Annotated in this window: 47 protein-coding genes, 5 tRNA genes and 1 rRNA gene (1 of these 53 running past the window's edge); 48 read left to right on the top strand and 5 right to left on the bottom strand. The window is 55.8% G+C overall.

Annotated features, from left to right (window positions below):
- Nucleotides 1-24: 24 nt before the first annotated feature.
- The 18 genes from rrf to FZ041_RS08955 all read left to right on the top strand — a co-directional run bounded on the left by rrf (nucleotide 25) and on the right by FZ041_RS08955 (nucleotide 14,101).
- Nucleotides 25-141: ribosomal RNA gene (gene rrf, locus FZ041_RS08870) — 5S ribosomal RNA — on the top strand.
- Nucleotides 142-300: 159 nt separating this feature from the next.
- A complete protein-coding gene (locus FZ041_RS08875; protein WP_075429904.1) occupies nucleotides 301-834 on the top strand; it encodes a methyl-accepting chemotaxis protein in 534 nt (177 codons plus the stop codon).
- Between the two features lie 151 nt (nucleotides 835-985).
- Nucleotides 986-1,061, top strand: a tRNA-Lys gene (locus FZ041_RS08880).
- Nucleotides 1,062-1,072: 11 nt separating this feature from the next.
- A tRNA-Asp gene (locus FZ041_RS08885) sits at nucleotides 1,073-1,149 on the top strand.
- Nucleotides 1,150-1,153: 4 nt separating this feature from the next.
- Nucleotides 1,154-1,229: transfer RNA gene (locus FZ041_RS08890), tRNA-Phe, on the top strand.
- 71 nt (nucleotides 1,230-1,300) lie between these two features.
- A complete protein-coding gene (locus tag FZ041_RS08895; RefSeq protein ID WP_439653967.1) occupies nucleotides 1,301-1,870 on the top strand; it encodes a TMEM165/GDT1 family protein in 570 nt (189 codons plus the stop codon).
- 91 nt (nucleotides 1,871-1,961) lie between these two features.
- Nucleotides 1,962-2,597, top strand: a complete 636-nt coding sequence (locus FZ041_RS08900; RefSeq protein WP_149189309.1) for a DedA family protein — start codon at nucleotides 1,962-1,964, stop codon at nucleotides 2,595-2,597.
- Nucleotides 2,598-3,417: 820 nt separating this feature from the next.
- Nucleotides 3,418-3,708: a 30S ribosomal protein S6 gene (rpsF, locus tag FZ041_RS08905; RefSeq protein ID WP_075429896.1), complete on the top strand. Its 291-nt coding sequence runs from the start codon at nucleotides 3,418-3,420 to the stop codon at nucleotides 3,706-3,708.
- A 41-nt stretch (nucleotides 3,709-3,749) separates the two neighbouring features.
- Nucleotides 3,750-4,187 carry a single-stranded DNA-binding protein gene (locus FZ041_RS08910; RefSeq protein ID WP_149189310.1) on the top strand — a complete coding sequence of 146 codons (438 nt, stop codon included), beginning with the start codon at nucleotides 3,750-3,752 and terminating at the stop codon, nucleotides 4,185-4,187.
- 20 nt (nucleotides 4,188-4,207) lie between these two features.
- Nucleotides 4,208-4,438, top strand: coding sequence for a 30S ribosomal protein S18 (gene rpsR / locus FZ041_RS08915; RefSeq protein ID WP_014425267.1), 231 nt, complete (start codon nucleotides 4,208-4,210; stop codon nucleotides 4,436-4,438).
- Between the two features lie 74 nt (nucleotides 4,439-4,512).
- Nucleotides 4,513-6,075 carry a ClC family H(+)/Cl(-) exchange transporter gene (locus tag FZ041_RS08920; protein WP_149189311.1) on the top strand — a complete coding sequence of 521 codons (1,563 nt, stop codon included), beginning with the start codon at nucleotides 4,513-4,515 and terminating at the stop codon, nucleotides 6,073-6,075.
- Between the two features lie 84 nt (nucleotides 6,076-6,159).
- On the top strand, nucleotides 6,160-6,927 hold the full coding sequence (locus tag FZ041_RS08925) for a DeoR/GlpR family DNA-binding transcription regulator (RefSeq protein WP_075429890.1): 768 nt from the start codon (nucleotides 6,160-6,162) through the stop codon (nucleotides 6,925-6,927).
- Between the two features lie 47 nt (nucleotides 6,928-6,974).
- Entirely contained in the window at nucleotides 6,975-8,942 is a 1,968-nt protein-coding gene (locus tag FZ041_RS08930) for an LTA synthase family protein (protein WP_255449322.1), read from the top strand.
- Between the two features lie 69 nt (nucleotides 8,943-9,011).
- Nucleotides 9,012-9,863 carry a ChbG/HpnK family deacetylase gene (locus FZ041_RS08935; protein WP_075444713.1) on the top strand — a complete coding sequence of 284 codons (852 nt, stop codon included), beginning with the start codon at nucleotides 9,012-9,014 and terminating at the stop codon, nucleotides 9,861-9,863.
- A gap of 8 nt (nucleotides 9,864-9,871) precedes the next feature.
- Complete coding sequence (locus FZ041_RS08940) at nucleotides 9,872-10,858, top strand: glycosyltransferase family 2 protein (RefSeq protein ID WP_149189313.1); 987 nt, start codon at nucleotides 9,872-9,874, stop codon at nucleotides 10,856-10,858.
- A gap of 12 nt (nucleotides 10,859-10,870) precedes the next feature.
- On the top strand, nucleotides 10,871-12,547 hold the full coding sequence (locus tag FZ041_RS08945; RefSeq protein ID WP_255449323.1) for a DUF3329 domain-containing protein: 1,677 nt from the start codon (nucleotides 10,871-10,873) through the stop codon (nucleotides 12,545-12,547).
- A gap of 24 nt (nucleotides 12,548-12,571) precedes the next feature.
- The gene (locus FZ041_RS08950) at nucleotides 12,572-13,480 is read left to right on the top strand and encodes a radical SAM protein (RefSeq protein WP_149189314.1); all 909 of its coding nucleotides are present in this window, start codon (nucleotides 12,572-12,574) and stop codon (nucleotides 13,478-13,480) included.
- Nucleotides 13,481-13,717: 237 nt separating this feature from the next.
- Nucleotides 13,718-14,101 carry a hypothetical protein gene (locus tag FZ041_RS08955; RefSeq protein WP_149189315.1) on the top strand — a complete coding sequence of 128 codons (384 nt, stop codon included), beginning with the start codon at nucleotides 13,718-13,720 and terminating at the stop codon, nucleotides 14,099-14,101.
- 26 nt (nucleotides 14,102-14,127) lie between these two features.
- Here the strand turns inward: FZ041_RS08955 and FZ041_RS08960 are convergent, their stop codons facing one another.
- A complete protein-coding gene (locus tag FZ041_RS08960) occupies nucleotides 14,128-15,969 on the bottom strand; it encodes a phosphoethanolamine transferase (protein WP_149189316.1) in 1,842 nt (613 codons plus the stop codon).
- 204 nt (nucleotides 15,970-16,173) lie between these two features.
- Between FZ041_RS08960 and FZ041_RS08965 the strand changes: the two genes are divergently transcribed.
- Together FZ041_RS08965 and FZ041_RS08970 are read left to right on the top strand one after the other, a co-directional pair.
- Nucleotides 16,174-16,635: a MarR family winged helix-turn-helix transcriptional regulator gene (locus tag FZ041_RS08965; protein WP_149189317.1), complete on the top strand. Its 462-nt coding sequence runs from the start codon at nucleotides 16,174-16,176 to the stop codon at nucleotides 16,633-16,635.
- A 198-nt stretch (nucleotides 16,636-16,833) separates the two neighbouring features.
- A complete protein-coding gene (locus FZ041_RS08970; RefSeq protein ID WP_075444657.1) occupies nucleotides 16,834-19,095 on the top strand; it encodes an anaerobic ribonucleoside triphosphate reductase in 2,262 nt (753 codons plus the stop codon).
- Between the two features lie 55 nt (nucleotides 19,096-19,150).
- Here the strand turns inward: FZ041_RS08970 and FZ041_RS08975 are convergent, their stop codons facing one another.
- Both FZ041_RS08975 and fliD read right to left on the bottom strand, forming a co-directional pair.
- On the bottom strand, nucleotides 19,151-19,870 hold the full coding sequence (locus FZ041_RS08975) for a flagellar brake protein (protein ID WP_075444659.1): 720 nt from the start codon (nucleotides 19,868-19,870) through the stop codon (nucleotides 19,151-19,153).
- Nucleotides 19,871-19,984: 114 nt separating this feature from the next.
- On the bottom strand, nucleotides 19,985-20,947 hold the full coding sequence (gene fliD, locus FZ041_RS08980; RefSeq protein ID WP_149189318.1) for a flagellar filament capping protein FliD: 963 nt from the start codon (nucleotides 20,945-20,947) through the stop codon (nucleotides 19,985-19,987).
- A 377-nt stretch (nucleotides 20,948-21,324) separates the two neighbouring features.
- Between fliD and pyk the strand changes: the two genes are divergently transcribed.
- The 7 genes from pyk to FZ041_RS09015 all read left to right on the top strand — a co-directional run bounded on the left by pyk (nucleotide 21,325) and on the right by FZ041_RS09015 (nucleotide 30,814).
- Complete coding sequence (gene pyk / locus FZ041_RS08985) at nucleotides 21,325-22,752, top strand: pyruvate kinase (RefSeq protein ID WP_075444663.1); 1,428 nt, start codon at nucleotides 21,325-21,327, stop codon at nucleotides 22,750-22,752.
- Between the two features lie 152 nt (nucleotides 22,753-22,904).
- Nucleotides 22,905-23,117, top strand: a complete 213-nt coding sequence (secG, locus tag FZ041_RS08990; protein WP_075444719.1) for a preprotein translocase subunit SecG — start codon at nucleotides 22,905-22,907, stop codon at nucleotides 23,115-23,117.
- 73 nt (nucleotides 23,118-23,190) lie between these two features.
- Complete coding sequence (locus FZ041_RS08995) at nucleotides 23,191-23,937, top strand: alpha/beta hydrolase (RefSeq protein ID WP_075444665.1); 747 nt, start codon at nucleotides 23,191-23,193, stop codon at nucleotides 23,935-23,937.
- A gap of 72 nt (nucleotides 23,938-24,009) precedes the next feature.
- Complete coding sequence (gene rnr, locus FZ041_RS09000; RefSeq protein WP_149189319.1) at nucleotides 24,010-26,724, top strand: ribonuclease R; 2,715 nt, start codon at nucleotides 24,010-24,012, stop codon at nucleotides 26,722-26,724.
- Nucleotides 26,725-26,757: 33 nt separating this feature from the next.
- On the top strand, nucleotides 26,758-27,231 hold the full coding sequence (smpB, locus tag FZ041_RS09005; RefSeq protein WP_075429865.1) for an SsrA-binding protein SmpB: 474 nt from the start codon (nucleotides 26,758-26,760) through the stop codon (nucleotides 27,229-27,231).
- A gap of 144 nt (nucleotides 27,232-27,375) precedes the next feature.
- On the top strand, nucleotides 27,376-28,725 hold the full coding sequence (locus tag FZ041_RS09010) for an amino acid permease (protein WP_149189320.1): 1,350 nt from the start codon (nucleotides 27,376-27,378) through the stop codon (nucleotides 28,723-28,725).
- Between the two features lie 118 nt (nucleotides 28,726-28,843).
- Nucleotides 28,844-30,814: a methyl-accepting chemotaxis protein gene (locus FZ041_RS09015; protein ID WP_149189321.1), complete on the top strand. Its 1,971-nt coding sequence runs from the start codon at nucleotides 28,844-28,846 to the stop codon at nucleotides 30,812-30,814.
- Nucleotides 30,815-30,882: 68 nt separating this feature from the next.
- Here the strand turns inward: FZ041_RS09015 and FZ041_RS14565 are convergent, their stop codons facing one another.
- Nucleotides 30,883-32,118: a chemotaxis protein CheB gene (locus tag FZ041_RS14565; RefSeq protein ID WP_222931149.1), complete on the bottom strand. Its 1,236-nt coding sequence runs from the start codon at nucleotides 32,116-32,118 to the stop codon at nucleotides 30,883-30,885.
- A 167-nt stretch (nucleotides 32,119-32,285) separates the two neighbouring features.
- On the opposite strand from FZ041_RS14565, the gene FZ041_RS09025 reads away from it, so the two are divergent.
- The 18 genes from FZ041_RS09025 (at nucleotide 32,286) to FZ041_RS09110 (ending at nucleotide 53,408) form a co-directional block, all read left to right on the top strand.
- A complete protein-coding gene (locus FZ041_RS09025) occupies nucleotides 32,286-32,858 on the top strand; it encodes a hypothetical protein (RefSeq protein WP_075444671.1) in 573 nt (190 codons plus the stop codon).
- Between the two features lie 81 nt (nucleotides 32,859-32,939).
- A tRNA-Thr gene (locus tag FZ041_RS09030) sits at nucleotides 32,940-33,015 on the top strand.
- Nucleotides 33,016-33,024: 9 nt separating this feature from the next.
- Nucleotides 33,025-33,100 (top strand) — tRNA-Thr (locus FZ041_RS09035).
- Between the two features lie 193 nt (nucleotides 33,101-33,293).
- Nucleotides 33,294-34,352, top strand: a complete 1,059-nt coding sequence (locus FZ041_RS09040; RefSeq protein WP_075444672.1) for a tetratricopeptide repeat protein — start codon at nucleotides 33,294-33,296, stop codon at nucleotides 34,350-34,352.
- Nucleotides 34,353-34,375: 23 nt separating this feature from the next.
- Nucleotides 34,376-35,281, top strand: a complete 906-nt coding sequence (locus FZ041_RS09045; protein WP_255449324.1) for an AAA family ATPase — start codon at nucleotides 34,376-34,378, stop codon at nucleotides 35,279-35,281.
- A gap of 14 nt (nucleotides 35,282-35,295) precedes the next feature.
- Entirely contained in the window at nucleotides 35,296-36,975 is a 1,680-nt protein-coding gene (locus FZ041_RS09050; RefSeq protein WP_187626351.1) for a hypothetical protein, read from the top strand.
- 131 nt (nucleotides 36,976-37,106) lie between these two features.
- Nucleotides 37,107-38,147 carry an HD domain-containing phosphohydrolase gene (locus FZ041_RS09055; RefSeq protein WP_255449325.1) on the top strand — a complete coding sequence of 347 codons (1,041 nt, stop codon included), beginning with the start codon at nucleotides 37,107-37,109 and terminating at the stop codon, nucleotides 38,145-38,147.
- A gap of 200 nt (nucleotides 38,148-38,347) precedes the next feature.
- The gene (locus FZ041_RS09060) at nucleotides 38,348-39,787 is read left to right on the top strand and encodes a carbon starvation CstA family protein (RefSeq protein WP_075444675.1); all 1,440 of its coding nucleotides are present in this window, start codon (nucleotides 38,348-38,350) and stop codon (nucleotides 39,785-39,787) included.
- A 125-nt stretch (nucleotides 39,788-39,912) separates the two neighbouring features.
- Nucleotides 39,913-42,465, top strand: a complete 2,553-nt coding sequence (locus tag FZ041_RS09065; RefSeq protein ID WP_149189323.1) for a heavy metal translocating P-type ATPase — start codon at nucleotides 39,913-39,915, stop codon at nucleotides 42,463-42,465.
- Nucleotides 42,466-42,738: 273 nt separating this feature from the next.
- Nucleotides 42,739-43,989: a GGDEF domain-containing protein gene (locus FZ041_RS09070; protein WP_149189324.1), complete on the top strand. Its 1,251-nt coding sequence runs from the start codon at nucleotides 42,739-42,741 to the stop codon at nucleotides 43,987-43,989.
- Between the two features lie 155 nt (nucleotides 43,990-44,144).
- Nucleotides 44,145-44,582, top strand: coding sequence for a DUF3887 domain-containing protein (locus FZ041_RS09075; protein ID WP_075444681.1), 438 nt, complete (start codon nucleotides 44,145-44,147; stop codon nucleotides 44,580-44,582).
- Between the two features lie 101 nt (nucleotides 44,583-44,683).
- Nucleotides 44,684-47,482 carry a sigma-54-dependent transcriptional regulator gene (locus FZ041_RS09080; protein WP_149189325.1) on the top strand — a complete coding sequence of 933 codons (2,799 nt, stop codon included), beginning with the start codon at nucleotides 44,684-44,686 and terminating at the stop codon, nucleotides 47,480-47,482.
- 332 nt (nucleotides 47,483-47,814) lie between these two features.
- Nucleotides 47,815-48,246: a PTS sugar transporter subunit IIA gene (locus FZ041_RS09085; RefSeq protein WP_149189326.1), complete on the top strand. Its 432-nt coding sequence runs from the start codon at nucleotides 47,815-47,817 to the stop codon at nucleotides 48,244-48,246.
- Nucleotides 48,246-48,722 (top strand): mannose/fructose/sorbose PTS transporter subunit IIB, encoded by a 477-nt coding sequence (locus FZ041_RS09090; protein ID WP_149189327.1) that lies wholly within the window; start codon nucleotides 48,246-48,248, stop codon nucleotides 48,720-48,722. Before FZ041_RS09085 ends, FZ041_RS09090 begins: the two co-directional genes overlap by 1 nt.
- 87 nt (nucleotides 48,723-48,809) lie before the next feature.
- A complete protein-coding gene (locus FZ041_RS09095; protein ID WP_149189328.1) occupies nucleotides 48,810-49,610 on the top strand; it encodes a PTS mannose/fructose/sorbose transporter subunit IIC in 801 nt (266 codons plus the stop codon).
- A gap of 25 nt (nucleotides 49,611-49,635) precedes the next feature.
- Nucleotides 49,636-50,460 (top strand): PTS mannose transporter subunit IID, encoded by an 825-nt coding sequence (gene manZ / locus FZ041_RS09100; protein WP_033170956.1) that lies wholly within the window; start codon nucleotides 49,636-49,638, stop codon nucleotides 50,458-50,460.
- Nucleotides 50,461-50,619: 159 nt separating this feature from the next.
- Nucleotides 50,620-51,585 carry a 6-phosphofructokinase gene (gene pfkA / locus FZ041_RS09105; protein WP_149189329.1) on the top strand — a complete coding sequence of 322 codons (966 nt, stop codon included), beginning with the start codon at nucleotides 50,620-50,622 and terminating at the stop codon, nucleotides 51,583-51,585.
- Between the two features lie 65 nt (nucleotides 51,586-51,650).
- Nucleotides 51,651-53,408, top strand: coding sequence for a GGDEF domain-containing protein (locus FZ041_RS09110; RefSeq protein ID WP_149189330.1), 1,758 nt, complete (start codon nucleotides 51,651-51,653; stop codon nucleotides 53,406-53,408).
- 70 nt (nucleotides 53,409-53,478) lie between these two features.
- Here the strand turns inward: FZ041_RS09110 and FZ041_RS09115 are convergent, their stop codons facing one another.
- Nucleotides 53,479-54,738 (bottom strand): diaminopimelate decarboxylase family protein, encoded by a 1,260-nt coding sequence (locus FZ041_RS09115; RefSeq protein WP_149189331.1) that lies wholly within the window; start codon nucleotides 54,736-54,738, stop codon nucleotides 53,479-53,481.
- Nucleotides 54,739-55,060: 322 nt separating this feature from the next.
- On the opposite strand from FZ041_RS09115, the gene FZ041_RS09120 reads away from it, so the two are divergent.
- The 3 genes from FZ041_RS09120 to FZ041_RS09130 all read left to right on the top strand — a co-directional run.
- Nucleotides 55,061-55,966: a DUF5780 domain-containing protein gene (locus FZ041_RS09120; RefSeq protein WP_149189332.1), complete on the top strand. Its 906-nt coding sequence runs from the start codon at nucleotides 55,061-55,063 to the stop codon at nucleotides 55,964-55,966.
- Between the two features lie 293 nt (nucleotides 55,967-56,259).
- A complete protein-coding gene (locus tag FZ041_RS09125) occupies nucleotides 56,260-56,631 on the top strand; it encodes a YkvA family protein (RefSeq protein WP_149189333.1) in 372 nt (123 codons plus the stop codon).
- A 38-nt stretch (nucleotides 56,632-56,669) separates the two neighbouring features.
- Nucleotides 56,670-57,671 carry the 5' end (the start) of a DNA topoisomerase III gene (locus FZ041_RS09130; RefSeq protein ID WP_149189334.1) on the top strand. The gene runs 1,515 nt beyond the window's last position, so only the first 1,002 of its 2,517 coding nucleotides appear in the window; the start codon lies at nucleotides 56,670-56,672; the stop codon falls past the right edge of the window.

Here is a 57,671-nt window from a genome sequence, read left to right on the forward strand (position 1 = left end):
GGACATGGTTCATTCAATCAAATATCTGGTGACGTTGGCTATGTGGTTCCACCTGTTCCCATACCGAACACAGTAGTTAAGCACATATACGCCGAAAGTACTTGTCTGGAGACGGACTGGGAGGATAGGGAGTTGCCAGTTAAGCGAAAGGCATCCACGTTGTGGATGTCTTTTTTATTTTTTTTTACGGCTAGAAGGTTTTTCGCCGTTTATGTGGAATAAGAATAGAGCAAGGATATATTGTAGCGTTTTCATTGGGAATATACCAATTTTTTGTGATCGGAATGGGGAGGAATATAAATGGCAGAGGATACCATGAGCAGAGAAGATATTAACGCAAAGCTGACGTCATCGATTGAGGAGATTGCTACGTCGACGCAGACGGTCTATGAAGCTGTCGAGCAGGTTGCAAAGAGTGCAAGTGCTCTTGCTAAGGCTGGGCAGGAATCGGTTGAGCAGGCCAAGTTCCTGCAGGAGAAGAATGCCGATACGATCAAGGTCATCGACTTCATCACGAACATTGCTGGCCAGACGAATCTTCTGGGTCTCAATGCGGCTATCGAGGCTGCACGTGCCGGTGAACAGGGCCGCGGCTTCGCTGTCGTTGCTGAGGAGGTCAGAAAGCTGGCTGAGCAGTCCCGTGAGGCAACGGAGAAGATCCAGTCGACGCTCAATGAGATGAACAAGGCGGTTGAGGGGATTTCCAAATCCATCGAAACGACCGGTTCGATCAGTGAGGAGCAGGCTGCTTCGACGGAGGAGATCACGGCTAACCTGTCCCGCGTGACGAGAGCCGCTGAAGAACTCAAGAAATACGTTGAAAGCCTTAACTGAGCAAGATCATTCAAAGACGCCTTTGGGCGTCTTTTTTGATTTCTTGAAAAATATGTGTTGACAAGAATAGCGTTTATCCGTATAATAATGTCCTGTGAGTGACGTATCAGTTGATCCAGTTTATACTTTGCTAGAGATATTCTGCTCACCTGGTTCACTAGCTCAGTTGGTAGAGCACCTGACTTTTAATCAGGGTGTCCCGGGTTCGAATCCCGGGTGAGCCACCATTTTATCATATGGCCCGGTAGTTTAGTTGGTTAGAATGCCGCCCTGTCACGGCGGAGGTCAGGGGTTCAAGTCCCCTTCGGGTCGCCATTTTGCCTCTGTAGCTCAGTTGGTAGAGCAGGGGACTGAAAATCCCCGTGTCAGTGGTTCGATTCCGCTCGGAGGCACCACTTGCAAGTAGAGACCTTGTGTACTTAGTACCGAGGTCTTTTTGTGTATTATACAAGAATGTGAAGGAGAGATGCTGGTGGAGGCGCTGTTGGCTTCGTTTCTGATTGTCTTCCTCGCGGAAATGGGCGATAAGACCCAGTTCCTCGTCATGGCTTTTGCGGCCAAGTACGAATGGAAGCAGGTTTTTGCGGGGATGACGCTGGGGATTTTGGTGGTACATTCGTTGGCGGTGGCTGTGGGGGCTTTGGCTGGTGAGCTCATGCCGGCCCATCTTATGGCGATTTTTGCTTCCTTGTTGTTCCTTGGCTTTGGTATCTGGACATTGCGCGGTGACGATGACGAAGAAGAGGAAGCCCATGATTCGCGGTTTGGGCCGTTGCTTACGGTGGCCATGACGTTTATCGTCGGTGAGATGGGAGATAAGACGCAGTTTGCTGCGATGGCTATGGCTGCGCAGTATGAAGGGGCGTGGCAGGTCGTGCTGCTAGGGGCGCTGCTGGGGATGCTGGTGGCGGATAGTCTGGGGATTCTGGCTGGGGCGCTGCTGCACCGCCGTTTGCCAGCCCGTCAGATGCGGCTGTTGTCTGCGGGGATTTTCCTTGTGTTTGGCATAGCTGGGCTGGTGAAGGCACTGTTATGAGTGCGGATTTCCACCTTGCTTTTTCAGATTTATGCAGTATAATAGGCGATAGTATTGAGGTTTTGAGTAGAGAAAGGGAGATTCAGTAAGAATGGAACATTTTTCGACGTTGTTCTTGGAGTTCATCGCTTCTTGGGGATATGTGGCCGTTGCTATTCTGATGGCGGCAGAGAATGCCTGCATTCCGATTCCCAGCGAGCTGATTCTGGGATTCGCCGGGTACCTTATTTTCGCTGACCAGATGACATTTGCCGGTGCGCTGACTGCTGGTATGGTCGGAGGTATGGCAGGTTCGATTTTTGCTTATGCGGTAGGTCATAAAGGTGGACGTACTTTTGTCGACAAATATGGTCATTATTTTTTCGTCAAGAAGAGTCATGTCGACATTGCGCAGAATTGGTTTGATAAATATGGTCTCAAGGCGGTTTTTTTCAGCCGTATGCTGCCGGTTGTGCGCACGTTCATTTCGTTACCGGCAGGTTTTGCTCATGTAGATATGAAGAAATTCTTGATGCTGACCTTTGCTGGTTCGCTGCCCTGGACGGCACTGATTTTGGCAGCCGGCATGATGCTCGGCAAGAGCTGGCAGATCATGTTGGCGTATGGTCATACGGCCAGTCTCGTCTTCGTCGGTATCTGTGCGGTGGTCATTGCAGTCATGTATATCCGCTATCGCCGAAAAAAAAACGCTCGTGAGCGCGTAGAGCTCAGTGAGGACACAGAATAATAAATAGTGTGGAAGATCCGTTGACTAGGAATTATGTCAACGGATTTTTTGTTGAATTGCAGTTTGTCTGTTAGTACTAGATTACAATAAGCTTGATACATCTCAGCTAGGGTGAGGGTGGGTGCACTTTTTCTCCGCTCCGCTAAATGACCCGCGCTGGTGTTTAAGTACGTATTTAGTTACATGCGCCGGGCAGGCCGGCGGCGCGCCAATACATCTGGACGTTCTAGCAATTGCCTGCCGCGTGCCATCCCTCACTGCGTTCGGGCAATCGCTCCGTCTACGAAGAAAGTGTACCCATCCTCGCCCTCCGCTATGTTGGAACAAGCCTGTTCCTTTCCGGTGATAGGTCACGAATTACATCGATGTGCTTGTTACGGGAGAAACGATTCGTACAATCTCAGACTTCCGTTACCAAAGGGGCGAACGGGGTAGTGCTTCTTTCTGTCTGGAGCGACTGTCCTGCGCAGCAGGACTGGGCCGTAAGCGCATAGCCTAGAAAGAACTATGTACGCCGCGACCTGGTGACGGGAGCAGGTAACTAAGTCCGTAGAGCTGGGCGTACGGTCCATTTAGCGGAAACAGAAAAAGTACTACCCCGTGAACCCCGAGCAGCGTACTATCGGGATTCCGTTCCGCACGAACCAACCGACAAACTGCAATTTGTCATGGGAATCTGCGAACTTTTCCTTGCTTTCCGCATTCTTGCATGGTATAATTTTCTAGTCGTGAGACAAATATAGTTTTGAGTTGAAATGATTCGTTTCAACCTCTGCTCCTGTTCGAGCAGGAGCCAAAGACCAAAGAGGGAGGTGATTTCGTGAGAAAGTACGAAGTCATATTTATCGTTAAGCCGATGGAAGAGGAAGCTACGAACGCTGTCATCGACAAGTTCACCAAGATCATCACTGAGAATGGTGGTACGATCGATAAAGAAGATCGTTGGGGCAAGAAGCGTCTTGCTTATGAGATCAAAGACTGCGCTGAGGGTTTCTATGAACTGCTCTACGTTACGGCTGAGCCGGCATGCGTTGCTGAGTGCGAGCGCGTAATGAAGATTACGGACGACATCCTGAAGCACATGATCGTTAGATCCGACGAAGAGGCATAAGACGTATAAAGTGCACCGCAAGGTGACAGGGAGGATTTACCATGAATAAGGCAATTTTGATTGGACGTCTGACGCGCGATCCTGAGGTTCGTTATACGCAGTCTGGTGTGGCTGTCTGCACATTCACCCTGGCTGTTGACCGCCGTTTTGCCCGCAAGGAGGAGAACAACGGTCAGCCGACAGCGGATTTCATTCCTATCGTGTGCTGGCGCAAGCTTGCTGAGGTTTGTGGCAATAATCTGGTCAAAGGCCGCCGTATTTCGGTGGAAGGCCGCATTCAGGTCAGAAGCTATGATGCACAGGATGGCTCGAAGCGTTATGTGACGGAAATCATAGCTGACGAAGTTGAGTTCCTGGATTCCAGAAGCTCGGCTCCGCAGGCAGGCGGCTTCGGCGCCCCTGCTCCGGCAGCTCCGCAGCAGTCGGCTGATGCAGGTTCCTTTGGCCCGTCCATCCCTGAAGAAGAAATTCCATTTTAAGACAGGAGGGAATTACTTTGATGAGACGTGACAGAGGCAGAAGACCTCGTAGAAAGGTCTGCTCGTTCTGCGTAGACAAGGTCGAGCATATCGACTATAAAGACGTTGCTAAACTGCGCCGCTTCATTACGGAGCGTGGCAAGATTTTACCGCGTCGTATCTCTGGCAACTGCGCTAAACATCAGCGTCAGGTTACCGTTGCAATCAAACGCGCACGCAACATCGCGCTGCTGCCGTTCACTGCAGAGTAAGAGACATTTCAGGGTGTTGTACTTCGGTACAGCACCTTTTTTCTATTTTGCTTTAGCCGCAGGGAGGTGGCTCTATGACCAACAAGATTGAGACGGCGATGCGCATCTTCACAGAGCCGCGTCATTTCAAGCTTCGTTTGTTTTTGGAAGGAAATATCATCGGCATCTTCACAGGTCTGACGATTGCGCTGTTCCGTTATTTGCTGGAGCTGTCGGAAGACTACACGCCGCTTATCTATGGCTGGCTGCGGGATGATCCTGCCTGGCTGCCGGTCTGGATCTTCGCATTGCTGGTGGTGGGCTGGTTGCTTTACCGCATCGTGCAGAAGGATGGCATGACGTCAGGGTCAGGTATCCCTCAGCTCAAGGGGATGCTGCTGGGCCGTATGGATATGGACTGGGCACGCGTATTGGTGCTCAAGTTTACGGGGGCGGTGCTGGGCATTGGTGCAGGGTTGTCACTTGGGCGCGAGGGGCCCAGCGTGCAGCTTGGGGCCTGCATTGGACAGGGCGTGGGCCGGGTGACGAAGCGTTCGTTTGCGGAAAACCATTACTTGCTTACGGCTGGTGCGGGGGCTGGTCTGGCCGCGGCGTTCAATGCGCCGCTGGCTGGGGTGATTTTCTGCCTGGAGGAACTTACGAAGAATTTTTCGCCCTTTGTGCTCATGGGATCGATTGCGGCAGCTGTGACGGCGACAACGGTTACGCAGTATTTCTTCGGCATGGAGCCGGTCTTCCACATGGGCGAGATTCCCGTCGTGGCGACGGGCAGCATCTATGCCTTGCTGATTGCACTCGGGGCCTTCGTCGGTCTGCTGGGGTTGGCGTTCAACCGGATGCTGACGCGCTCGCTGGATGGCTACGACAAGGCAAGGCTTCCGCATTGGGCCAAGCCGATGGTGCCGCTCCTGCTGGCCTGCGTGCTGGGCTTTGCTTTGCCCCAGGTGCTCGGCGGCGGCAGCCGACTGGTCGATGCGCTCGTCGTGACCGATTACTCGCTGCTGTTCCTGGTGATACTGCTGCTGGGGAAATTCTTTTTCACGATGGTCTGCTTTGGCTCCGGTGTGCCTGGCGGCATCTTCCTGCCGATGCTCGTGCTCGGCAGTGTCGGTGGTGCGATCTTTGCGAAGCTGGCTGTAGCGGCTGGGGGCATGGAGCCGGTCTGGACAGTCAATTGCATCATTTTCGGCATGGCTGCTTATTTTGCCGCGGTCGTCAAGTCGCCAGTCACTGGTGCGGTGCTTATCATGGAGATGACGGGATCCTTTGATCATATGCTCGCATTGATACTTGTTTCGATGACGGCTTATCTGGTGGCAGATCTCACGAACAGTGAGCCGGTCTACGATATGCTGCTCAATCGCAGCCTGGCGCTGCGGACACGGATCGAGACAGCGGTGCGCCGTCATCGCATCATGAGCGAGCTTATCGTCGGCATGGGCAGCCAGCTGGATGGTGCGCTGGTCCGTGAGATCTGCTGGCCGGCTGGCAGCCTGCTGGTCAATGTGCGCCGTGGCGGTGAGGAGCTCGCCCCCAATGGCAGCCTGCAGCTGCGGGAAGGCGATTATCTCTATGTCTTGAGCGACGATGTGCACAGGGCAGCATTGGAATCGCTGGCCTTGGAAAAGTCCTCTTGATAATTTCTCGCAGATTTAGTACAATAGTCGTACAACAAGAGCAAACAATAACCTAGGTTTTCTTTTATAGGAGTGAATGAAAAGATGTTTTTGGAAGAACGTCAGGAAATTATTCTCAACATGCTTGCACGGGATGGCAAGGTTCGTGTCCGCGAGCTCAGTGAGAAGTTCAAGGTAACGGAAGACTGCATTCGTAAGGATCTTGGCGCCCTCGAAAAGAAAGGCAAGCTCAAACGTACCTATGGTGGTGCTGTACGCATCCGTGAGAACAGCCATATGGTCGAGGTCAGCAAACATCGCAATACCGATGTGGAGGCCAAGCAGCGTATCGCGCAGGCAGCTGTGAAGCTCATCCATGAGAAGGACATGGTATTCCTGGATATCTCGACGAGCAATCTGGCTATTGCCGAGCTGCTGGTCAAGATGGATCAGGATATCACGGTTGTCACAAATATGATCGATATCCTCGTCGTCCTTGCACGCAACCCGAAGATCCGCGTGGTCTTCGCTGGCGGCAAGATCAACAAGAGCCGCGATGGTTTCTGGGGCGGCATGACGCTGGATTTCATCTCGCGCCTCAAACCGGACATCGCATTTGTCGGTGCCGTGGGTGTTGATGTCAAGGAAAACAGCGTCTCGACCTATGACATTGACGATGGTATCAACAAAGCGGCCATCATCCGTCATAGCAAGAAGGCTTATGTTGTCGCTGAGGCCCGCAAGCTCAGCACGGATGGCAACTACAACTACACGACGCTTGATACGCTTTCCGGCCTGATCACGGATACGCTGCCGGCTCGTGACATCCAGGATGCGGCTGATTCTTATGGAGTTGAGATCATCCTGCCATGAAAATCACCTTTCCTGCTAGACTGAGCTGGGAAAATTTTCATACGGTAATGCTGAAAGGACTGAAGGTATATGCGTTTTACCTGGCAGTCCTTTCCCTTTTCCGGCTCTTTTTCATTGTGTATCTGCATGACTATCTGGGGCCAGCCAGTGGCACAAGTGATATCCTGATGGCCCTCTGGCGTGGCAGCCGTCTGTCGATGCAGACGGCTGGCTGCCTGGCGCTGCTGAGCTTCCTGCCGTCGCTGTGCCTGCATTATCTGTGGCCGCGCGCCGAGCGATGGAGCTGGCGTGTCATGAACTTCATCGTGCTGGCGGTGCTGGCGGTGCTCTATGCCGCCAGCTTCCCGTTCTACCGGCAGTTCCGCATGAACTTCAACCAGATGCTCTTCACGGGGGCCAATGACGATATCTATGCGCTGTTCATCACGATGATCCAGCAGTACTGGCTGCCTGTGCGGCTGGCCGGTGCTTTGCTGCTGGCGTATGGCCTGTGGCGGCTGCTCTTGGCCTGGCTGCGCTGGACGCCTGTGGAGACGCGGCTGCGGACTGTCTGCCTGGCCACGCCTGTACGCTGGCTGGGGCGTCTGGCCTTCCTCGGGGGCATATATCTGGCCGTACTGTTGGGCATCTTTGGCGGCAGCCTTGGCTGGCAGACAGCCGTCGACTGGGAAAATGCTGGTGTCACGAAGGATGAGTTCCTCAATGAGGCCATCTTGGATAATCCGCAGGCCATTTATCGTGCCTGGGTGCTCAACAGCCGTATGCTGGCCTGCAATGGCCTGGATTTTACGGTGGAGGATATCCGCAGCCTGGCGGCAGTGCTGGCGGGGCGCCAGCCCGACAGTGATAATCTCGATGTCTATCTGCAGAAGCAGGCACAGGGCGCACGTATCGATAAGCCGCGTCATGTTTTTGTCATCCTGTCTGAGAGCTTTGCCAATTGGCCGCTGCTCGATAAGTACAAGGATATCCCGATTGCGGCAGGGATGCGTGCCCTGCTGGCTGAGCCGGATACGGATTATTGCCCGACATTCCTGCCCAATGGTGCGAGTACGGTTTCGGCTGTTACCGGGGTGGTCACGGGCTTTGCCGATGCCAACCTCTATCTGACGACGATGCCCGAATCGTTCCGCGAGCCATATGTCACGGCCAGTGCGCCGCAGATGGAGAAGCTCGGCTATACGACGGATTTCTGGTATGCGGGGCCGGCGACCTGGGAGCGTATCGGTGCGTTCACGCAGGCACAGGGCTTCGATCGTTTCTACAGCCGCGGCGATTTCGGCGATGTGCCGGGAAGTGTCTGGGGCTGCGAAGATGAGTGCCTTTATGCGCAGATCCTGGCGGGGCTTTCGGATACGCCGGGCTTCCATGTCATCCTCAACGCCTCGAATCATTCGCCCTATGATGTCGATGTTGAGGCTAAGGGCTTTGACAAGGAGGCCGTGCGGGCGGCGCTGCCGCCAGAGGCACAAGCCGATGAGGAGCTTTTGCGTGAGCTTGGCCATTATTGGTATGCAGACCGCGAATTGGCGAAATTCGTCCGGGAGGTCAAAGACAGATATCCGGACAGCTTGTTTGTCATTGTTGGCGATCATGCAGACCGCTATAACATCGATAAGATGCCGTCGACTTATGAGCGTTATGGCATCCCCTTCATCATCAGCGGGCGCGGCATCCATAAGGGAACGCTATTGGCTGACTCGGCGGGAAGCCAGATCGATATCGTGCCGACAATCATCGAACTCATTGCACCTAAAGGGTTTGCTTATATGGCCATTGGCTCAAGCTTGACGACGGTGAACAAACGCGGCGTCAACTATGGTTTCTGGATCACGCGGCAGGCCATTGGCAAGGCCGATACGGTGCCATTGGTGCCGGAGGCGGTCGGCGGCGGTGCTCCGCCGGCCATTGATGACCAGGCCATGCAGGACTATATCAACGCGGTGCGCAGCCTGTCCTGGTGGAGGCCCAAGTACGGGCCGCTGCTCGATGCGGCATTGCTCAAAGACCGCTGATTGGCTTTAGCGGAAAATCTGTTATAATGTATTAGGTAACAGAATAATAGCGAGAATGGATGGAGAATGGTGAAACGATTAATTGTCAATGCCGACGATTTTGGGCGGCATGAACTTATCAATGCGGCCGTCGAACGCGGCGTGACCGCGGGCTGCCTGCGGTCGGCAACGTTGATGCCAGGTGGCAAGGCCTTTGATTCGGCTGTGGCCGTAGCCAAGCGCCATACCGAGCTCGGCGTGGGCATACACTTCACACTGGTCAATGGCTATCCTGTCCTGCCGCCAGCAGAGATCCCGTCGCTGGTGACGGAACAGGGTGTGTTCTATGATGACCACACGGCGTTCGTCAAGCGGTATATCATGGGCAAGGTGAATCTTGAAGAGGTGCGCGCTGAGCTGGCGGCCCAGCTGCAGAAGCTTGAGCAGGCGGGGCTGTCGCTCACGCATGCGGATAGCCATCAGCATATGCATACGCTGCCGGGCATCATCGATATCGTGCTGGAGCTGGCCCAGGCTGCGGGCATCAAGGCTGTGCGCACGCCGCGCACGCCGTTGTTCTGCGGGGCGTTCGGAGGCGTGGGCCAGCTGATCGGCCGGCTGGGGCTCGGGACACTGGCGCAGCTGGCGGCGGGCAAGGCCAGACGGCGCGGGCTGGCGACGCCGGAGCATTTTGCCGGCATCGTGGCAGGCGAGGCTGTGTCGGAGACGTATCTCATGGAAATCATCCGGCAGCTGCAGCCAGGCACTACTGAGGTCATGATGCATCCGGGTACGGATAACGCCGTGCTCATCCCTGCATGCGGCTGGGATCATGACTTTGAGGCTGAGCTTGCAGCCATCGTCTCGCCCGCAGTGCGGGAACTGGCAGCGGCAGGTGCGGTCGAGATCACGGATTTCCGTGCGCTCTATGCGGCGGAATAAGGAGCAAGATGGATAAGATAACGATAATTGTCCCCTGCTACAACGAGCAGGAGGTCATAGAGAAGTTTCATACTGAGGTAACACGTGTCTTGCAGGACGTGGCAGATTGCAGTTTCACGTATCTGTTTGTCAACGATGGCAGCACGGATGCGACGCTTTCCCAGCTGCAGCAGCTGGCTGCCCGCGAGGAGAACGCGAGCTACATCAGCCTGTCGCGGAATTTTGGCAAGGAAGCAGCCATGCTGGCTGGCCTCGACTATGCAGATGGCGATGCGGTCATCATCATGGACGCGGATCTGCAGCATCCGCCGGAGCTTATTCCGGTGATGATCGACTGGTGGCGCCAAGGCTATGATGATGTCTGTGCCAAGCGTACGGATCGTGCCGATGAAACCTGGTTCAAACGTCATATGGCCAATCTGTTCTACCGTTGCCTGCAGGCCGTATCGAAATTCCGGGTACAGCGCGATGTCGGCGATTTCCGCCTGCTCGATAAACGCTGCGTGGCAGCGCTGCGTCTCATGCGTGAGAATCAGCGCTTTACCAAGGGGATGTTCACCTGGGTCGGCTATCGCAAGAAGGAGATTCCGTTCCATGTGCGGCCGCGGGCGGCCGGCGCAACGACCTGGAGCTATCTGGCGCTCTGCAATCTGGCCGTTGAGGGACTGACTTCTTTCACGACGGCACCGCTGCGTCTGACTACCTTGCTGGGGCTGGGCGTATCGCTGCTGGCGATGTTCTATATGTGCTGGGTGTTGTTCAACGCCCTTTGTTATGGCGATCCCGTGGCGGGCTATCCGACCTTGATCACGGTCATGCTTTTTTTGGGCGGCGTGCAGCTGTTATCGCTGGGCATCATCGGTGAGTATCTTGGCCGCGTGTTCACGGAGAGCAAGCAGCGGCCAATCTACCTGGTCGATGAATACGATGGCCAGAAGATGATTTATGGCAGCCCTGCTGGCCGGCTGCCGCAGGTGCAAGAGAATAAGAGATAGGGGCGTGGCATTTTGTCGCAGAGTAATAATGAATTAGGGCGGAACCTGCTGGTTCTGCTGGGGATTTTCTTGGTGATGTTCATCCTGAATCAATGGATGCCGATCCATCGTGACGATTATGATTATTCGCTGATCTGGATGACTGCGGAGCACGTCAGTTCTTTCCAGGATGTCGTGCATTCGGCATACCGCCACTACTTTTTGCATGGCGGGCGCATGGTTACGGTATTCTGCCTTGATCTCTTCCTCTGGCTGGGCAAGCTGTGGTTTGACATTGTCAATGCGCTGATGTTTGTTGCGCTGGTGGTGCTCATGTACTTCCATGCCCGCCGCTCCGTCGAGTGGCGGCAGGAGCCGGTGCTCTTGGCGGCCACGGGGCTGCTGGCCTGGCTGGCCTTTCCGCATTTCGGCGAGGTAGCTGTCTGGAAGAGCGGTTCGACGGTCTATCTCTGGTCGGCTGTGCCGGTGGCACTCTTCTTGCTGCCGTATAATCTGTCACTGGCCAAGGGCCGTCCGGTGCTTGGCAGCTGGTGGCTGCTGCCGATGTTCCTGCTGGGCCTTATCGCTGGCTGGTCGGTGGAGAATCTGGCTGTCACTGTAGTTGCCTTGACCGCTGGCATCAGCTGGTATCTGCGCCGCCAGGGCGCTATGGCGGGCTGGATGCCTGCCGGCTGTATCGGTTCGCTGCTCGGGCTTATCGGCCTTGTGGCGGCGCCAGGCAACTTCGTCCGCTATGATGACCAGGGCAGCGGCAAGGGGATCCTTGACCATATCGGCAACCAGATTGCGGGTAATGCGGAAATGGTTCTCTACATCCTGCCGCTCATCCTGCTCCTGCTCTGCGCTTGGCGTGTCTTCAAGATGGTGCTGGCCGAGCGTCAGGGCGTCCAGATCGCACGCGGCGGGGCAGAGCTCAGCTATCGTCAGTGGGCACTGCTGGGCTTCATCCTGCTTTTGGTCGTGTCGTATTTCAATGGCAGCTTCGTGGCCTGGACCGTGCGTGATATCCTCTATGCCATCGTGATGGTGCCGCTGGGTCTTACCAAGCCGAAGACCATCGACCACTTTGATAATCTGTTCAAGGGCTTTGATGAGATGGCCATCTACTGGCTGACGATTTTCTTTGTCTACGCGCTGGTCAAGAAACGGCTGGGGCTGTCGGCGCCTGTCATCCGCCAGCTGGCGGAAATGGTCAAGGCGCACGAGGTTTGGCAGGCGTTTCCAGCTGTCCGTTATGCGGGGGGGCTGCTGGCCTTGGCACTGCTCAATAACCTGGTCATGCTGGCAGCACCGACTTTCCCAGCGCGTGCGACCTTCAGCTCGGTGGCGATGATCATCACGGCGACGATTGCCATCCTGCGCGATCCCGTGATCCGTGAGTATTTTTCCGGTCATGCACGCGTTGTGCTTGGAGCTGGCGCTGTAGGGCTGGCCTTGTTTACGCTGTCGGCAGCTATGCTTGTCACGTACACGCTGCGGCAGGAAAACGATGCGCGGCTGGCCATCGTCCAAGCGGCGGCTGCCAAGGGTGAGCCCATCGCTTATATGGACCCGATCCCGCTGAAGAATCGCGCCTTGCGTCATGTATTCTTTGCCGATTTTGACAACGGCGTGACCAAAGACGGTCTGTGCAAGTATTATGGTATCAAGGACATCAAGGTAAACATGGAGAAAGATAGCCGGCGCTGATGGCCGGCCAGAGGATAGATGCAGATGATTTCGCTGGAAAAATGTGAGCTATGCCCGCGGCGCTGCGGCGTGAACCGGCGGGAACGCGTGGGTTTCTGCGGGGCCGGGGCCAGGGCGCGCATCGCACTGGTCTCGCTGCATCCGTGGGAGGAGCCTTGCCTTACCGGTGCCAATGGCGCGGGGACAGTATTCTTTTCCTACTGCAATCTGCGCTGCTGCTTCTGCCAGAATCATGAGATCAGTCATGAGGGCAAGGGGGAGGAAGTAACCGACGAGCGTCTCGCGGAGATATTCCTCGAACAGCAGCAGCGTGGGGCAGCGACCCTCGATCTTGTGACGCCGACGCACTATGTGCCGCAGATCATCCATGCGCTTGAAATGGCGCGGGGGCAGGGCTTCTCGCTGCCTGTCGTCTACAATTCGGGCGCATATGATACGGTGGAGACCATTGCGAGCCTGCAAGGCTATGTCGATATCTTCCTGCCGGACCTCAAGTATGTCGGGCGCGAAGCCGCTGCCGAATATTCGCAGGCTCCGGATTACTTTGAGCACGCGGCGGCGGCTATCCGCAAGATGGTGGAGATTGCTGGCCCAGTACAGTTCAGCGCTGATGGCCGGATGACGCGCGGCGTATTGATCCGCCATCTTGTCTTGCCAGGACATCGTCACGAGAGCATGAAGGCTCTCGACTGGCTCTGGCAGGAGTTTGGCGATACGGTGCAGCTGAGCTTGATGAACCAGTATACGCCGATGTATCGGGCGGCTGAGCACAAGGGGATGAATCGGCGGCTCACTACCTTTGAATACGAATCGGTGGTCGATCATGCACTGGCGTTGGGTATTACCCGTTGTTACGTGCAGGAAGGGCAGACTGCTTCAGAGAAATTCGTGCCGGCTTTTGATGGCCGCGGGGTCAAAGAAAGCGGACGGTAAAGGAATATATAGACAGGACAGACAGGACCGGCAGGTTGACAGGAGGTATTCTGATCAGCCTGCCGGTTTGTTATGCAGGCCGCAGGCTGATCGCAAGGAGGATCCGGTTATAGATTTGCAGGAAATCGGGGTTAGATGTAGAATGAATATATAGGAGCTTAGAAATGGATTAGAATGTGATGGTTTACTATGGGGGGCATTCGTATAAATAAAGCAGAAGGAAAACGGCAAAGGGGAATGCCGGAAGGGCTGCTGTTTATTTCGATGGCGTTGCTCGTTATCGCAACGACGCTTGCGATTTTCGTATCACAGGTTCCCTGTGGGGGCAATGTCATTCCTTCCTCGCGGGGCTATGCAGCTACTGACGCTGACGGGCCGCGCGTCGTAGGGGGCTTTGTGCCGGAAACACCGCGCGGGGCACCGCCTGTCGAGCTGCGTGATGATCCGGCAGCGTCGCAGGATCCGGTTTTCCTGCGCTGGGATTTCATCAACGGTCTGTTCCTGGGGATTCTCGTGCTGGAATTCGTGATTTTTCCCATCCTGTTCTGGATGTGGTTCGGTCCAGGCAGCCAGCGTGTTGATGCCGTGGAAAAAGAAACGTCAGAGAACGAAAAAAGATGACCTTGCAGGATGCAAGGTCATCTTTTTTATGGCTGCTCTTCCGGCAGGCCGTTGGGATCTTCGGTCAGAGGATGCTGGCCGAGCATGGTCGTGAGTGTCTCGCGGCGGAAGCCGTAAGTGGAGCTGGCAAAATCCTGCTCAGGATTGTAGCGGCTCGATGGCGCGTTGAGCAGGCCGCAGATGGTATCGTAGAGCATATCGTTGGTGAAATAGCGGCTCTGATGGCTGCGGAGTGCCTGCGTGTGCCCCGGCAGTGCCTGCTGGTAGGCTGGCGACAGGTACACCCACATAGGGATGCGTACCATATCAAAGCTGAACACGTCCGGATTATGGGAGATTTCGAGGTTCTCGCCGTGGTCGGAGAAGTAGACCATCGCCTGCAGGTTCAGGTTTTTCTGTGCGTAATCGAAGACCTGCGACAGGATGTAGTCGGTATAGAGGATGCTGTTGGCATACGATGGCAGCGAGGTCACTGTGGATTCACCCTCGGCGGTCTCGAATTTGGAAAACTCGCTCGGGTAGCGGTTGTTGTAGTAGATATGGCTGCCCATGATATGTAGGACGACGAAATTATTCTTGGTCGGGTCGAGCTGCGAGAGATATTGCAGCAAGGATTCGTCGTATTTGTCGGAGAAGTTGTAGGAGTCATCGGTCCATTCCGCATGGTCGGCGGTCTTGGCGACAAGGGTAATGGCACTGTCATATTGGCCGTAGCGGCCCTGGTTGCTGAACCACCAGGTTTCATAGCCGGATTTCTTGGCTACGTCGATGATGGAAGCTGATTCGAAGAATTCCTTGCCGTTGTATTGGCTCTGCTCCGTCAGGGCACGCTGCAGCACCGGTACGGTCTGGGACCAGGAAGAGTAGGCATTGTCGAAGCGGAGGAAGCCCGGATCGCCCTGGGCGAGCTTCTCGTTGAGCCAAGGCGTGTCCTCGAAGGGGAAATCCGGCGTGTAGGCTTTCATATAGTTGCGCGAGGCAGACTCACCGATGACGAGGATGACGGTTCCTGGGGCCTTGGCGGCCAGCGTCATCTTGCTGTCGATCATGAGGCTGTTCAGGCGTTCGTCATGGCCGATGCTGTATTCCTGGGTCTGGTTGACATAGGAGATGACATCGTTCCAGAGATCGGCAATCGAGGTCTGGGGCAGATACCAGGATTGAGCATACACTGTAGCCAGTGTGAGCAACGCGAGGGCGCCCATGCGCCCAGCTGTCGGATCATCGGCGAGGGTGCGGCGTGCAAAGTCCAGATGGCAGCGATAGCAGGCATAGAGGAAGAGGCCAAAGCCTGCGAACACGAGCAGCGTCGGCACGAGGCCGAGATTCGACTGGATGAAGTCGACGCTTTCGTGGTAATTCGTCAGATAGAGTGCCATAAGCGAGGCTGGCGAGAGACAGTGCCAGAAGAGGCAATAGTAGGTCGCCTGGATGAAGGGAATCGCCAGGCCGAGAAAGTTCAGGACGGCCATGATGGCGGCGATGACCTTCCGGCAGCCGAGCCGGAAGAGGGCGCTTTCCAAGGCCATCAGCAGGATAAAGGCTGACGTGCCGACGATGAAATCAAAACAGATCTTGGACTGGTACCAAGTAGAAGAATAGGTCCAGGCGTAGAGCAGCGGGAAAGTAACACACCAGCCAATGCCAGTCAAAAGATTGGGCAGTGCTGCTTTACTGAAGATTGGCACGCGCGTGCCGTAGGGGATAAGCATGAGCCCTGCGAGGATCGGCAGCAGGATGGGCATGAAATATTGAGCGCCCATATCTTGGCCGATGTCGATGTAGAAGGCAATCAGGCAGATGAAATATACTGCTGCGGCCACAAACCAGCGGATGATATTATCCTGGTCGATTGTTGAAAGTTTCATGTATAATCTTCTTTCCTTCTATAAATACGAATGAACGGAAAAACCACTGACAATTCTACACGAAATCGCTATTTCCGTCAATTTCTGCGCGCATACGGATTGGATATATTGCGGAAACAATGCCGATATTCAAGGGCGTTCCTTGACTTTTGCCAGGGGAGTCATTAGAATTGACTATATTAAAGAAAGAAGCGAGGAGTTATTATGGAAAAAACGGATCCGTTACGCCTGGAGAATCAGTTGTGCTTTCCGCTATACGCTTGTGCGCGGGAGATCGTCAAGGCATACCGGCCGTATTTGGATGAGTTGGGGCTTACGTATACGCAGTACATCACGATGATGGTGTTGTGGGAAGAGGAAAAGATCAGCGTGAAAGAGCTCGGACAGAAGCTGCACCTTGATTCCGGTACGCTCACCCCATTGCTCAAGAAACTGGAAGGGAAGGGCTATCTGACCCGTGAGCGTTCGCGCGAAGATGAGCGAGTGGTCATGGCCTGCATCACGGATGAGGGCCGGGCACTCAAGCAGGAGGCAGCCTTTGTGCCTGCGGCCATGCGCAGCAAGGTGACGTCCTTTGACCGCAACGATGCCAAAGTCCTTTATGGCTTGTTGTACCAGTTGATGGAGATTCTTGGCGAAGCCAATTGCGAAGGAAATAAAAAATAATTTTCTCGGCGTGCAAGGGCAGGAGCGGAAAGGCTTCCTGCCCTTTTTGTGTCTGTTTGTGCCCCTGGCAGTGACTTTTTGCCATTGCCAGGAAAGGGGTTCTTTGGTACAATATATACCGTTACGACAATAAACAACCACAATATATAGGGGGAGGCGGAATCGGATACCGCAGATATGGGGATATCCGGATAGTCTATGGACTTAAAGACAGTTACGAAACGTTCGGGCCATACCGTGGCCTATAATCGTGAGAAGATTTTCAATGCTATTGCCGGCGCTAACGTGGACGGCGGCAAGATGATGACTGACAAGGACATCGATGAGGTGACGAGCCAGGTCGAATGGGATATCCAGGATCGTACGAACATCAGCGTGGAGGAAATCCAGGATATCGTTGAGCAGGAGCTCATGAAATACAATTTCTATGATGTGGCGAAGAAGTACATCACCTATCGGCAGAAGCATGCCGAGCGCCGCGCGGCGCAGAAGCACCTGATGTCTTCCTACCGCGACATTTTCTTTGCTGATGCTGTGGATGTCGATCTCAAGCGCGACAATGCAAACATCAACACCGATGCGTCGATGGGCATCATGCTCAAGCTCGGTGCGGAGGGTGCCAAGCACTTTGTCGATAACTATGTGCTGACGGATGAGTTCCGCGAGGCGGACAAGGAGAACTGGATCCATATCCATGACAAGGATTTCTCGTTGATCACGTTCAACTGCTGCCAGATCGATCTGCTGAAGCTGTTCCACGGCGGGTTCTCGACGGGGCATGGTTTCCTGCGCGAGCCGAACAGCATCCGTGCCTATGCATCGCTGGCCTGCATTGCCATCCAGAGCAATCAGAATGATATGTTTGGCGGCCAGTCCATCAATGCCTTCGACTACGCGATGGCGGAGGGCGTGCGCAAGTCGTTCCACAAGGCCGTGATCGATGAGGCCTACAAGGCACTTCTGTATCAGTTCGCCTGCCGGGATTTCGGCACAGAAGAGGAGTTCAAGCTGGAATTCAAGAAGGTCATGGCTTTCGATGCGTGCCATTATACAGAAAGCTCGGAGGATGCGGATGCCGGCCGCTCGATTGCAGCTATTGAACAGGCGGTCGGGACGCTGCTGGCGGAGGTCTACCATAAGGATACCGACGGCGTGGAGAAAATGGCCAAGGTCATCTATCATCTGGCTTGTGCCGATGTCGTCGAGGAGACGCATCAGGCCATGGAGGCATTGATCCATAACTTCAATACACTGCATAGCCGCGCAGGTGCGCAGGTACCGTTCAGCTCCATCAACTACGGCATGGATACGTCGCCGGAGGGCCGCCTGGCCGTCCGTGAGGTGCTCAATGCCATCTGGTCGGGACTGGGCAATGGCGAGACGCCGATTTTCCCGATTTCGGTCTTCCAGCTCAAGGCCGGCGTCAACTACAATCCGGGCGATCCGAACTACGATTTGTTCCTGCAGGCTTGCAAGACGAGTGCGAAGCGTCTGTTCCCGAACTTCGTGAACATCGATGCGCCGTACAACCTGCAGTATTACAAGCCGGGCGACTATAACAGCGTCGTGGCGACGATGGGCTGCCGCACGCGTGTCATGAGTAATATCAACGGCCCGGAGGAGTCCGGCAGCCGCGGCAACTTCGCCTTCACGACCATCAATCTGCCGAAGCTGGCACTTGAGTCTAAGGGCGATATGGATAAATTCTGGCAGCTGTTCGACAAGTACATCAAGATCAGCCACGACTATCTGCTGGCCCGCCTGCATGTCATCGAGCAGAAGCACGTCTACAACTATCCGTTCCTGATGGGGCAGGGCGTCTGGATGGACAGCGACAAGCTGACGAATGAGGATGGCATCAAGGATGTCCTCAAGCATGCATCCTTCTCCATCGGTTTCTGCGGTCTGGCCGAGTGCCTCAAGGCGCTCATCGGCAAGCATCATGGCGAGAGCGCCGAGGCCCAGGAGCTGGGTCTCAAGATTGTCGGCCATCTGCGGGCGGCAACCGATAAATATACGGAAGACGAGCATATGAACTGGTCGACCTTCGGCACACCGGCCGAATCCACGGCAGGCCAGTTCCAGCGCAGCAACCGCAAGAACTACGGCGTGATCGAGGGTGTCACGGACCGTGCGTACATGACGAACTCCTCGCATGTGCCGGTCTACTATCCAATCAAAGCTATCGATAAGATCCGCATCGAGGCGCCGTACCATGCGCTTGAGAATGCCGGTCATATCGCCTATATCGAGATGGACGGTGACCCGACGAAGAACGTCAAGGCCTTCGAGAGCGTCGTCCGTGCCATGCATGATGCCGATATGGGCTACTTCTCCATCAACCATCCGGTCGACCGCGATCCGGTCTGCGGCTATACGGGACTCATCGAGAACGAGTGCCCGCACTGTCACCGCAAAGAGGTCGAGAAGGGCCGTTTCACGGTGAAACGAATGAAATAAGCGTCAGCTTTGGCTGATGAAAAAAGACCTGCGAGGCAATGGCCTCGCAGGTCTTTCAATTATCGTTGGCGGGATGCGTATGGTCAAGATTGGGCATGCGCAGTCCTTTGCGCAGATAGTCGCGTTGGAGAAAGAAAACGCTTTGGACGAGCTTGTCCTGTTCTCGCGGGGTCAGGCGTCCCTCCAGTGAGACGCCGACATGATAGATGGTGCCAGAGGGCACCTCGATGGGAGTGCAGCGCTCGACGAGCGCGTCAGTCTTGAGGGTGCCATAAAGCGGTACGCCCGGGATGGCGATGGCGACGCGTGACTGCAGCGGAACTTCCTCGTTGCACGCAAAGCAGAGACCGCCGCCACTCAGATCGACCAGCGTGGTGATGGTGGCGTTGCGCAGATTGCCATAGCGTCCGGGCAGCTTGACCAGCATGGGCAGGGCAATGGGGACGCGGACAAAGTGGCGCATCTGGACACGATTGACGTCCGCAGGCTTTTCCAGGCACCAGGTCATATCCTCGAGCACGGAGCTGCTGCGGAAGCTGGTGGTAAAGCGATAGACGCAGCCGTTCCCCGTGACTGCACAGTCAAGGGGAATATCCGCTGCGGGCACGTCGAGAAAGACGTCTGGGGCACAGTCGATGTGGATGGCCAGATAGCGCAGGGAAATCTCCGTGATGACTCCGTGCAGGTCAAGCCGATAGTCCTCATTATTCGTGGTGATGTGAATGAATTGTTCCTCGTGCAGCACGTCGCTTGCGGGCATGGTTTCCGTCGTCATAGGCGGTTTACACTCCAATCCTTAAACCTTTATATCATAGTACCAAAGTCCTAGTATACTGTCAATAAAAGCCTGCCTCTTTTGAGGCAGGCTTTTAAGAAAGGATTGGATATGTCACAGTGACATACTCAGAAGGTTGCCAATCATGCCATATTGCACGCTGGCCGTGAGAAGCTTGGGATTCGTGTAGGCCGATGCCAGCGTCAGCTGGTTGCCGAGCATTTTCTGCATCGACGGGAAAGCCTTGTCCTGCTGCGCGGCGGCAAAGTCGGCGTGGCTTTCAGCCTTGCCGGCAAGGCCGTTCTGGCCCAGGGCATTCTGGACGCGGCTGCCATTCTCGACGAGGGCGGCTGCAAGCTTGTCCTCATCGACAGACAATTCCCCGGTCGCACTGTCGACACTGATACCGATCTGCTTATAGCTGTCGGCACGATATGTCGTGTCGGCAAACGTATTGGCCAAGGACTTCATGCGGTTGCTGACGCTGCTGTAGTCGCTGGTCAGGTTCAGCGCATCGTTGTAGTCGGAGACGAGCTGCTTGACGTTCTTGATGGCGCTCTTGAGCGGATCGCTATACGTCTTTGTGCCGTCTTCGGCCGTGGTGATGTCGCTCTGGCTGAAGCTGTAATCCATCTTGGCGACTGCTTTGGCCGAGCCCTTGAGATCGCTCATGGCAGAGCCAAACTGGGTCGTGAAGACCTTCTTGGCTTCGTCATAGGAGCTTACGAGCTCCGAAGCACTTGTGCTGATGCCCGAGATGGAGCTGAGGCTCGCCAGACTGCCCGATGAGCTGGCCGAAGACGTATAGCTGGACCAGAGATCCGTCAGCGAATCCTGAGCGGCGGTCGTCTTCTTCGTCGTATGTGACGAGGAAAAAGCGTTCACGAGATTGCTCAGCGAGGATACGTTGGCCGCTGCAGTCGCAAATGCCGAACTCGTACCACCAGCACTGCTGCTGGTTTCCGTTTGGGCGCTGGACGAGCTGCTGGAGCTGCCAGACGATGTGCTGGGCGTATTGCCCGCAGCCATCTTGTACAGGGTATACGTGTTATTGGCCATGGATGAGATGGTGGACATGATGATCCCTCCTTTCTTGTGTAGTGGAGCGCACAAAACCTCCCTACTTGGTATATCGTCAAATCGAATTGAAAAATTAAGGAGATTTTCGCGTTACGATTCATTCGTGAATTATACGAATAAGCATAGTTTATTTGGGCGAATAAAACCAATAAATTTCAAACAAGGCGTGTGTTTTCAGAAAATATTTATTTTGGCAGAATATGGCGGAAATTGTTTTACTTATAGGGGCAAAACGTGTAGAATAGGAACTGTCAGAGGGATTGTTCCCTCAAATGTTCAGGCCGTGAGCAGAACCTGCCACAGCGACGCCGGGCAACCGGAGGCAGGCTGCTTGTGATAATATGGAGTAAAAAGAATAGGTGGGGATTTACAACATGTTAAAGAAGACGAAAATCATCTGCACGCAGGGACCATCCACGGAGAAACCGGGCGTTATCGATGCGCTGATTGCAAACGGTATGAATCTGGCCCGTTTCAATTTCTCCCATGGTGACCATGAGGAGCATCTGAACCGTATCAACATGGTACGCGAGGCTGCTAAGAAGGCTGGCAAGGTCATCTCCCTGGTTCTGGACACGAAAGGTCCGGAGATGCGTCTGGGCGAGTTCAAAGACGGTAAAGTCATGCTCGAGAAGGGCAACAAGTTCACGCTGACGTATGATGATGTACCGGGCGATGAGACGCATGTTTCCGTCAACCACAAAGGTCTCTATACGGAAGTAAAACCGGGTGATACGCTGCTTCTGTCCGATGGTCTCGTAGCACTCAAGGTTGATGAAATCAAGGGCAAAGACATTGTCACGACGATCCAGAACAGCGGTAAAATGAGCACGCGCAAACGCGTTGCTGCACCGGGTGTATCGCTGGGCCTGCCGCCGATTTCCGAGCAGGATGAGAAAGACATCATCTTCGGCTGCGAGCAGGACATGGATTTTGTCGCTGCTTCCTTCATCCAGCGTCCGGCTGATGTCCTGGCTATCCGTAAGCTCATCGAGGAGCACAATGGTCATATGGAGATCATCCCGAAAATCGAGAATCTCGAAGGCGTCAAGAACTTCGATGCTATCCTTGAAGTTTCTGATGGTATCATGGTTGCTCGTGGTGACCTCGGCGTTGAGGTTCCGGCTGAGGATGTGCCGCTGATCCAGAAAGAAATCATCCGCAAGTGCAACAAGGCTGGCAAACCGGTCATCGTTGCTACGCAGATGCTCGATTCCATGGAGCGCAACCCGCGTCCGACCCGTGCAGAGGTTTCCGACGTCGGTAATGCTATTCTCGATGGTACGGATGCTATCATGCTCTCTGGTGAGACGGCTTCCGGTGACTACCCGGTTGAGGCAGTCGCTACGATGAACCGCATTGCTTGCCGCATCGAGTCCGCTTTGGAGTACAAAGATCTCTTCATCGAGCGCGGCTTCGAGCATCTCCAGTCCCGTACGCGTGCAGTCGCTCATGCTACGGTACAGATGGCTTATGAGCTCGATACGCCGGCTATCATCACGCCGACTGAGAGCGGTTACACGACGAAAGTCGTTTCGAAGTATCGCCCGAAAGCAGCTATCGTTGCTTACACGCCGAGCGAGAAAGTTGTCCGTCAGCTGAACCTGCGCTGGGGCGTATATCCTATCCTCGGCACGGAGTGGAACGATGTTGACGAGATGCTCAGCAATGCAACGGCTGCCGCTGTCAAGAACGAGTACGTAAAACGCGGCGACACGACGATTGTTACGTCGGGTATCAAAGTTGACAACTCGGCTGCTGTCGGCAAGAACACGAACTCCATCCGTGTTTACGCTATCTGATAAGAATATCGGACTATTGGAAGAAGCTTCCCTGGGGGGAGGCTTCTTTTGTTTTTCGACGCTTTTTCTTGCAGAGAAATGCTACTCTATGGTAGAATAATATGGAAACTGTAATTAAAGGGAGGCTTACATACATGTTGCTTACCGTTTTGATGATATTAGATGCATTGGTAGCAATCATCCTCATCGCGTCGGTGCTCGGCCAGGAGGCGAAATCTTCTGGCATGGGCGGTATGGGCGGCGGTGCGGATACCGTATTTTCGAGCAAAGCTCGGGGTATGGATGCGCTGCTGGCACGCGTTACCGTGGTTTTTGCGACTTTATTTGCGGTTATTACGATCGTGATTGCCCGCATGACCAACTAATACGAGAGAGCGTTCCCTGTTCTGCAGTATCAGAGCAGGGGCGTTTTGTATTACGGCGAGAGGAGGCAAGAGGATGATTTTACCTGGTGCAGAGCCGTTTTTCCTGCCGGGCGGCAGGGAAGGGGTGCTGCTCATTCATGGGTTCACGGGACTGCCGGCGGAGCTGCTGCTCATGGGGCAGTACCTGCATGCGCGCGGTTTTTCGGTGCTTGGGGTCCGGCTGGCCGGGCACGGGACAACGGTTGAGGATATGAGCCACATGACCTGGGAGGACTGGATGGACTCTGTCCGCGATGGCTATGCGTTGCTGTCGGGCTTCTGCGATACCGTCGATGTCATAGGCCATTCGATGGGCGGGCTGTTTGCGCTGCTGCTGTCGTCGGAGGAAAAGATCGGCAAGGTGGTCACGCTGGCAGCGCCTATCCAGATCGCGGAGGAACGCGGCATCAAGTTCCTGCCGCCGCGCGAGGTCTGCAATAACCAGTTCGTCCCGAAGGCCCGCCGCCGTCTCAAGGGAGTGCCGGAGGCGGTCAACAACACGTACCGCAAGATGCCGCTTATCGGCGTCCATGAGCTCGTCGATGTCATCGAGAAGACGAAGGGCTGCATCGACAAGGTCACGGTACCGGTACTCATCATGCACAGCCGGGATGACCATACGGCGGCGCCTGTCAGTGCCGAGTATATCTATGATCATGTGCAAAGCCATATCCGCCGGATATGCTGGCTGGAGGAGTCCGGCCATCTGCTGCCTGTGGCAGCGGAACGCGAGAAAGTATTTGCTGAGGCTGCGGCCTTCCTGCAGGCGCCTGACGCGTAAGTGGCGCTGGCAGGAGAAACGAGTGGAAAGGGCAGGTGTGCTCTTTCAGGAAAAGGGAGAAAAAGAAACTTTATGGATTTGAAAGAACGAATTGTCGCGTATATGCGTGAAGCGGCCTACAAGCCACTGTTGGTAGAGGATCTGGCCGAGGAAATGGGACTGACGCTGGACGAGCAGGTGGAATTCCCGCAGGCCCTCGAGGAGCTCGAACAGGAGGGGGCGATCATCCGGAACCGCAGCGACCTCTACGGTGTGCCGAGCCGCATGCATTTGGTGGTAGGCCGCATTTCGATGACGGCCAAGGGCTTTGGCTTCATCATCCCTGATGTGCGTGAGTCGGAGGAGGAGACGGATGTATTCGTGCCGGGCCCGGGTATCGGCTCGGCTATGCACGGTGACCGCGTCGTGGCGCGTGTCACGCCGTCGGAGGAGCCGGGACGTTCGCGCGAGGGCGAGATCATCCGCATCCTGGAGCGGGCCAATGAGAAGATTGTCGGTACCTTTGAGAGCAGCAAGACCTTTGGTTTTGTGACGCCGGATAATACGAAGCTCACCCAGGATATTTTTGTGCCGAAGAAATTCTTTCATGGCGCGAAGACCGGCAGCAAGGTTGTCGTCAAGATCACGAAGTGGCCGGATGGCCGCCGCAACGCCGAGGGCGATGTCATCGAGGTACTCGGCAAGGTCGGCGATCCTGGTGTCGATGTGCTGGCGGTCATGCGCCAGTATGAGCTGTCGGAGACATTCCCCGAGGATGTGCAGGCAGCTGCCGATGCGGTGGAGCAGGAGCCGTCGCCAGAGGAATACCGTGGCCGCGCTGACCGCCGCAATCTGCCCATCGTGACGGTGGATGGCGAGGACTCCAAGGATCTTGATGACGGTGTCTTTGCACGCAAGAATGAGGATGGCTCGTTCTTCCTCGGCGTCTATATCGCCGATGTCAGCTGGTATGTCCGGGAGAACCAGCCGCTGGACCGCGAGGCCTATGCGCGCGGTACGAGCGTCTATCTGGTCGACCGTGTCATCCCGATGCTGCCGAAGGAACTCTCGAACGGCATCTGCAGCCTCAATGCGGGCGTCGACCGCCTGGCGATGGCTTGCGAGATGCAGATCTCTCCGGAAGGCGAGATCACGAGCTATGAGATCCTGCCGGCGGTCATCCATGTATACCGCCGTTTGACGTACAATATCGTCAACAAGGTGCTGGTCGACAAGGAGGAGCCGTTCCTGTCGGACAACCATGATATCGGCACGATGCTGGAGACGCTGGCGGAGCTGCGCGGTGTGCTCAAGGCGAAGCGCCATCGCCGCGGGTCGATCGACTTCGACCTGCCGGAGGTCAAGGTCAAGCTTGACGAGAAGGGGCATCCGATCGCGCTGATCAAGCGCGAGGGCTCGCTGGCCGAATCCATCATCGAGGAGTGCATGCTGGCGGCCAACGAGACGGTGGCCCGTCATATGGATACGAAACATCTGCCCTTCATGTACCGCGTGCATGAGCAGCCGACGACGGAGAAGATCGAGCGCCTCAACAATCTGCTTGGTGCCTTCGGCTTGTTTGTCCGTCAGGACGAGGCGGGACAGATCCAGCCCATGGATGTCCAGAAGGTACTCGAGAAGGTCGAAGGCCGTCCCGAGGAGCGCATCATCAGCACCGTGGCGCTGCGCTCGATGCAGCAGGCCCGTTATTCCGAGCTCAGCCTTGGGCATTTTGGCTTGGCGGCCCGTTACTACACGCATTTCACGTCGCCGATCCGCCGCTATCCGGATCTCATCGTCCATCGCCTGCTGCGCGAGACTTTCGCGACGGGGACGCTGCCTGCAGAGCGGCAGGCCAAGCTCAAGACGATGCTGCCAGAGACGGCTGACCATGCATCGCAGCGCGAGCGCATCGCCATCGAGGCCGAGCGCGAGACGACCGATATGAAGAAGATCGAGTACATGGCGCAGTTCGTCGGTGAGGAATTCTCCGGCGTCATCAGCGGCGTCACGGCTTTCGGCATCTTCGTCGAGCTCGACAATGGCGTCGAGGGCCTTGTCCATGTCTCGACGATGGTCAATGACTACTACGAGTATGTCGAGGAGCAGTTCGCGATGGTCGGCGAGCGCACACAGGCCAAATACCGCCTGGGCGACGAGGTCGAGGTATTGCTGGTGCGCGCGAGCGTCGAGGAGCGCAATCTCGACTTCGTGCTCAAGGACAATGGTGCCTATGACCCGGAGGCCATGAAGAACGCCGTCCGTGGCGGCCGCAGTGGCGGCAAGGGCAAGTCCGGCAAAGCGGGCAAAGGCGAGAAGAAAGGCGGCAAGGACAAGAAGGAAAAAGGCCGCGGAGAGCGCAAGCCGAAAAAGGCTACCATGAGCCCTGACGAGATCGTCGTCGAGCAGCTCTATGCGGTGGACGGCGAGGAGAAGCCCAAGAAGAAACGCTCGCGCGGCGGCCGTGGCAAGAAGCGCGGTGCTTCGGGCGAGAAGCTGCCGAAACAGGAGCAGGCACAGCCGCAGAAGGGCAGCCGCAAGCGTGCGGATAAGGAGGCCAAGCCCCAGGAAAAGGGCGGCAGCGACCGTTCCCGCAACCGTGAGGAGCGCCGTGGCGGCAAAGAGGGCGACTATCATCGCGTCTATGTGACGGGGCTCAACAGTGCAGTCTGGCCGGATCCGCCGGGGTATCATGAGCGCAAGCTGCGCGAGGAGGCCCGCCAGGAGAAGGAAAAGGCGAAGAAGGCTCCGAAGCGGCGTCCGCGACCGTATCGCAAGACGGAAGGCGGCACGGCCAACAGTAAATAATTATTCCCACTGAAGGCAGTGAGGTGAACATTATTGGGTAAGAAAAACATTGCCATCAAGATTGCCTGCGAAAACCGCAAGGCACGTCATGATTTTTTCATTCATGAAACTTTTGAGGCAGGACTGGCTCTGCAGGGGACGGAGGTCAAATCCCTGCGGGCCGGCAAGGCCAATCTCAAGGACAGCTATGCTGTCATCAAGAATGGCGAGGTTTTCGTCGAGCATATGCATATCAGCCCGTATGAGCAGGGGAATATCTTCAATCACGATCCGCTGCGCACGCGCAAGCTCTTGATGCACAAGGCGGAGATCATCAAGCTGTTCAGCAAGACACGCGAGAAGGGCTTCACCCTCGTGCCGCTCAAGGTCTACTTCAAGCATGGCCGCGCGAAGCTGGAACTCGCGTTGGCCAGCGGCAAGCATAACTATGATAAGCGCCAGGATCTGCAGGCAAAAGCGGCCAAGCGTGACGTAGAACGTGCGCTTAAAGATCGGCAGCGTTATTAAAAGGATATTTCGCAGCAGGAAAGACGCCATATCTTTATCGGTAGAGATAGATATGGCGTTTTATATTTTCAAGAGTGTAATGTTGTAGCATGATGGTGCGAGGTGGTATAATAGGCAGGTATTCTTTGGATTGGAGATGAATCTATGGGTAAACCGACGAAAATGAAACGCGGGCTGAAGAACCGGCATCTGCAGATGATAGCGCTCGGCGGCGCTATCGGCACGGGATTGTTCTATGGCTCGACGTCTACGATAGCACTGGCTGGCCCGGCGGTCATGCTGGCGTATCTTCTGGGCGGCATCGTGATATTCTTCATCATGCGCATGCTCGGCGAGATGGCAGTGGATGAGCCGGTATCGGGGTCGTTCAGCTACTATGCGACAAAGTATTGGGGCAAGTTTCCAGGGTTCCTGTCCGGCTGGAATTACTGGTTCAACTATGTGCTGGTATCGATGGCTGAGCTTACGGCGGTCGGCATCTACATGCAGTTCTGGTATCCGGACCTGCCGCAGTGGATTGCGGCACTTATCTGCCTGGTTGTCATCACGGCCATTAATCTCATCAATGTCACCATCTACGGCGAGTTCGAGTTCTGGATGGCGCTCATCAAGATCGCAGCCATTGTCTTGATGATCGTGCTTGGATTGTACCTGCTCCTGAGCGGGCCGCAGAGTTTCCCCGATAACTTCAGCAACATCTGGGTCAATGGCGGGTTCCTGCCGAATGGCTGGTGGGGGCTGGCGCTGGCGACGGCGGTTGTCATGTTCTCTTTTGGCGGCATCGAGCTTATCGGCATCACAGCTGGCGAGGCTGAGGAACCGGAGAAATCCATCCCGCGCGCCATCAACCAGGTAATCTGGCGCATCCTGCTGTTCTATGTCGGCACGATGGCTGTGCTTATGGCGCTCTGGCCCTGGAACAAGGTCGGGGCCGAGGCGAGCCCCTTTGTGCAGATCTTCTCCCATGTTGGCGTGCCCGCTGCGGCGCACATCCTGAACTTCGTCGTGCTCACGGCAGCGGTGTCGGTCTACAACTCGGCTATCTACAGTAACAGCCGCATGCTCTATGGCCTGGCGAGCAAGGATGAGGCACCGGAGTTCCTCGCACAGTTGTCGGGGCGCGGCGTGCCGGTCAAAGGCATCTTCGTCTCGTCGGGCATCACGCTGATCTGCGTGGCCCTCAATTACTTCTTTCCGGGCAAGGTCTTCATGTATCTGATGTCGATCGCGACAATCGCGGCGACCATCAGCTGGATGACGATCACGATCACGCATCTGAAGTTCCGCCGCCATTGCCAGGCGCAGGGGAAAGCGGCGAAATTCCGCTCGCCGTTCTATCCGGCCATCAACTATGTTTGCATCGCCTTCCTGGTGGGGGTCTGGTATTTCATGCTGCAGATCCCTGATATGGCACTGGCCGTCTACCTGCTGCCCGTGTGGCTGCTGGCCCTCTGGCTGGGGTATCTCTACCGCGAAAAGAAACATATTGCATAAAAAAGACTGTCACTTCTTGGCGAAGTGGCAGTTTTTTTGCAGGAATCTGCTGGGAAATGGCGAATAAATTAATTGATGTAGTGTGATGTTTTTGGGAAAAAAGGAAAGAGGTATCATCATGGGATTGAAACAGAAATTCCTGGCATTGGCGGGCGTGGTGGGCCTGTTGATGGCGGTCATGTCAATCATCGGCTATTACATGGCCAGTTCGAATCTGCAGGAGAGTGTCGAGACAGAGCTGCGGGCAACGGTAGCCCGTGATGCCGCCAACCTGGATGGCTGGCTGCGCGAGAAGAAAGCGGTGGATGTCAGTACCGCCAACACGGCCTCTGAGATGAAGGGTGACATGAGCCGCATCAAGACGAAGGCAACGATGGGCACGATCGTTTCGGACAAGGAGATCCTGGAGATGTCCATCGGCCTGGAGGATGGCTATTTCGGCGTGTTCTATTCGCCGGATGAGACGGGCAAGAAAGATCCGACGCAGCGCCCTTGGTATAAAGAGGCCAAGGCCGCCGGCAAGACGGTGTTCACGGAGGCGTATGTAGCTGCCAGCACGGGCAAGCTCGTCGTATCGGTGGCGACGCCGATCAAGAATGAAGGTCAGTTCATCGGTGCGACCTGCACGGATATCGCACTGGACGTGCTCGATAAACAGGCTGAGGAGATGAAATACCACGGTCAGGGCATCGGCCTCATCATGGAGCGCTCGGGCAACATCCTGGCTACGACCGGCATCGGCGAGGCGATGAAGAACGTCAAAGAAGTCGATGGTGTTGGCAAGCATTTCGAGGAAATGATCCAGAATGACAAGGGGTATTTCGAGCTGGAGTGGAACGGTGAGACGCAGCTCTTTGCCTACCGGACGGTACCGACGACTGGATGGGTCATGGCGATTGCCGTGCCGAAGTCCTTTGTATTCGCGTCACTCAACCATATGAAGATCATCTACGGCGTGCTGACCGTGGTGGGCCTGCTGCTCACGATGTTCGTGTTCCTGACCTTTGCAAACCGCATCACGACGCCGATCTCCGGCCTCGAGGAACACGCTACCCAGCTGGCGAATGGCAATCTGCACATGGATGACCTGCCTGTGGAATCGGCGGATGAGATCGGTGCCTTGACGCAGGCCTTCAATACGATGAGCGGCAATCTGCGCAAGCTGATCTCGCAGATGGCGTCGACGTCGGAGCAGGTAGCGGCTTCGTCCGAGGAGCTCACGGCCAATGCGCAGCAGTCGGCTGAAGCGTCCGTGCATGTGGCGGAGACGGTCGGCGATGTGTCGCAAGGCATGGAGGAGCAGCTCAAGGATATCGATGCGGCCAAGAAGAATGTCGATACAGTGTTCACGGATATCACGGCCATGGCCGACAAGGCCCGCGTGGTCTCGAATACGTCGACGCAGACGGCGGATGCGGCCCAGAAGGGCTCGACGCTCATGGAGCAGGCTGTCTCGCGCATGGGCCATATCGAGACGAGTGTCATGTCTTCGGCGGAGGTCGTCAAGAAACTCGGTGAGAACAGCCAGAAGATTGGCCAGATTGTCGAGGCAATCTCGTCGATCGCTGAGCAGACGAACCTGCTGGCGCTCAATGCGGCCATTGAGGCAGCACGTGCCGGCGAGCACGGCCGCGGTTTTGCCGTGGTAGCTGAGGAAGTCCGCAAGCTTGCCGCTGAGTCGCAGGAGTCGGCCGAGCAGATCAAGGAGCGCATCGCATCGATCCAGAAGGATACGGCTGAGGCCGTCGAGTCGATGGAGGCGGGGACGGATGAGGTCAAGTCCGGCACAGCGGCTATCCGTGAGGTTGGCGCGCAGTTCGCCGATATCCTGTCGATGGTCAATGGCATCAACACGCAGATGGAGGAGATCAATGCCTCGGTGCGCACGGTGACCGAGGGGGCCGGCCATATCGTCGAGGCGGTGGATTCGATCGATACCATCAGCCGCAAGACGGCAGACAGCACGTCGAGCATCTCGGCAGCCACCGAGGAGCAGTCGGCGTCCAATGAGGAAATCGCAGCAGCTTCGCAGGCTCTGGCCAAGATGGCGGCCGATATGCAGACGGCTATCGGCAAGTTCAAGATCTGATCTGTGGCAGCTGATAGAACGAAAACCGGGGTTGTGAGAAATCACAACCCCGGTTATTTGTTTCTTATTCAAGTACGTGCTATCTGGGTGATGGCCGCTGGCATACTGGCAAGCGGCAGCTGCCGCTCGACGGCACCGCAGTCGTAGGCAGCCTTGGGCATGCCGTAGACGATGCTGCTGGCTTCGTCCTGGCCGAGGGTAGGTGAACCCTGCTTGCGCATGCGCAGGAGCCCTGCAGCACCGTCCTTGCCCATGCCTGTCAGGATGACCCCTAGTGCGTGGTTGCCGACCTCGCTGGCGACTGAGTCGAACAATACGTCGACGGATGGGCAGCAGCTATGTACGGGCTCGCCAGGACGGCAGTCGAGAACCAGCAGGGAACCCTGCCGGTGGACGGTCATATGCTTGTTGCCCGGTGCGATGTAGACGTGGCCGGGACGGACAATATCGCCGGTCGCTCCCTCCTTGATGGCCAGCACGCATTCGGTGTTGAGCCGTTCGGCCAGCAGCCGGGAGAACATCGGCGGGATATGCTGGACGATGACGATGCCCGGCAGCGGCGGCCGCAGCTGCGTGAGGATGGCCGACAGGGCCTCGGTTCCCCCTGTGGAGGAGCCGATGGCAATCAGCTGGATCTGTCCGTGGGGAAGGGCGGCCGCCGAAGGCGGCACTGGTGCCGCCTTCGGCGGTGGCTCTGCAGCCGCAGGCTCCGTGGGAGCTGGCTGTGCAGGCGGGGCTGGTGGCAGTGGCGCGGGAGGCGGCGTGGGCTCTGCCTTGGCGTGCATCGCCTGCTGGGCAGCTGGCGATAGGGGCAGCCAACCCTTGCTGGGCATGGTGGCCGTCCAGATTTCCCGCGTGACCACAGCACCGGGGCCGACCCCGCTGCTATCCGCTTTGCTGTCATCGGCAGCGCTTGGCGCATGGGCGAGCACGAGCTGTGCCAACTCATCAAAAAAGCCAGCCATGGCCGCTGCGGGGCCGGGCTTCTGGACGTGCGCACGGGCGCCGCAGCCCAAGGCAGTGCGGCGGCTGGTGCTCAGGAGTCCATAGGTGATGATGGGGAGCTCTGGGTGCTGGCTGGAAAGAAGCGGCAGGAATTGGTTGCCGTCGACAGTGATGACACCCATGGCAAAATTCAGGAGGATGACAGACGGGCGGAACAGCGACAGCTTGTTCTGGGCTTCGATGGGATCTCCTGCCCGTTCGATGAGGCTGCTTTTGGGCAGGCGTTGCAGCAGGGCCTCGACGCAGGTGTCCCGGAAGAATATGGAATTTTCGATAAGGAGCAGCCGTATGTCCCGCATGTGTGCCTCCTTCTGCCTGTCGGAGCAGTCCGCTATATCTGGCTTCATTGTAGCATATCATACTTATCGCTGGAAAGAAGGAATATACGGATAAATGTTGAATTATTAGTTTTGGATGGTAGAATAGTTTCCAGAGGAATGGAAACAAAGATAGGAGTGTATGCATCATGAATCGAATCAGTAAATTGTTGGCAGCTGTTGGTTTTGCATCGGCTATGGTATTTGCGCAGGGGCAGGCCGATGCGATGGTCGTCACGGGAATCAGTCAGAGCATGACGATTGCCGACAAGACGGTGACGGCGACGGACCAGGATGGCGTGAAGATCAAATTTGTCGCTGATGGCAAGGTCATGCGCCTGATGAGTGCCGATGGCACGAAGGATTACATGTCCTTCAACAGCTTTGACGGCCTGTATACGGGAGTGGAGTTCAGCGTGCGGGCAATCGAGACGGCAGATCCGGGCAAGCGCCTGTTTGAAATCATAGCTACGCGTGGTGCGCATGGCAAGAACTGCGGCTATTGGCTCATCGGCAAGCATATGGGCCAGTGGACGACCTATGTATCCTGGAACAGCTTCGCCAATATCGGTTTCCGCGTTGACCGCTGGCATCAGCTGTCCTCGCGCATCGTCGACCAGCAGCTCGTCGTGACGAGCACGGACGGCTATGGCCATGTCGATTTCCAGACCCAGGTCTTCTGGGATGGCTCGTGTGGCTGGTTCGGTCTCAGAAGGATGTAAGGAAATAAAAAATAAGTGTTGACAGGAATGCTGTCATCGCTTATAATAAATCCTGTCAGTTACGAGAGTGATTGACAAATTGCTGATTTAGCTCAGTTGGTAGAGCAGCTCATTCGTAATGAGCAGGTCGTAGGTTCAAGTCCTATAATCAGCTCCATTTTTCTTTGCTGATTTAGCTCAGTTGGTAGAGCAGCTCATTCGTAATGAGCAGGTCGTAGGTTCAAGTCCTATAATCAGCTCCATTGAGAGCATGAGGCTTCCGAGGAATCGGAGGCCTTTTTTGTGTAGGCAGGACTTTGGCGGAACGTGGAGAAATATTCCTAGAGCGATTTAATCGAAATATAAATTGCGATTAATGACATTGTCAACTAAATTCCTTATCATGAGGATAAACAAGTACGCATTTCTGGGGAATGAGAAGCAAAGGTGGTACATATGGGGAGATTGTTTACTGGTTTGCTGGCTGCGGTCATGCTCTTGGCAGGTGTGGCTGCTTGCGAGGCGGCCCCGCAGGTCATCACGGCGTCAGGCGTCTATACGATGGGGGAGAATGACTCGCCCAAGATCGCCAAGGATGCTGCACGGCAGGAGGCCATGCGCGTCGCTACGGAAAAGGCGGGAGTCTATGTGGAGAGCTATTCCAAGACGCAGAACATGCAGCTCAGCGAGGACGATGTGAAGGTCATATCGGGAGCAATACTCAAGGTCACGGATGAGAAGGCTGAGCCAGATCTCACGAATGGCGTCTGGCGCTATACGGTGACGATCACGGCCGAGGTGGATACGGACAAGATCGACCTCAAGGCGATGATGGACAACCGTTCGAAGCTGGAAAAGCTGCAGAAAGAGCGGGATGAACTGAAGAAGCAGAATGAAGAGCTGCTGGAAAAGTACAAGAAGGCCCGGGGCGCGGAAAAGGACCGGCTGGGGACGAAACTGGAGACGCAGTACGATCTCGGACAGGTTTTCGACCGTTGCGTCGCGATGATCCAGCGCGGTGAGCAGACGCGGGCTGTCAGCGAGCTTACCAAGGTCATCGCCGACAAGTCCGTGACGGACAGCCCACTGGCGTATGCTTACTATCTGCGCGGGCGTGCATACTATGAGCTCAACGCGCATAACAAGGCCCTCGAGGACTTCAATGAAGCCCAGCGGGTCCCCCATAACGACAATATCTATCCGGTCTGGCGCGCGCACTACTACCGGGGGCTGATATTCTATGACCGCCGACGCTGGCAGGAGGCCTATGAGGAGCTCAAGCTGGCCTGGGATGCGTCGGACCATACGGACCGTGAGATGTATCAGGCTCTGCAGCGGGCGGATGACAAGGCCCATCCGCAGGCGGCTCAGCCGCAGCGCCGGACGCCGGCCCGCAATCCGCAGCGGCAGACGGGGAACGGTATCGACTGGGGCCATATCATTGGCGAGATCATCACCGGCGCGATCAATGAGAGCGGCCTGGCCAAGGATGTCCATATCACCGTGGGCGATTGATGGGAACGGAGACGATGATCGTCATGAGAGAATTTTTGCAGCGGCAGGGATTGGATGGACGGCTGCTGGCAGCGGTAGACCGCTATCGCCAGCAATATCCATGGCAGGGGCAGCGTCCGCTGGTTGTCCCGCGCTATCATTACTATGGGCGGGAGATCCTCACGGCCGCGATCACGGCCGTGCTGGCAGGAGAGAACCTGCTGCTGGTGGGGCCGAAAGCCACTGGCAAGAATGTTCTGGCGGAAAATCTCGCCGCCATTTTTGGCCGCCCCGATTGGAATGTATCGTTCCACATCAACATGGACGCGGCGTATCTGCTCGGGACAGATACCTTCCGCCAAGGGGCGGTGGAGTTCCGGCCAGGCCCAGTATACGAATGCGCTGAGGCTGGTGGCTTCGGCGTCCTCGATGAGATCAATATGGCGCGCAATGAAGCGCTGGCAGTCCTGCATTCGCTGCTGGATTTCCGGCGCATCCTTGACGTTCCCGGTTACGGCCGCCTGCACATCCATCCGGCGACCCGTTTCCTGGCGACGATGAACCATGGCTATGCAGGGACGCGGGAACTGAATGAGGCGTTGGCTTCCCGGTTTGTCGTCCTGCAGCTGCCGCTCTTGGATGGCGATGGGCTGGAGCAGCTCATCGGGACGGAGTTTGCCCGGCTGAAGGCAGCTGGCCGCCGGCTGATGGCCCAGCTGTTCCTCGACCTGCAGCAGAAGTGCGCGCAGGCGGAAATCAGCAGCAAGGCGGTGGACCTGCGCGGGCTGCTCGATGCCCTGCATCTTGTGGAGCTGGGACTGCCCGTGCGGCAGGCACTGGATATGGGACTGGTGAACAAATGCTTTGATGCCGAGGAGCGTGCACTCGTGGCAGATGTCATCGCGCTGCGCATCGCAGCTGGCATGACATCCGCGGAACTTTTTGACTGAAAGCGGGGATGGCTATGCGGACAGGCAGCAGGGAAAGCCGCCAGCGGCGGGCACTCAATATCGTCTGGACGGCTGCCGGGGAGTATGGCTTCCAGCCTGATTTCCTGGCGTTCCACCGCGATGGGACGCCAGATATCTATCTCAATTCGATCGTGGGCTTTGCCCATCGGTACTACGATGCGGAGAAGCTGGCGGCCTATGTGCGGACCCTTGATTCCTCGCTGCTGCATGAGACGTTTGCAGATATCCTCTGGCTCGGCATCGAGCAGGCGGTCTTCCGGCGGGAGCTGCCAGTCCGGCCGGTGCTGGCAGAGCTGCGCCGCGAGCATGCGCGGCAGTTCCTCCAGGATGATATCGATGTCTCGCTGCAGAGCCTCATGCTGCGCCGCGAAGTCATCCACACGCTCAGAGCGGGACGCTGCCATGAGATCCTGGGGGAGCCGGCAGGGATCCGCAACCCTTGGGACAAGCGCCTGTATGCGGCCCTTGACTATCCGGCTGGACTTACAACTGAGGAAATCATTACGCGCACAGAGAATATCCTGCGGCGCTTTTTCGTGTTCCATTGGTCGGCGGGATACAGAGCCAGCTGGCATATCTCGCTGGGGAGCCGCCTGAATGCCTGGCTGCGGAGGCTGCTGCCACATGAGCCGGCACCACCTGCGTGGCAGCGTCTCACCAGCTCCGGTGCTATGGGCAGTGATGGCACGGAAAGCTATGACCTGCTGCCGGGGCGGAATGCAGCTATGGCCGCGATCCGGCAGGTGTTCGGGGCACCGCTGCTGACGGAGGCGCAGCGGCAGCTCATCGAAGCTGAGCTGTGCCAGGGCAGCCATGCCCGGGCACAGCTCTATTATGCTGCGGGCGGCGATGACAAGGCGCGGGTGGCCAACCGGTCCTTCTGGCGGGAAAAGCAGGCGCGGTACCGGCTGGCCATGCGCCAGCTGCAGGCGCGGCTGAAGGACTGCCTGTCGGTATACCGGCAGCCGCTGGCGGTGCCCGCCCATAAGGGCAGGCTGGCGGCCGGCCGCGTGTGGCGTGCGTCGTATCTGCAGGACAGCCGGGTGTTTACCGCCTGGCAGGACAGCCTGCAGGCTGACTTCGCAGTGACTTTGCTGCTGGATGCTTCGGAGTCGCGGCGGAGCCAGCAGGGCATCATCGCTGCGCAGGCCTATGTGATCGCCCAGAGCCTGCTGGCCTGCGGGATCCCTGTCCAAGTGCTGTCCTTTTGCAGCCTGCGTGGTGTCACGGTGCTATGTCAGCTCAAGTCCTTTGCCGAGCCAGAGGCGGCGGGGGTGTTCGGCTATGCGGCGCGTGGCTGGAACCGGGATGGTCTGGCCTTGCTGGCCGCGGCGCGTCTCTTGCGTCCCGCAGGCGGGCACAAGCAGCTGCTGCTGGTGCTGACCGATGCGAATCCGAGTGATGAGCTGGGGCTTCCGGGGGACGGCATGCGCATGGGCAGGCGGTATATGGCGGAGGCGGCCATCCAGGATACGGCGGCTGCTGCCCGTCAGCTGCGCCAGCAGGGCGTACAGCTCATCGGTCTGGTGAACAGCATCCTGCCCGGGGAAGTGACGGGGGCGGCGGTGCAGGCGATATATGGGCAGGATGCTGCCCGCAGCGAGGATATCGGGCAGCTGGCCAGGACCGTCAGTGGCCTCATCGAGCGGCAGATCCGGCAAAGCTTTGCCTGAAAGATCGCCTGCAGGACGTAATACTTGCATTTTTCAAGGAAACAAGGCAAAATAGAATAAGGAAAGTATCGATAATTGTAAGGAATGGGTTTGTTTCAGAAAAAATTTTTGCTTATAGGTGATACGAGTTTATGCAAATGGATTTGATGCGGCAAGCCTCGGTGCTGGTAGTGGATGGCAGCGAGAACGATCGCAAACAATTGAAGAATATCCTGGCACTGCGCGTGAAGCTTTGGGGCGTGAATGCGGGCTGTGAGGCCTTGGCCTATATGGGAAACACCAGCCCGGACCTCGTGCTGTTGTCGGCAGACCTGCCGGATATGGATGGCTTCGAGCTCTTGCGCCGCATGCGTGAGGATGTGCAGCTGCGGGAAATCCCGGTCATCATGATGACGACGGATCAGAGCCAGAAGGCTGAGGCTGCAATCACGATGGCTGGCGCCTTTGATATCGTGCGCAAGCCCTTCGTGCCCATCATCGTCGTCAAGAAGGTGGAGCAGGTACTGGAGCTTGAGTACCTCCATCGTCATCTGCGCAGCGAGGTCAGGCGCCAGACGCGGCTCGCTGAGGAGCGTCTGGCATCGAGCCAGCGGCTGTTCGAGGAGACGGTCATGGCGCTCGCGAAGACCATCGATGCCAAGGATGCCTATACGCGCGGCCATTCGCAGCGCGTAGGCCGCTATGCGCGTTTCATCGCGTACAAGCTGGGCTGGCATGAAGAGGAGCAGCAGAAGATCTACTTCATGGGGCTGCTGCATGATATCGGCAAGATCGGCGTGCCGGAAGCCATCATCAACAAGCCCGACAAGCTGACAGATGAGGAGTACGACAAGATCAAGGAGCATACGGTCATCGGTTCGGAGATACTGGAGCTTGTCGCAGAGTTCCCGGAGCTGACGATCGGTGCGCGTTCGCATCATGAACGCTTCGATGGCAAGGGCTATCCCGATGGCAAGAAGGGCGATGAGATTCCCATCTATGCGCGCATCATCGCTGTGGCTGATGCCTATGATGCGATGACTTCCAAGCGCAGTTATCGCGATGTGCTGCCGCAGAATGTCGTGCGCGATCAGATCGCCAAGGGCCGGGGCAGCCAGTTCGATCCGGAATTTGCTGATGTGATGCTGCAGATAATCGACGAGGATGTCGATTACATCCTGCATGAGCGCTGAAACTGGATATCGGAGACTACCGCATGAACGCTGCTGACGTTCTGCGGTTTTTTTATAGCTTGGAGTTATCAAAATAATACAAAAACTTTATCACATATAGTTCGGAATATATAGACAATTCACTATACTTATGCTAAGATAATTTACAGGCAATCAATCGTTTCAGTTGTATTTTCAATCTTAGAATGGGGGGACACTCAATGGTTACATTTCTGATTGCTTTACTGGCACTTATCGGTGGTTATTTCATCTATGGCAAGATAGTCGACAACTTGTTCGGCCCGACCGACAAGCCGACACCGGCCCTCGTCCATAACGACGGCGTTGACTACATCCCCTTGCCGACCTGGCGTGTTTTCATGATCCAGCTGCTCAACATCGCTGGCCTGGGCCCGATCTTCGGTGCTTTGGGCGGTGCGCTTTGGGGGCCCTCGGTATACCTTTGGATTGTCCTCGGTACGATTTTTGCCGGTGGCGTCCACGACTACCTTTCGGGAATGATTTCCTTGCGTGAGGATGGCAAGAGTATTTCCGAGGTCGTCGGCCATCACATGGGTAGCACGATGCTGTTCATCATGCGCGTGTTCTCCGTAGTGCTGCTGGTACTCGTCGGTACTGTCTTCATGACGGGGCCGGCAGGCTTGTTGGCGAAACTCACGGGTGTGGCCGTCACGGTTGTCCTGCCCTGCGTCCTGCTCTACTACTTCCTGGCAACCTTGCTGCCGATCGATGCGCTGATCGCCCGCTTCTATCCGCTGTTCGGCGCCTGCCTCATCATCATGGCGCTGGGCATCATGGGCGGCATGCTCTTCGGTGTCGGCGGGCATACGATGCCGGAGCTCCAGCTGGCCAATCTGCATCCCAAAGGGGATGCGATGCCGATCTGGCCGCTGATGTTCATCACGGTTGCCTGTGGTGCTGTCTCGGGCTTCCATTCCACGCAGTCACCGATCATGGCCCGCTGCCTCCGCGATGAGCGCCTGGGCCGTCCGGTATTCTACGGGGCGATGGTCTCCGAGGGTATCATCGCTTTGATCTGGGCCGCTGCTGGTGTCACGTTCTACGATGGCACGGGCGGGCTTGCCAAGGCCATGGCTGCTGGCGGCGCTGGCTCGGTAGTCTATGATATCTGCGTCGGCTTCATGGGTGGCTCGGGCAGCATGACCGGCTATATCGGTGCGACGCTGGCAATGCTCGGTGTCATCGCCTGCCCCATCACTTCGGGTGATACGGCGTTCCGCAGTGCGCGCCTGACGCTGGCTGACTGGTTCGGCGTCGAGCAGACCAAGGCGCTCAAGCGCTTGTTGTTTGCCGTGCCGCTGCTGGCTATCGGCGGTATCCTCTCACAGATGGATTTCAACATCATTTGGCGTTATTTCTCGTGGACGAATCAGACGCTGGCCATGATTGTCCTCTGGACGGGTGCGACTTATCTCTACCGCGTCCACAAGGGCAGCAAGGCGTGGATGATCCCCGCCGTACCAGCAACGTTCATGTCGGCGGTCACTTTCACGTATATCCTGCAAGCGCCAGAGGGCTTCCAGCTGGCAACGAGCATCACGTATCCGTGCGGTATCATCTTTGCTGTCTGCTGCGTGGCGCTGTTTGCGAAGAAGATCCTCATGAGCAAACAGGACTGAGATTGATGGCTGAGGCCTTCCCTGCGGGGAGGGCCTTTTTTCTGCCTTGACATCGGAGCCTTTCACGTATAAGATACATTTATAGTCATGCGAATGATTATTGATTTTATTGTGGAGGTGAACTCTTGAAAAAAGAAAAATTCACGGTTACAGGTATGACCTGCTCGGCTTGCTCGGCCAGAGTGCAGCGGGCCGTCGAGAAAATAGCAGGCACGCAGGCCGTCAATGTCAATCTGCTGACCAACAGCATGCAGCTTGAGTACGATGAGCAGCTCACAGATCCGGCGGCCATCGTGGCAGCGGTCGAAGGGGCTGGCTACGGAGCCAGCTGCCAGGGGGATGGGACGGCGGCGGTCCCCCAGGAGAAGATGGCCGATACGCAGGCCGTGTCATTGCGCCGCCGGCTGGTCTGGTCGGTGGTGTTCCTGCTGCCAGTCATGGCCGTGTCGATGCATGCAATGCTTTTCATGGTGCTGGGGATGCCCGTGCCAGCTGGCATAGCGGCCCTGCTTGACGGGCCGGAGAATGCGGTCACCTTTTCCTTCCTGCAGATGCTGCTCGTGTTGCCAGTCATGTATCTGAACCGCCGCTTCTATATCGTGGGGGCGCGGACGCTGCTTCAAGGTTCGCCGAATATGGATACGCTGGTCGGCATGGGCTCGCTGGCAGCTGCGCTGTTTGGCGTCTTTGCGATCTTCCGCATCGGCTGGGGGCTGGGCCATGGTGACATGGCCCTCGTGCTGGAGTACAGCCAGAACCTCTATTTCGAGTCAGCGGGCATGATTGTCACGCTGATCACTGTCGGCAAGTATCTTGAGGCGCGGGCCAAGGGACAGACGAGCCGGGCGCTCGAAAAGCTCATGGATCTGGCCCCGAAGCAGGCGGTGGTCCTGCGGGCGGGGACGGAACAGCTAGTTCCTGTGGAGAAACTGGCCGTGGGCGATATCGTTGTTGTCCGTCCGGGCGAGCGGATCCCGGTGGACGGTGTGATAGTGGAAGGCACGACGAGCGTGGACGAGTCGGCCATATCGGGCGAGAGCATTCCCGTGGAGAAGGGGGCTGGCGATTCGGTGGTCTCAGCGACCATCAACAAGACAGGCTTCATCCATTTCCGGGCTGAGCGTATCGGCGAGGATACAACCATCAGCCAGATCATCCGGCTGGTCGATGAGGCCAGTGCCAGCAAGGCACCGATCGCGCGGCTTGCCGATAAGATCGCAGGCGTCTTTGTCCCTGCGGTCATTGCCATCGCTCTGGCTGCGGGCGGCATCTGGCTCCTGCTGGGCGCCAGCGTGGAGTTCGCGTTCTCGATTGCCATATCGATCCTGGTCATCTCGTGCCCCTGTGCGCTGGGGCTGGCGACGCCGGTGGCCATCATGGTAGGCACGGGCAAGGGGGCTGAGCACGGCATCTTGATAAAATCCGGCGAGGCCCTGGAACTGGCTCAGGCTATCGATACCGTCGTCCTGGATAAGACCGGTACGATTACCGAGGGCAAGCCGCGGGTAGTGGAGATCCAGCCGCTGGGGATCAGTGCGCCGGAGCTCCTGGCGGCAGCTGCGGGCCTGGAACAGGGCAGCGAACATCCGCTGGCCGAGGCCGTAGTGGCTTATGCCCGTGAGCAAGGCGTGCATCCCGTGGCGATGACGGAGTTTGCGGCTGTCTTTGGCCGCGGCGTCCAAGCCAAGCAGGGGAAAGAGACCTGGCTGGCGGGCAATGCCCAGTTCCTGATGGAACAGGGCGTCGTGCTCGAAGGCTGCCAGCAGCGCATCGATGCGCTGGCGGATGCGGGCCAGACGCCGCTACTGTTTGCGCGGGGCTCGCAGCTCGTCGGCATCATTGGCGTGGCCGATACGGAAAAGCCGACGAGTGCTGAGGCAATCCGCCGCTTCAAGGCCATGGGCATCGATGTGGTCATGCTGACTGGCGACAATGCGCGCACGGCTGAGGCCGTCCGCCGCCGCTTGGATATCCCCAGGGTCATTGCAGGCGTCCTGCCGGCGCATAAGGAAGAGCACATCGCGGCGCTGCAGGCTGCGGGCCATAAGGTCGCGATGATCGGCGATGGCATCAACGATGCACCGGCATTGGCACGCGCGGATGTCGGCATCGCCATCGGTGCCGGCACCGATATCGCCATCGAAAGTGCCGATGCCGTGCTCGTGAAGAACGATCTGCTCGCTGCGGTCGATGCGGTGCGGTTGTCGAAGGCGGTCATCCGGAACATCCGCGAGAATTTGTTCTGGGCATTTTTCTACAATGTCATCTGCATCCCGCTGGCGGCGGGGGTATTCTATACGGCAGCGGGCATCAAGCTCTCGCCGGTCGTGGGCGCGGCGGCCATGAGCTTGTCGAGTGTCTGCGTCTGCCTAAACGCTTTGCGGCTGCGCTGGTTCCAGCCTGTCGTGGCAGGAACGGGGCTCGGGGCCGCTGCGGAGCATAGGGGTATAGAGGAACATAAGGAGGAGAAAGAGATGAAAACGACTTTGAAGATTGAGGGCATGATGTGCCAGCATTGCCAGAAACACGTCAACGATGCGCTGGCCAAGATGGATGGCGTCACCAGCGTCACGGTTGACCTTGAGGGCGGCAAGGCTGAGGTGACGGCCAGCCGCGAGATTCCCCGCGAGGAATTCAAGACGGTCATCGAGGCGGCCGGCTACGAGCTCGTGGATTGATCGCATGACAGGAAAAGAGCTGTTGCAGCTGGCAACAGCTCTTTTTGTTTTCGCGCGGGCCTGCGCTTCCCGGCCGGCTGGTTGATTTCGGCGGCTTTGCGCTTGCTGATGGCCAGGCCGTTCCGAGGGCCGGTGATGACGGCGATCAGAGGGGCGATTCCTTCGCGGGGATGTGGCTGGTTTTTTATATTTCAGGCAGGTGTTTTTTTTTCTTTTCGCGAATAGTATTACTGACGAAAGATTTGATGGATCCGCGAGGAGGCAGGGAATCTTATGTACTATTATTGCTTGATTGATTTCTTGGCTTTGCTGGTGCTGCTCATCATCAACCATGATGTCCTGCTGAAAAAGGCAGATGCAGCGGACTCGCCGGTGCAAAAGCGTTACCGCTATTTCCTGTATGCGGTCATCGCTTATTATTTCACCGATATGATTTGGTACTGGCTCTATGTCGAGTCTTGGCTCAGCTGGCTGTACATAGATACCGAAGTGTATTTTGTCGTGATGGCAGCAGGCATCCTGCTCTGGGCAAGGTTTGCGGTGGAGTATCTGGGCAGCCGGACAGGCTTCAGCAAGCTGCTGATCTATGCCGGGCGCATCTTGTTTGTCTATGTGCTCATCGTCACGCCGCTCAACCGCTGGTATCCGATCATGTTCTGGTTTGATGGCGAGGGTGTCTATCAGACTGGCATAGCCCGGGAGCTGATGTTCATCGCACAGGTGGCATTATTGCTGCTGACTGCGGTATATACCCTTTCCGTATCGCTGCACAGCGTGGATAGGAAGCGGCAGCGCCATCGGACGATTGGCCTTTCCGGCCTGATCATGATGGTCTTCGTGGCGGTGCAGATCTTCTTCCCCACCTATCCCCTCTATGCCATCAGTTATATGCTGGGGTGCTGCCTGTTGCGCACTTTTGTCATCGAGAACGAGCGGGAGGAGTACCGCTCCAGCCTGGAGATCGCGCTGGAGCGGGAGAAAGAGCATTTTCAGGAGCTCAAGAACGCTTGGAAGCTCGCGTATACGGATGCGCTGACGGGGGTCAAGACCAAGCTGGCCTATGTGGAAAAAGGAGAACAGATCGACAGGCAGATCGCCGATGGCACAATCAGGAATCTGGCGATTGCGGTCTTTGATGTCAATGACCTGAAGCAAGTCAATGACAACTTAGGGCATGATATCGGCGATGCGTTCATCAAGAAGGCCTGCCGGCTGATATGCGGGGTCTTCAAGAAGAGTCCCGTGTACCGTGTGGGCGGCGATGAATTCGTAGCTGTCCTCGAACAGGAAGACTATGAAGACAGGCACCGGCTGCTGCAGGCCTTCAACCAGCAGATAGAGGCCAACAGGCAGAATGGCTCTGTGGTCATCGCGGTGGGCATGGTGGAATACAAGCCCGGCGAGGACAAGAGCTATAAGCGTATCTTTGAACGGGCGGACATGCAGATGTACCAGCGGAAGCGGGAGCTCAAAGCACTGGCTGACGAGCCTGTTGTCTTCGTGGGAAAACCTGAAAACACATAGATGAAAACGCGGCTGTCAGCAGCCCCTGGGCAGGACAGAAGGGGGGGACGGCCTACTGCCCAGACAGATTTTAATGTTTTTCTTGGGATTTCGCGCAGGATCTGTGATACAATAGACATAATATCAGAGTATCGATACAGAGGGGGATTTTTGAGATGAAGAAATATATTGCAGCGTTATGCATGGCTTGCTTGCTGGCTTTTTCAGCTAATGCATTGGCGGCGACGCCGGATGCTGCGGCATTGTCGGGGGAGCAGGAGATTGCTGTTAAATGGATGGATGCCATGCTTGTCAAGCAGGATTCGGCAGCGGTTATCAAATTGCTGGACCCAGAGAGACAGAAGAAGATCTCGCAAGATGATCTGGCAAAGAATTTGTCGCAGCTCAGCCAGAAATACGGGAAATATCAGGAATCCCGCTTTATCAGCTGGACGCGCTTCGATCAGGCGGATCAGATGATTTATCTCATGCACTTTGAGAAAGAACAGCTGGTACGCTGTGAGCTGCTGTTCAATAAGAAAGGACAGCTTGAGGGTTTCTCGCTGGCAGCGCTCAAAGAGAATGCAAAAGACCAGCAAACGGAAAAGAAATAAGCAGCAAGAGCTTTTCGGCCGGCAGTCGTCACTGCCGGCCGTTGCTATTTTTTGATACACTGTTATAATGGAAGATAGAGTATCAGAATGGAGGAATACGGATGAAACGCAGTGAGCGCATCTATCATTACATCCAGGAAAAGTCGTCAGCCTATACGAAAGAGAAGCTGACGGGACAGGTTGGCTTTGATGCGCAGGAGATTGCAGCCGCGCTCGATATCCTGCGCAACAATGTATCTAAGGAACTCAATGAACTGCATCGGCAGGACCGCATTGTCAAGTTTGCGGGCCGGCCGGTGCGTTATTTTGACAAGGAGACGCTGGAAACTTTGCTGGATACGGATTTTGGGGTGGGGCCCTGTCAGTTCCAGGATATTGGCCAGTGCCGGGAGTCCAGCGGCGAAAGTGCGGCGGATACGAATCCCTTTGAGCATCTGATTGGTGCGGACAAGAGTCTCAAGCGGCAGGTCGAGCAGGCTAAGGCGGCCATCCTTTATCCGCCGGATGGCTTGCATACATTGATTGTTGGCCAGACCGGTGTCGGCAAGACTTTGTTTGCGCATATGATGTTTGCCTATGGCAAGTCGATGCATCGTTTTGGCAATGAGGCGCCGTTCATTACGTTCAATTGTGCGGACTATTATAACAATCCGCAGCTTTTGATTTCGCATGTGTTTGGACATATCAAAGGGGCATTCACCGGCGCAGATACAGCGAAGGCTGGTCTTGTGGAGGAGGCCGATGGCGGTGTGCTGTTCCTTGATGAGATTCATCGCTTGCCGCCGGAAGGCCAGGAGATGATTTTCTATTTCATGGATACGGGTACCTTCAACCGCCTGGGCGAGACGACGCGCAGCCGCAGGGCCAAGGTCCTGATCATCGGCGCGACGACGGAGGACCCGAACTCGGCGCTCACGCGCACCTTCGTACGCCGCATCCCGAATATCATCACGATACGGCCGCTGGCTGAGCGCACGCTGGAAGAACAGCTCGACATACTCAAGCTGCTCTTCATGGATGAGGCCCAGCGGGTCAAGAAGCCGGTGCGCATCAGCGTGGAGTCGGTCAAAGCCTTGATCGGCAGCATCGGCAGCGGCAATGTCGGCCAGCTCAAGTCCAACATCAAGCTCTTGTGTGCCCAGGCCTTCCTCAATGGCATCGACAATCCCAATTATATCGAGGTCGATTTCAAGATGCTGCCGGGCAACGTCAAGGACGGCCTGCTGACGCTGTCGGCCAATCGCCAGGCGCTGACGGAGCTGACGAAGTACGTGAGCGAACCGCTGGTGGTATCGCCGCCGGGGCGGAAACTGCAGCTTGAGGATGAGAGCGGCGGCGAAGGCGGCTTCAATCTGTATCAGGTGGTCGAGGACAAGGTGGCCCTGCTGAAGGGCGAGGGCATCAGCGATGATCTCATCAAGCAGATCGTGGCGACCGATGTCAATGTCTATGTCAAAGACCTCTATAATAAGAAGCATTCGGTCAATATGACGACGCGCGAACGCCTGCTGAAGATTGTGGACGAAGCGCTCGTGGATTTTTCGGAGCAGGTTTCGCTGTTCGTGCAGAAACGCATGAATCGCAGCTACCGCGACCGCTTCCTCTATGCCTTCAGCCTGCATCTGTCGGCGTTCCTCAAGCGCGTCAAATCGAAAGAGTCGATCCCGTATACGGAAATCGAGGGCGCGGTGCCGCAGGATTCGCAGTGCTTGCAGGTGGCGGTCGAAATCGGCGAGATGGTCGAGAAGCACTACCATCTGAAGGTGCCGCGCAATGAGATCGAGTATATCGCCCTGCTGCTGGAGTCCTCCGATGATGATGACCTTGATGAGAAGGTCACGATCCTGGTGGCGACCCATGGCAAGAGCACGGCAAGCTCGATGGTCGACGTCGCCCAGAAGCTCTTCAGCTCCGCCGATATGAATATCATCGCCATCGATATGCCGCTGGAGGTCAAGCCGCAGGCCATCTTCGACAAGACGGCGGCGATGCTGCAGGCGATGAAGTGCACCAAGGGGGTACTGATCCTGGCGGATATGGGCTCGCTCTGCAACATCGGCTCGATGCTGGCGGAGAAGCTCAAGATCCCTATCCGCACCCTCGACATGGTGTCGACGCCGTTGATCCTTGAGGCCATGCGCAAGGTAGATATTGCTGGCATGGATCTTGACAGCATCTATGAATCCCTGCGCAATTTCAAGGGTTATGAAGCCGTGGATTCGACTGAGACTGTTGCCGAGGGCGAAAATGGCCCGGAGGCTATCGTGACGATCTGCTCGACGGGGCAGGGCGCGGCCCTCAAGCTCAAGGCGTTGGTGGAAGAGATCCTGCGCAATGCCGGCCGTTCTGTGGAAGTCATTCCCATCGGGCTGGTGCATATGGATGAACGCATCGAGGAAATCGCGAAAAGCTACCATATCGTAGCGGCTGTGGGGATGAAAAAGCCGCAGGCGCAGGTACCCTTCATCTCCCTCGAACAGCTTATCGATGGCTCAGGCGAGCAGCTGCTGGCGGAACTCATGCTGGACCGGAAGATAAGCATGGTGCCCAAGGTCAAAAGCAACATGGTGGTGCAGAAACTCTGCGAGGAATCCTTGCAGAAATTCCTGACCTATCTGAATCCTGCCAAGATCATGGGCGGCTTGCTGGAGTTCGACCGGCAGCTGGAGACGGAGCTGGGGCTCAAGCTGTCCAATCCGCTGCGCATCCGTATCATCGTCCATTGCGGCTGTGCGCTCGAGCGTATCGTCACGCGCAGTCCGCTGGTCTACAAGGGCGATAAATCTGCAGTTGATACACAAAAACTCGCAGCGGTCAAAAAAGCGGCCAGAGTATTCGATAAGACACTAAAGCTGCGCTTTGATGAAGACGAGTTCTATTTCATGGCCGATATGATATGAAACAATAAAGAAAATATGCAATATGATACACTATGGTGCAGAAATGCGCCATAGTGTATTTTGTTTGGGTATATTTTATTTTCTGACAGTATCAGAGCGTATCAAAAAATATATGAAAGTGTATTAAAAGTGTATCAACAGTATCGGGATAGCAAAAACTTATCTGAAAAAACCCTGTAAAATCAAGCGAAAGAAGAATTTTTCATTTTGATACACAAAGTTGGCACGCATCTTGCAATATATAAGGGCGTAAGGCAAAAAGCCAAAAACATTCAGATTCGACCAAAACGAAAGTGGTTATAGGGGAATGTATTCTTAAGGAGGTACTTTGAATGTTTGGTATTATCGTTGGTACGCACGGCATCTTTGCACAGGAGCTCGTAAAATCCTGTGAAATGATCTGTGGCGAACAGAAGAATGTTCGTGCCGTAACGCTGGTTCCGGGCGAGGGGCCGGACGATGTCGTCAAGAAGTACGAGGAAGCGATCGCTGAGCTCGATTGCGAGGGCGGCGTCCTGTTCCTGAACGACCTGTTCGGTGGCAGCCCGTACAACGCTGCATGCCGTCTGGTTATCAGCAATGAGAACTACGGCATCGTGACGGGTGTGAATCTCCCGATGCTTATCGAGATGTGCAGCGCTCAGCTGATCGATGATGGTTCGGACATCCAGGCACTGATGGAGAAAGCTGTCGAAGCCGGCAAGAACGGCACGCAGACGTTCCATGCCAGCCAGATTTCCGATGATGATGAGGAGGATTTATAATGAATATCGTATTAGCAAGAATTGATGACCGTCTGATCCATGGCCAGGTTGCCACGGTCTGGTCGAAGGTAACGGGCTGCTCGCGCATCATCGTCTGCGATGATGATGTAGCTAAGGACACGATCCGCGCTACGCTCCTGAAACAGGTTGCACCGGCTGGCATCAAATCCCACGTTGTTGACCTTGACAAGGCCATCCGCGTCTATGAGAACCCGAAATACGAGAACGAGAAATGCCTGCTGCTGTTCACGAACCCGACCAGCGTTCTCTACATGGTCGAACATGGCGTTGACATCAAGAGCGTCAACATCGGCGGTATGAGCTTCAAGGAAGGCAAGCATCAGATCACGGGTGCTGTCTCCGTTGATGACAAAGACATCGAAGCCTTCAAGAAACTCAACGAGAAAGGCATCGAGCTGGAGATCCGTAAAGTTGATACGGACAAAAAAGTTATGCTGATGGATGTCCTGAAATAAGGATATTCTTCATATGACTGGCAGGGGGCAGTTTGGGAAGGCTCCCTGCCGGGGGAAATTCATATTACATAATGGAGGGAATATACAATGAGCTCTATTCAAATCCTGCTTATCTTTATCTTCGCGACAATCGCAGGCATGGGGTCCTGCTTGGACGAGATGCAGACGCATCGTCCGTTGATTGCCTGCACGATCACTGGTCTTATTTTAGGGGATATGACGACTGGTATCATCATCGGCGGTACGCTTGAAATGATGGCTCTCGGCTGGATGAACATCGGTGCTGCAATCGCACCGGATGCAGCCCTGGCTTCCGTTATTTCGACGATCCTCGTCATCGCCAGCCATCAGGACGTGGCAACCGGTATCGCTATCGCAATGCCGCTGGCAGCTGCTGGTCAGGTCCTGGCAATCATTTGTAAGACGGTTTCCGTTGTGTTCCAGCATAAAGCAGACGATTACGCAGAAGAGGGGAATCTTTTTGGTATCGATCTGTGCAACTACGGCGCTCTGATCCTGCAGGGTCTCCGCGTTGGTATCCCGGCTCTGCTCGTCGCTATGACGGTCGGCACGGGTGCTGTTGAGAACATGCTCAACGCTATCCCGCCGGTCATCTCCGGTGGTCTTCAGGTCGCTGGCGGCTTCATCGTTGTCGTAGGTTATGCAATGGTCATCAACATGATGGGTGCTCAGTACCTTATGCCGTTCTTCTTCCTCGGTTTCGTTGTGGCAGCATTCACGAACTTCAACCTCGTCGCTCTCGGTGTCATTGGTCTTGTAGCCGCTATCGTCTACATCCAGCTGAACCCGAAATATCAGGCAGTAGCCGCAGCTCCGGCAGCAGCAGCTTCCAGCTCTGACGACGATCTTGACGACGAACTTGACTAAGCGCGAGTAGAGGAGGATATACATAATGGAAAAGAAAATTACTTCCAGCGATTTTTTCTGGACTTTCGTCCGTTCTAACTTCCTGCAGGCATCCTGGAACATGGAGCGTATGCAGGGTCTGGGCTACTGCTTCGGCATGGTGCCAATCCTTCGCCGTCTCTATGAGGGTGAGGAACTCAAGAAGGCAATCAAACGTCACCTCGAGTTCTATAACACGCAGCCGTTCGTAACGGCACCGATCATCGGTATCACGGCAGCTCTTGAGGAGAAGAAAGCCAACGGCGCACCGATCGAAGATGGTGTCATCAACGGTATCAAAGTCGGTATGATGGGCCCTCTGGCCGGTGTCGGTGACCCGATTTTCTGGGGCACACTCCGTCCGATCACGGCAGCTCTTGGTGCATCCTTTGCACTGACGGGCAGCATCGTTGGTCCGATCCTGTTCTTCGTACTGTTCAATGCAATCCGTCTGGCAGTCCGCTGGTACGGCATCAAATACGGCTATGCCAAAGGTACGGACATCGTCAAAGACATCGCTGGCAACAAGCTCCAGAAGATCACGGAAGGTGCTTCCATCCTCGGTCTGTTCGTCATGGGTGCTCTTGTAAACAAATGGACGTCGGTCAACATCCCGGTTGTCGTTTCGGAAATCACGAACGCCAAGGGCGAGCATGTCGTCACGACGGTCCAGGGTATCCTCGACCAGCTCATGCCGGGTCTCGTACCGCTGCTCATGACCTTTGCCTGCATGGCACTCCTCAAGCGCAAAGTCAGCGCTATCACGATTATTTTCGGTCTGTTCGCAGTTGGTATCATCTGCTATGCCCTCGGCATCATGAACGTAAAATAAAACAACGTTACAAAATTGGGAAAGGAGCTGATTTTCGGCTCCTTTTTCCATTGAAATACTTTACTTTTATGGCTGAGTTTCGTAAAATAAAGAAGTATGGTTTGATAACAATGATTTATCTATTTTTGGTTTTTTAGGTTTGGTAGGAGAGATGTTTCCATGATTAAAAAAGCGATTGCGGTAATGACATCTGGCGGCGACAGCCCGGGAATGAATGCGGCTGCCCGTGCAGTGGTCCGCACGGCATTGTATGAAGGTGTAGAGGTCTATGGCATCAACAACGGCTATCAGGGCATGGTTGACGATGATATCGTCAAGCTCTCGAGCCGCAGCGTCAGCGATCTCATCCAGCGCGGTGGTACGTTCCTCGGCACGGCCCGCTGCATGGAGTTCAAGACGCCGGAAGGCCGCAAGAAGGGCTTTGACAACTTGATGAAACACGGCATCGAAGGTCTCGTTATCATCGGTGGTGACGGCAGCCTTACGGGCGGCAGCCTGCTCTCCAAGGAAACGGGCATGCCGATCGTCGGCCTGCCGGGCACGATCGATAACGATGTCTGGGGCATGGACTACACGATTGGCTGCGATACGGCTGCCAACACGATTGTCGATGCCATCAACAAGCTGCGCGATACGGCTTCGGCCCATCGCCGCATCATGCTCGTCGAGGTCATGGGCCGCAATTCCGGCTGGCTGGCTATGATGGCTGGTATCGCTGGCGGTGCTGAGTATGTCCTCGTTCCGGAGGTCAAATACGATCTCGATGAGATGTGCCATGAACTCAAGGCTATGTATGATGCCGGCAAACGCTACAGCATCATCGTCGTTGCCGAGGGCGCTGGCTCGGCTGTGGGCCTTGGCCAGGTCGTCGAGGAGAAGACGGGCATCGATACGCGCGTATCGGTACTTGGCCATATCCAGCGTGGGGGATCGCCGACGGTCGAGGACCGCATGAAGGCTTCGATGCTGGGTGAGAAGGCTGCACTGGCTATCATTTCGGGTGCGACGAATGTTGTCTTCGGTTTCAATGAGGGCAAGGTGGTAAGCGTCAACCTGTTTGATGCCGTCAATAATCAGAAAACGTTGGATCCAGAGCTTGTACGCCTGGCTCGTGTGCTCGCATAAGTTGAATCTGGGAGTCCCACTGGTAACACAGTGGGACTTTTCGCGAAAAAGGGTGTATTAGAGAGTTGGGGAAACACAGAAAGGCTATCTTGTGGAAGGGGCTGCGGCGGGCATTGCTGCTCGCTGCCAGCCTGCTCCTGCTGCTGATGCCCAGAGGGCTGGCAGCAGATTTGGACGGGCCGTGGTACTGGCAGGAAGATCCTGTGAGCAGGGACGGCGTGTCTAGTGTGGAAGTGGTGCAGGCTGCGCTTGCCGGTATGGGGAACTGGCAGCCGTATGCGGCACCAGCACAGCCGCCATTCCAGCGTGACGACCAGTATATCTGGCTCATGACCGTGCTGCCGCAGGCCGATGAGATGCGGGATGCTTCGCTGCTGATGATGGTGACAGACCAGAGCTTTGAAGTCTGGCTGGATGACCGGCAGATATACACCTATGGCGATATGGAGCCGCAGCTGATGTCCTACGGGCAGAAGTGGCATCTGATTCCACTGCCGGCAGATTATGCTGGCCGCCACCTGTATATCCGTACGTTTTCAGCAAATCCGCTTTACTTGGGGGATTTTGGTACGATAAAGCTTGACGCGAGTGTGGTGCAGATGTCAACGCTTATGCGGCAGGATATCCCGTACATCGCCAATATTCCGCTGGCCGTATTCATGATCCTGATCATGCTGATGTATTACATGAGTCCTACGGCACCGAAGACGCTGTATGCACAGATTATCCTGTTCATGCTGGCGTTTGTCGTGTGGATGATCTGCGCGTCGAACACGAAGCAGCTCTTTGTCGATGCGCCGGTGTTCTGGTGGCTGCTATTGCGCGTCAATGTCTACTTCCTGCCGATCTTGGCGAATCTCATCGTTTATCGGGTCGTGGACAAGCGCTACCGGCGTTCGACCTGGATGGCGATGCTGGCCTTCGTTGTCCTGCTGTTCATTGCCGTCCTGTCGGAAATCTTAGGCCTCAGAGGCTTGGATGGCTGTGCGTCGGCCTTCTATATCATGCTGCCGGCCATCGAAGGGCTGGTTTCGTATTGGGCGATCCGATCGGCTATCCGTGGCAACAAGTATTGCCGGGCCTTGCTGGTGCCATTGGTGGGGATGGTCATTGCCGGTACGCTGGATGGCTTCTCGCGGCATTTCCATTGGCTGGCCGATATGGGGTATCTGCTGCCTTATGGCACGATATCCATCGGCATCTTCGTCCTCTACATCGTCCAGCAGCAGATCCGCCGGGAGCGCATGCTATCGGCACGGGCTGCAGGCTTGGAGGAAGCTGTGGCTGAGGCGGTGGCACGCTCCGAGATCGACGCGCTGACCCATTGCTATAACCGCAACCGGATGGAAGCGGTGCTGGCAGCTGAAATCAGCCAGCACGGGCAGGAGAAAGAATCGTTTTCCCTGATCATGCTGGATATCGATTACTTCAAGATCATCAATGATACCTACGGCCATGATGCTGGCGATGAGGTACTGGCAGCTTTTGCCGGTGTCATCCGCAAGAATATCAAGAAAGCGGATATATTCATCCGCTGGGGTGGTGAGGAGTTCATCCTCATCTGCCGTGGTTGCTCAAGTGATGAGGCATATTTTGTGGCAGAGCGCTTGCGGCGGCAGGTGGAATGGTCGTGTATCTTTGCGCGCCAGCGTATTACCTGCAGCGTCGGGGTCGCTTCCTGGCAGGGGGCAGATGACAGTGCTGCCCAGCTTATCAAACGTGTCGATACGGCACTTTATACAGCAAAACGCAGCGGCCGCAACATGGTTTGCCGGGAATCGCTGCTGCCAGAGAAAATGGATTTAGCATTAAATGGAAATTGAAGATTCAAGGCAAGCAAAAAGCTCTCATTCCCTGAGGATGAGAGCTTTTTGCTTGCCTGTTTAGCCTGGATTATTTTACGAGTGAACCTGGATATTTGAGGGTAGCGAAGTAGTCATCAATGGTCTGGGCGCGGCGGATGAGTTCGATGCTGCCATCTGCGCGCAGCAGGAGCTCGGCGCACCAGAGCTTGCCATTATAATTGAAGCCCATTGCACTGCCATGGGCGCCTGTATCGTGGATGATTACGAGGTCGCCAATGTCGATTTTAGGCAGCTTGCGGTCGATGGCGAACTTGTCGTTGTTTTCGCAGAGGGAACCCGTGATGTCGTAGAGATGGTCGCAGGGGGCGTTCTCTTTGCCGGCAATCGTGATATGGTGGTAGGCACCGTAGAGCGCCGGGCGCATGAGGTTGGCCATGCAGGCGTCGAGGCCGATGTAGTCTTTGTAGGTTTTCTTCTCGTGCAGCACCGTCGATACGAGCCAGCCAGCCGGGCCGGTCATAGCGCGGCCGCTTTCGGTCATGAGACCGACGTCGCCGAGACCGTTGGGAACCATCATCTCGTCGTAGAGCTGATGGATGCCTTCGCCGATCTCCATGAGGTTCAGGGGCTCCTGGCTGGGCTCGTAGGGGATGCCGAAACCGCCGCCGAGGTTGACGAACTCGACATGGATGCCGAGCTTCTGTTTGAGTTCGACGGCCAGCGTGAACATCAGCTTGGCTGTGAACAGGAAGGCTTCGGTGCGGCGCTCGTTCGAGGCGACCATCGTATGGAGGCCGAAGCGGCGGACGCCTTTGTCCTGCGCTATTCTGTAGGCTTCAAACAGCTGGTCGCGGGTCAGGCCGTATTTGGCTTCAGTCGGCTTGCCAATGATATCGTTGCCTTCGATGAGGTCGCCAGGGTTGTAGCGGAAGCAGAGAATCTTGGGCAGGCCAGCATGTTTCTCGAGGTATTCGATATGGCTGATGTCGTCGAGGTTGATGATGGCACCGAGTTCGATGGCTTTCTGGAATTCATCTGCAGGAGTATCGTTGGAGGTCAAAAGGATTTCCTCGCCCTTTACGCCGGCGATGTCGGAAAGCAGCAGTTCGGCAAGACTGCTGCAGTCGGTGCCGGCACCTTCCTCATGCAGGATCTGCACGATGCGTGGATTGGGCAGTGCTTTGACTGCAAACTGTTCGCGGAAGGAGGGGGCCCAGGCAAAGGCTTTCTGCAAGGCGCGGATATTTTCGCGGATTGCCTGTTCGTCATAGATGTGGAATGGCGTCGGATATTGGGCGATGATTTCTTGCAGACGGTCTTTGTTCAGTGGAAATACTTTTTTTGCCATGGCGACTACCTCCTGATAAGCATAGAGAATTATTCTTGATTGTAAATTTGTAAATAAATTATAACAAGATGGCATAATAAAGTCAATATTTATAATAAAATCGTATATTCATCTTACTGTCTTAGTAAAAATTTATCAGTGAATTTTTATTGAGATTTAATTGCCGTGTAAATCTTAATCACTATAATGTTAGTGTTTTGTGGAAGTCAGGGGGCAAGATGGGAAGGAAGGGTAATGCGTGAGAAAGAAAACAAGTATATTTTTATTGGTCATGTTATGTTTGGCCTTTGTGTTGTCGGGATGTACAAGGATGTCTTCCCTGATGCAGACTGCATGGAAGGATACGGCATTGACAGGTCAGTATTCAATGCTGAATATCCGGATACCAGAGGTCAAGGAGGAAACACCGAAGCTGTTTCACGATAGTGATATGCAGATCAAAGCCTGGACGGCGCGCGATGATTCGCGGGATGTTACGTTTACCGTGGAAAATGCAGCATACGACCCTGCTTTGCATTATTGGATCAATTTGCAGGGGGAGGCGGAAAATGTAAAAGCTATCCTCACAGGTACGCATATGGATGTGCAGAATGTGACGATGGAGACAGCAACTCTTGCTGGCCGGGAGGCCCGGAAAATCGAGTTTGACTATGCAGGGGGACATTTTTTAGCCTATGTAACTGTGGTGGATAACAAGGATATCTGGGCGGTTGTGCTGGATACCAGCAGAGTAAAAGAGCAGGAGCAGGTTCAGCAATTGATACAGGAGATGCTGGATAATCTGAGCGTAGAGATACAGCCGCTGGATCCGGCCAAAGCAGCTGAACAGCAGCAGAAGATAGCGGCCAATGCCCCGCAGGTAGCATTGGGGAATTTGCGGCTGGCAGAAGATTCATTCCTGCATTGGACGTACTTGTGCTTGGATTTACAGAATACAAACTCGCAGCGGACTATTGACCGCTATCGCATACGGGTGTACAGCTACGACAAGAATGGCCAGATCATACCCAAATCAGAAAAACACAGCGGTAAGGTTTATGAGCTGTATGAATACGATAAAAAAATACCGCCAGGACAGTATGCGGATGAAAACTCCGGCTGGCAGGTAAATCCGCAAGCTAAGGGGATTGGCAGATATGAGATAGTGCTTGATTCGATCATCTACACCGATGGTTCGGAATGGAGGGCGTTGGAGGGCCAGGAAATCAAAACTGCAATCGATTTATAACCCGGAAGTAGATGTCGCCCACCTCTATAGGTGACAAGTTTTTTATTTATAAGAGGCGGTGAGCATATATCTCCCGCCTCGTTGAAAAGCCAAGAGGAAGTTTTTGCCTGCGGCAAAACTGGAAAAACGGCGTTATAATGGAAAAAGGCAGATGCCGCCAAGAAGCTCCTGCAGAGGGCTTTTGGGCGGCGTTTTGTGTATACGAGGCATAGGTTCTTTTCATCAGCAGATAGAAATGATACAATGGTTCTATATTATATATAGTAGAAAAAGCCGTTGCAAGGAGGATGGAAATGCGCAGATTGCTGAGTTTCTTGAAGGTGTTCCGCTATGATCTGATTGTATTGCTGATGGCCATACGCCATCGCGATACGCCAGGCCGGATCAAGGGGATACTGGCCGCTGCCATCCTGTATCTCGTGAGCCCTGTGGACATCATCCCCGATGCGGTGCCTTTGGCGGGGGTTGTCGATGATGCGATCATCGTGCCGGCGGTCATCTATGGTTTGACGAATATGCTGCCTTCGCATGTGCGGCGCTATGCGGAGACCCGCGCTGACCAGGCCACGCGCTATATGCCGGTGGTGCTCATTGCGGCGTCGCTGTTTGTGCTCGTATGGCTCGGACTTATCGTCTATGGATTGTGGCGGCTGTTGTTTGCTTGAGGCCGCTGGGCAACAGATAAAGGAAGAGGAGTTTTATTTTGCGTTTATATATTGCCGAGAAACCGAGTGTCGGACGGGAGCTGGCTAAGTGCCTGACTGGCCCGGTGGTGCGTCACGATGGCTATCTGGAGACGCGCGATGGCATCGTGACCTGGCTGTTCGGTCATATCCTGCGCCAGGCTGAGCCGGATGAATACAATCCGCAGTACAAGCGCTGGCGGGCAGAGGATCTGCCGATCATCCCTGACCAGTGGAAATTATTTGTGGACAAGAACTGCGAGAAACAGTTTGCCATCGTCAAATCGCTGATCGAGAAGGCCGATGAAATCGTCCATGGCGGTGACCCGGACCGTGAGGGTCAGCTGCTCGTCGATGAGGTGCTCGACTATATCGGCACGACAAAGCCGGTCAAGCGCATCCTGCTCAACGCTCTCGATGAGACGAGCATCAAGAAGGCCAACAGCAGCCTGCGCGAGAACAAGGAGTTCTTCAATCTCAAGCAGTCGGCTCTGGCGCGTGCGCGCGCTGACTGGCTGATCGGCATGAACCTGTCGCGCGCCTATACGCTGGCGGCACGCCGGGCCGGGCATGATAAGCTCGTGCTGCCGATCGGCCGCGTCAAGACGCCGACGCTGGCGCTGGTCGTGCGCCGCGAGCGCGAGATCGAGAATTTCAAGCCTGTCGATTACTATACCATCAAGGGAACCTTTGCCCATGCCAATGGTTCATTTCAGGCCCAGTGGAAGCCCAAGGATACGATGGCGGGCCTCGACAGTGAGAACCGTCTGATCGACAGGCAGATGGCTGAAGACAAGCTGGCGTTCTTCCAGGACATGCCGCATGGTGGCGTGATCACGGCGTACCAGAAGACGAAGAAGCAGGAGCCGCAGCCGCTCCCTTTCTCGCTGTCCACGTTGCAGGTGCTGGCGGGAAAGATGTATGGATATGCGCCGCAGCTCGTGCTCGATACGGCCCAGAAGCTTTACGAGAAGAAGCTCACGACGTATCCGCGTTCGGATTGCGAGTATCTGCCGACGAAC

This window comes from Pseudoselenomonas caprae (assembly GCF_008271345.1).
Lineage (GTDB): Bacteria > Bacillota > Negativicutes > Selenomonadales > Selenomonadaceae > Selenomonas_A > Selenomonas_A caprae.

Excerpts from the sequence above, each read along its gene's own strand:
- FZ041_RS08875 (WP_075429904.1), top strand. The coding sequence starts at position 301 with ATGGCAGAGGATACCATGAGCAGAGAAGATATTAACGCAAAGCTGACG.
- FZ041_RS08895 (WP_439653967.1), top strand. The coding sequence starts at position 1,301 with ATGCTGGTGGAGGCGCTGTTGGCTTCGTTTCTGATTGTCTTCCTCGCG.
- FZ041_RS08900 (WP_149189309.1), top strand. The coding sequence starts at position 1,962 with ATGGAACATTTTTCGACGTTGTTCTTGGAGTTCATCGCTTCTTGGGGA.
- FZ041_RS08910 (WP_149189310.1), top strand. The coding sequence starts at position 3,750 with ATGAATAAGGCAATTTTGATTGGACGTCTGACGCGCGATCCTGAGGTT.
- rpsR (WP_014425267.1), top strand. The coding sequence starts at position 4,208 with ATGAGACGTGACAGAGGCAGAAGACCTCGTAGAAAGGTCTGCTCGTTC.
- FZ041_RS08920 (WP_149189311.1), top strand. The coding sequence starts at position 4,513 with ATGACCAACAAGATTGAGACGGCGATGCGCATCTTCACAGAGCCGCGT.
- FZ041_RS08925 (WP_075429890.1), top strand. The coding sequence starts at position 6,160 with ATGTTTTTGGAAGAACGTCAGGAAATTATTCTCAACATGCTTGCACGG.
- FZ041_RS08930 (WP_255449322.1), top strand. The coding sequence starts at position 6,975 with ATGCTGAAAGGACTGAAGGTATATGCGTTTTACCTGGCAGTCCTTTCC.
- FZ041_RS08940 (WP_149189313.1), top strand. The coding sequence starts at position 9,872 with ATGGATAAGATAACGATAATTGTCCCCTGCTACAACGAGCAGGAGGTC.
- FZ041_RS08950 (WP_149189314.1), top strand. The coding sequence starts at position 12,572 with ATGATTTCGCTGGAAAAATGTGAGCTATGCCCGCGGCGCTGCGGCGTG.
- FZ041_RS08955 (WP_149189315.1), top strand. The coding sequence starts at position 13,718 with ATGCCGGAAGGGCTGCTGTTTATTTCGATGGCGTTGCTCGTTATCGCA.
- FZ041_RS08960 (WP_149189316.1), bottom strand. The coding sequence starts at position 15,969 with ATGAAACTTTCAACAATCGACCAGGATAATATCATCCGCTGGTTTGTG.
- FZ041_RS08965 (WP_149189317.1), top strand. The coding sequence starts at position 16,174 with ATGGAAAAAACGGATCCGTTACGCCTGGAGAATCAGTTGTGCTTTCCG.
- FZ041_RS08970 (WP_075444657.1), top strand. The coding sequence starts at position 16,834 with ATGGACTTAAAGACAGTTACGAAACGTTCGGGCCATACCGTGGCCTAT.
- FZ041_RS08975 (WP_075444659.1), bottom strand. The coding sequence starts at position 19,870 with ATGACGACGGAAACCATGCCCGCAAGCGACGTGCTGCACGAGGAACAA.
- fliD (WP_149189318.1), bottom strand. The coding sequence starts at position 20,947 with ATGTCCACCATCTCATCCATGGCCAATAACACGTATACCCTGTACAAG.
- pyk (WP_075444663.1), top strand. The coding sequence starts at position 21,325 with ATGTTAAAGAAGACGAAAATCATCTGCACGCAGGGACCATCCACGGAG.
- secG (WP_075444719.1), top strand. The coding sequence starts at position 22,905 with ATGATATTAGATGCATTGGTAGCAATCATCCTCATCGCGTCGGTGCTC.
- FZ041_RS08995 (WP_075444665.1), top strand. The coding sequence starts at position 23,191 with ATGATTTTACCTGGTGCAGAGCCGTTTTTCCTGCCGGGCGGCAGGGAA.
- rnr (WP_149189319.1), top strand. The coding sequence starts at position 24,010 with ATGGATTTGAAAGAACGAATTGTCGCGTATATGCGTGAAGCGGCCTAC.
- FZ041_RS09010 (WP_149189320.1), top strand. The coding sequence starts at position 27,376 with ATGGGTAAACCGACGAAAATGAAACGCGGGCTGAAGAACCGGCATCTG.
- FZ041_RS09015 (WP_149189321.1), top strand. The coding sequence starts at position 28,844 with ATGGGATTGAAACAGAAATTCCTGGCATTGGCGGGCGTGGTGGGCCTG.
- FZ041_RS14565 (WP_222931149.1), bottom strand. The coding sequence starts at position 32,118 with ATGCGGGACATACGGCTGCTCCTTATCGAAAATTCCATATTCTTCCGG.
- FZ041_RS09025 (WP_075444671.1), top strand. The coding sequence starts at position 32,286 with ATGAATCGAATCAGTAAATTGTTGGCAGCTGTTGGTTTTGCATCGGCT.
- FZ041_RS09040 (WP_075444672.1), top strand. The coding sequence starts at position 33,294 with ATGGGGAGATTGTTTACTGGTTTGCTGGCTGCGGTCATGCTCTTGGCA.
- FZ041_RS09045 (WP_255449324.1), top strand. The coding sequence starts at position 34,376 with ATGAGAGAATTTTTGCAGCGGCAGGGATTGGATGGACGGCTGCTGGCA.
- FZ041_RS09050 (WP_187626351.1), top strand. The coding sequence starts at position 35,296 with ATGCGGACAGGCAGCAGGGAAAGCCGCCAGCGGCGGGCACTCAATATC.
- FZ041_RS09055 (WP_255449325.1), top strand. The coding sequence starts at position 37,107 with ATGCAAATGGATTTGATGCGGCAAGCCTCGGTGCTGGTAGTGGATGGC.
- FZ041_RS09060 (WP_075444675.1), top strand. The coding sequence starts at position 38,348 with ATGGTTACATTTCTGATTGCTTTACTGGCACTTATCGGTGGTTATTTC.
- FZ041_RS09070 (WP_149189324.1), top strand. The coding sequence starts at position 42,739 with ATGTACTATTATTGCTTGATTGATTTCTTGGCTTTGCTGGTGCTGCTC.
- FZ041_RS09075 (WP_075444681.1), top strand. The coding sequence starts at position 44,145 with ATGAAGAAATATATTGCAGCGTTATGCATGGCTTGCTTGCTGGCTTTT.
- FZ041_RS09080 (WP_149189325.1), top strand. The coding sequence starts at position 44,684 with ATGAAACGCAGTGAGCGCATCTATCATTACATCCAGGAAAAGTCGTCA.
- FZ041_RS09085 (WP_149189326.1), top strand. The coding sequence starts at position 47,815 with ATGTTTGGTATTATCGTTGGTACGCACGGCATCTTTGCACAGGAGCTC.
- FZ041_RS09090 (WP_149189327.1), top strand. The coding sequence starts at position 48,246 with ATGAATATCGTATTAGCAAGAATTGATGACCGTCTGATCCATGGCCAG.
- FZ041_RS09095 (WP_149189328.1), top strand. The coding sequence starts at position 48,810 with ATGAGCTCTATTCAAATCCTGCTTATCTTTATCTTCGCGACAATCGCA.
- manZ (WP_033170956.1), top strand. The coding sequence starts at position 49,636 with ATGGAAAAGAAAATTACTTCCAGCGATTTTTTCTGGACTTTCGTCCGT.
- pfkA (WP_149189329.1), top strand. The coding sequence starts at position 50,620 with ATGATTAAAAAAGCGATTGCGGTAATGACATCTGGCGGCGACAGCCCG.
- FZ041_RS09115 (WP_149189331.1), bottom strand. The coding sequence starts at position 54,738 with ATGGCAAAAAAAGTATTTCCACTGAACAAAGACCGTCTGCAAGAAATC.
- FZ041_RS09120 (WP_149189332.1), top strand. The coding sequence starts at position 55,061 with ATGCAGACTGCATGGAAGGATACGGCATTGACAGGTCAGTATTCAATG.
- FZ041_RS09125 (WP_149189333.1), top strand. The coding sequence starts at position 56,260 with ATGCGCAGATTGCTGAGTTTCTTGAAGGTGTTCCGCTATGATCTGATT.